Here is a 57,025-nt window from a genome sequence, read left to right on the forward strand (position 1 = left end):
ATGAAAACGCCGCCAATATACAGTGTGGATTTCATGATGCGTCCCTCTCCATCTTGAGGGAACTATCTCACGTCAGTTTTTAGATACCGGAAATTATCGCAATAAAAACAAAGGCTAATTCGGAATAAATGCAGTTAAAATTCTATCGAACCGGGTAAGTGGCGGGAAACCGAAAACACAATTGTACAAATGGTTTGCCAGGCGCTTTCTATCGGCCGGATACCGAATTAATGTGCCCGAAAGGGGAGAGTGGGGCAATGCGGCAGCCAACCGAAGCGGAGCTCAGAATTGAGCATTCCATGCGTGATCCGTTTTTGGCGGACAATGCGACGAATGCAATGCTTCTGCTCGCCGGCGTCATGTCCGGATCGTTGACGTTGATCAGTGAAGGCATCCGGAGCTGCCTCATGCTGGCTGCCTCGACCTATGCCTATGTCGTGCTGCGCGCCAAGCATCGTGGCCGCTTCGATCACTACGAATACGGGCTGGACAAGATTGAGAGCTTTGTCGGACTTGTCGTGGGGGGCGGGCTACTCGCAAGCGGGTTGTGGGTCGCTCAGAGCGTGGTTTCGACTATTGTCGGGGGAGAACCGACCGCATCGCCGCTGGGGCTGGCCTTGGGCGCGGTGGTGAACGCCGTCAACGGCGTCGTGAACATTCTTGGTTGGTGGGGGATGAAGAAGGCCGAGCCGGAAGAACCGTCCGATGTCTTCAAGGCCCAGCTCAATGCGCGGTTCGTCATGATGGCGTCTTCGATCTTTCTCCAGATCACGCTGACGATCGCCGCTTTGGCGATCGATCCCGTCGTCGCGCTGCTGATGGATGCGTCAGGCGCTGCTTTCGTCGCTGCGATCATGGTGTTGCGCGGCGTTTCGATGCTGTTCCGCTCGGCGCCCCAAATTCTGGATTCAAGACCGGACGAGGACGTTTGCAAGGCGTTGCGAGAGGCCGCAGAGGTGGTTGTCGCACCCGCGCAGGTCGCCCGGTTCAGGGCGCGGCCAATCATGGAGGGTGTTCAGGCCGAAGTATTCGTGACGGCGCCGCCGGATACGCCGGCCTCGGTTCTGTCGCGGTGGCGCCAGGACATACTGGATCGCCTGCAGAACGGCGCCTTGAGGATCGAACTCGCGGTTCTTTCCGAACGCCAGGCCGACGGACCGGAAATCTGACGACACAGACGAGCATGTAATCGCTTTTCGGGGAATCAAACGGGGGTATCGATGCGCGGAAGGAAAGTTCTGCTACTGACAATCTTGGTGTTTGGAGCCTATTGCCTGTGGATGATTGGACCGTACATCCGGTCCACGCTGGTTCGCGACTCCGCCATTACAACCTGGTCGCGGATGGCTGTTGCGCCTATCGAAGGTCGTATCGTAACCGATCTGCCGCTCGCCGGTTCGATCGTGGGTAGCGACGGCCTCGTCGCAACGATCGAAAATCCGCTGCTGTTTGATGAGAAACGATCGGTGGACGACATGCGTCAGCAGGTCGCCACCGCGCAGAGCAATGCCGCCGAAGCGATGGATCAGCTTGACGACATCGAAAGCCTGGAGCGGCAAAGAGTGAGTCAACGAGACCAGTTGGCGGAGGTTTTTCACAAAACCCTTGAGACAGAGATCCAAACGCTCAATCGGCAGATTGCGGTGAATGCAAAGCGGATCGACGTGCTGCAGCGGATCGTGGACCGCAGCCAGACCTTGACGGAACGCGGCGTTGGATCGAACGCCGATCTCGACGAGGCCGCGCTCCGGTTATCCGACGCCAACGCGCGTGACGCCGAACTCAACGCCGAGCTTGCATTTGCGATGTTGCGGGACAAGGCGGCGGAAGCCGGCGTGTTCATCGCCGCTGATGGCAGCACGCCCGACTGGCTCCGCTATGGTGAACTGGAATTGCAACTGCAGCAGCAGAAGCTGCGCCATGAGCTCGACCGCGCGAATGCCCGCGTGGAGGACGCAAAACGTGGACTTGGATTGGCGACAACAGCGCTGGCGGAACTTTCCGCTGCAAACGTGACCGCGCCGGGCGGCTCGCTGATCTTCAGTGTGCTCGCCGCGCCGGACGCCGCAGTCACCGCTGGTCAACCCATCGTCGAATGGATCAATTGCGATGTGCTGCTGGTGGACGTGCCGGTGCCTGACGCCGAAGTGCCGCTGATCCGCAAAGGAGACCGGGCGGAGATCGTCATGGAAGGAGAATCCTCCGTCCGTGAAGCGAAAGTTCTCCTTACGCGGGGATCGGCGTCTCCGATCGGCCGCAAGGATCTGGCGGCTGTTGCGAAGGGGCGCGCTGCAGGCGTCGCGCAGGCGTTGCTTTCGCTTGACAGGGAAGGGATGGACCCGGACCGGTGTCCGATTGGCCAATCCGCATATGTCCGGTTTCCGGGCATAGGCCTGTTTGACGTGCTGAAGGCGCGTTTGCGGCTATGATCGCCAGCGAGCATCGTACGCCGACGCCGATCGAGCTCGAAAGAGAGCGAACTCTGATCATCACGGAAGTCGCCGACACGGCCATTGTTGTCCTGTTAATCGCCGCAGCTCTCGCCAGCGGGTCGCTGACGATGCTGGGTGAGGCCACGCGCGGTGCGCTTACCCTGAGCATCGGATATTACTCGTTGTGGCTGTTGCGCGCCGTGCACAGAAATACCTTGAAGGGATTTCATTTCGGCACGGGGAAGATCGAGCAGTTTGCCTGGGTTGTCGTCGGACTTGGCATGGTCTTCGGCGCATTGTGGGTCGGCCAGAGCGTATTCCGGGCCCTGGCTGGCGACAGTCCCGCAGCCAGTCCGCTCGGGCTCGCGGTCGCGGCAATCTTCAATGCTCTCAACTTCTGCATCAACTGGCTTAGCTGGCGCAGCATGCGCGCCGCGGCCAAAGACGACACGGGCGGCGTTCTTGGCGCCGAACTCAGCGCCCGGTGGGGAGCCGTCGTTGGCACCGGCAATCTCCAGGTGACACTGACTTTGGCCGTATTCGCCAGGGATCCCGGGGTCGTTCTGCTGCTCGATTCGTTCGGAGCGATGCTTGTCGTCTTTCTTATGCTGCGCCGGGGTGTGCGAATGATCAGCGCTGGTCTCTCGAGCCTGTTCGACCAGCCGGCCGATCCTGAAAGGATGGAGGCGGTTCGCACTGCGGTGCAGGCTACGGTTCCGGAACGCGCGCTGATCGGATTTCGAACGCGGCTGGGCGGGGACAGGCTGTTTGTCGAAGTCGCCGTTGATACGGCGTCTGACCCGACGATCGGGGATATCGAGAATTACAGACGATCGCTGCAAACGGCGCTACGGAGTCTTGAGACACCCGTCGATCTCGTCGTTGTCGCTTCGTGAATTGCGCGTGAGGCGCAGAGGTCAGATGTAATTTTCCAGCGCTTCCGGCGGCTGAATGGTGGCGAATTCTATTGCGATGCCGTCATCGAAATGGCGCACGACACGGCCGCGCATGTTTCCGAGAAGAACATGGGACCCGAGCGCAGGCCTGGCCTCGATCTCGATTGCGGCGCCGGACATCGAAAGGTCCACGATTCGACAGGGATAGGTGTCGCCGTCGGCGAGCTTGATTTCCGCATTCGGATCACGCGGGACGATTCGCTCATGCCGCCGATCTTCGGCTACGCCCATCTCGTTGCGGTTTGCGAACCAATTCAACTGCGCCGCGAGTTTCTGGCGCTTTCTTTCAGTCGCCTTGATCTTGATTCGAAACCCGTCTTCAGCCAGGCCGGACATCTTGCCTTCGACCCGTCCGATGTGGTCGATATAGGCGATAATTCTCTCCTGGCTTTGTGGCCTGGCCGCACAGCGGAAATAAGCCTCGAAGGGAGACATCTCCACTGCAACGCATTGATATTCATTGAAATCCGCGCACATGAGGCGTCCGCTAAGATCAAGGGCGACAACCTTGTGTCCATTGCTCTCAGGATCAGGCGTGATAATGCGCTCCAATGTCGGCCTCGTCGTTTGCATGGAATACTGATCCTTGAAAGGGTGGGACCCAGCCACCGTTGTACTATATATCTATGCTCAACCGTTAACAACCGGTAATAGATGTTATCGATGGAAACGATACAATTAAAAATAGAAGTACATCAGGCAAATTATCAATGGTTGCAAATCAGTATTATTCATCTTGGTTAACAATTTATTCGCGAGTGCTTGCCGTCCGGCCGGCCGCCAATACGCGTTTTGGCGAACCGCTTCTTTTTTCGCGCCGAACGGAATACTAGCTAAGTCCGATTGAGTGTGAAAGGCGCGTATCATGGCGGAGAGACAGCCCGATCAGGAAAACAGCGGTCCTGCAGGCGACTGGTCGAGCGGGCAACCGCCGCGACAGCCGATTTTCAATCTGCCCGCGGTCGTCACCTGGGCGACATTTGCGATGTGGTTCATTCATGTCGCCAGGGCCTATGTCCTTACGAACGAACAGAATATTTTTGTTCTCATTCATGGCGCCTTCATTCCGATACGCTATGAATCCGTGTCGCTGTTTACCGATCCGGCGGCTTTCTGGACGCCTGTCACCTATTCATTGCTCCACGCGAATTTCGCGCACTTGATCGTCAACACGCTCTGGCTCATCGCTTTCGGCGCGGTTGTCGCGCGTCGAATAGGAACGCAGCGATTCGTCATATTCTGGATTCTGTCGGCTATGGCGTCGGCGGGGGTGTATTTCCTGTTTCACGAGGAGAGCGGCGCGCCGATGATCGGCGCCTCTGGCGTAATCTCCGCTCTCATGGGCGCTGCGGCGCGTTTCGCCTTTCCCCGGCGCGGCGGCTTCAATCGCCTCAATGCGCACAGGCTGCCTTATCAGACGCTGCAGGAAACCCTCGCGAACCGCACTGTGATCACTTACGTGGTGGTATGGTTTGCAATAAACGCGATTGCCGCCTTCGGCCTGCTTGGCGGACCGGGCCCCGATGCGCAGATCGCCTGGGAAGCGCATGTCGGCGGCTTTCTCTTCGGCTTCTTCGCATTTCGGTTCTTTGACGTCGGGCCGCATTTCAAACCTGCCGCCTGAACCTTTGGCGGAATTGTTTAAGTCTCACATTTCATTTCGTTTCACGAAGAATTCGAGATCGTTCCGCACGCTACCATTTGCTTGCAATTCGCCGCCGCTGCGCGCACGATACGATGTCTGATGCGCCGTTGCGGCGGCCGGGAAAGGATGCCGCCGTAACGAATGTGAGTGAGGAGACACCCATGACAGTCAAGGCAATACTCGATCAGAAAGGCCGTGAAGTGATCACGGTCACGCCTGAAATCTCACTGTCGGAAGCCAACGCCAGGCTGGCGGAATACAAGATCGGCGCCGTCGTCGTCGTCGACAAGTCCAACAGGATCTGCGGAATCCTGTCGGAACGCGATATTGTGCGCGCGCTGGCCGCCAAGGGGGCTGACGCGATGTCCGGACCTGTCTCATCCGCCATGACTGCGAATGTAAAGGTCTGCAGCGAGACCCATTCGGTCAATCAGTTGATGGAGATGATGACGCAGGGACGGTTCCGTCACCTGCCGGTCGAGGTCGACGGGAAACTGGGAGGTCTCGTCTCGATCGGCGACGTCGTGCGCGTGCGCATCGAACAGGTCGAGCGCGAAGCCGAGGAAATCAAGGCCTATATCGCCAGTTAATCGACTGCGGCGGCAATCTTTGCCGCGTTGGCCTTGAGTTCGTCCGCGTCGCCCTGCTTGGAGGCGGGCGGCAGAAGGGCGACGCCTTCGAAACGCGGAATGACGTGGACATGCAGGTGGAACACCACTTGTCCGCCGGCAGATTCGTTGAATTGCTGGATGGTCACGCCGTCGGCCGCGAACGCCTTCTTGCAGGCCCGCGCCATCCGCTGGACGGTTTTTCCCACTCTGGCGTAGTCTTCAGGCGCGATATCGAGAATATTGCGCGCCGGGTTTTTCGGAATGACCAGGCAATGTCCGGGTCCGCGAGGCATGATGTCCATGAAAACCAGTGTGCCGTCGTCCTCGAAAACCTTGTGGCAGGGCAGTTCGCCACGAAGAATCTTCGCGAAGATGTTCTGATCGTCATAGGCCGGTTCACTCATCCCGATAGTCCTCGTTCATGCTTGGTTGGCGGTGAGATACACATGAAGGGGCGCGCCTGTTCCGTCAAGGACGAGTATGGTTGCAATGTCTCGCAATTTCGTGTCGGCGCGTTTGGGCTATAGTTTGAGGTCAGATGGATAATTCGGTAACGCTTCATCGGTAGGTTGCCAACAAATCAAACTGGAGGAATGAAAATGGCGTCGAAGAATGTTTGTGAAGTGCTGCTGGATAACCTTGCTCATGCCGGAGCCAGCCACATTTTCGGCGTTACGGGCGATGCGCTCAATCCGTTCCTCGAGGCGATCCGCGGAGACGGACGCTTCGAGTGGTTCGGCGTGCGCCACGAGGAAAACGCCGCCTATGCGGCCTACAGCCAGGCGGCGCTGAGCGGCGGAATAGGCGTGTGCGCAGGCACGGTCGGCCCAGGCGCTCTGCACCTGATAAACGGTCTCTACAACGCCAAGAAGGAACGGGCGGGCGTTGTTGCGATCACCGGTCAGGTCGCCCACAAGGAGCGCAGCACGAACTATCACCAGGAAGTAAACCTGGAGAAGATGTTTGACGACGTCTGCGGCTTTCAGGCGATTATTCACACGGCCGAGGCGGCGCCGCGGCTGATGCAGATGGCGATCCAGAAAGCGTTGATCGAGCGCGAGGTCGTGCGCATAGAATTGCCCATCGACGTCACCGAACAAAAAGTGCCTGAAATCCGCAAGGATTTCCATTTCGTGACGAAACCTTCGGCGATCATCCCGCCGCAGGAGGAAATCGAACGCGCCGCCGACCTGATCAATCAGGGTAAGAAAGTGGCGTTCTTCTGCGGTCACGGCTGCCATGGCGCGCGAGACGAAATCGTGGAGCTCGCCAAACGCATTCACGCTCCGATCACCCATACCCTCAAGGCCAAGGAAGTCTTCGACTATGATGACGGTCCCGTGGTTGGCATGACGGGCCTCCTGGGCAATCCGGGCGGCTATCACAGTGTGCGGGACTGCGACGTCCTGGTGATGCTGGGAACCGACTTTCCCTATGAGTGGTTCATTCCCGGCGGTATCGAGGTCGTCCAGGTGGATTGCCGCGCCGAAAACGTCGGCAGGCGAACAAATGTGACGGTCGGGCTGATCGGCACGATCAAGGAAACAATCGGTCTGCTCGCGCCGTTGATAAAGGACAAGTCGGACGCCGATTTTCTTGACAAGCAGAAAAAACGGTCATCGAAATGGCTGGAGGCAATGGAAGAACAGGGGTCGCCGGAACGCACCTCCAAGCCGTTGCATCCTCAACTTTTCGCCAAGGCTGTGTCGGATATGGCGGACGACGATGCGATTTTCGCGGCTGATGTCGGCGAATGCACCGTGTGGCTTGCGCGTCAGATGCGCATGAAGGGCGAGCGTCGCATGGTCAGCGCCTTCAATCATGGCTCCCTCGGTTCCGGCCTGCCGTCCGCGCTTGGCGCGATTGCTCAAAATCCCAAACGTCAGGTCTGGTCGCTGTGCGGCGATGGCGGTTTCGGTATGGCCATGCAGGATTTCGTGACCGCGGTGCGCTATGACTGGCCGCTCAAGGTGATCATCTTCAACAATTCCGAACTGGGTTTTGTCAAAATGGAGATGGAGGTGGCGGGTTACGCCTACAACAAGAACGCCACGCATCTGCAGAACCCGGACTTTGCTGAATACGCGAAGATCTGCGGCGGAGACGGCGTTAGGGTAGAAGACGCGGATCAGGTCATTCCCGCCATCGAAAAAGCCGCGGCGTCCGACAAGCCCTTCATCATCGACGCGATCGTGACCTCCGGCGAGTTCGCCATGCCGCCGCATATCGAGATAAAACAGGCTTGGGGTTTTGGCCTTGTGAAGGTCAAGGAAGGCATCCTCATGTTGAAGGGCGATGAAAGCCAGTGGGGCAACTGGAAGGACGAAATCAAGGCTTTGCTGTAACCTGAAAACAGTATCCGATTAAGAAAACAACGAGATTCATATTCATTTTTCTGAAAAGAACTATGGTTAGGAATTCGTGATTTCTTAATTCTATTGTTGTTCAATCACCGAGTATCGCAGACACAATTGTTGTTTGCGCCGGATGAGTATTGCGTTCCGGGTACTGGCCGAAAGCCGACTTCCCGGTTAATGATTGAAAAAACACCGTTTGCGAGAGCGAACGGGACACGTATCGCGTACAGGGAAGGGACAGCACGGGTTTGGTTCCAGACTTTCGGAATACTTGCTCCAAGCCGCACCGCTAAATCGATGACGGGCAGCCGAACCATGTCTGAACGGGCGCATTCCAGGGGCAGACATTGTCTCGCCTCGATGCTTTGCGTCGGCTTGATTCATGTCGCTCAGCCGGCTTTCGCGTTCGAACTTTTCGGGATCCATCTGTGGGGCAAGAAGCAGGAAGCAGTCGAAGAGATCGAACCCGTCCCCGATCCTGTGACCTATAAGGTGGAACTCAGCGTCGACAACGAGGAGATCAAATCGGAGCTCGAATCGTCGTCGCTTCTGCTCGCGGAAGAAACCAAGCCCCCCTCCGGCACCATCGGACTTCTGACCCGGGCGCACAATGACCAGAGGCGACTCGTCGCAACACTGTATTCGCTGGGCTATTATGGCGGCACGGTCTCCATCCTCGTAAACGGTCGTCCCTATGAAATCGTGCCGATCGACGCCGGCCTGGACAGGGCCGGCACCGTCAATGTCGTGATCCACGTCAAGACCGGTCCTCTTTTCCATTTCGCCCCGGCGGATGTCGTCGCCTCCGACGGCGAGACGGTGGACCTGTCGGAATATGGCGTGGTCCCGGGCGAGGTCGCGCAATCCGGACAGGTCGCGCAGGCCGCCTCAAGGGTTGTGAGCGCCTGGCGCGACAAGGGCTACGCCTTTGCTAAAATTTCTGACCAGGAACTGATCGCCAACCACAACAACGATCTGTTGGAAGTCAAATTGCGCCTCGATACGGGCATAAAGGCGGTTTTCGGCGATGTGAAAGTGGTTGGCGCCGTCGACATAGAGCCGGATTTCATCATCCAGCAGGCGAATATCAAGCGCGGCGCGATCTTCAGTCCGAAAGACCTTGCCGACGCCAGCAAGCGGCTTCGCGCGCTGGGCGTGTTCTCCAGCGTCGTCATAGAGGAGGCGAGCGCCCCGGATCCGGACGGATCCGTTCCGATCACGATCACGGTGAGCGAGCGCGATCCAAAGGGCTTCGGCATCGGCCTGACCGCCGCCACGCAGGATGGCCTTGGCGGCGAGGCGTTCTGGGTGAACAGGAATCTGTTCGGCCGGGCGGAGTCCTTGCGGTTCGAAGCCTCGATGCAGGGCGTCGGACGCGACAATCTCGAAACCGATCTCGACTATCGCGCGGCAATGATATTTTCGAAGCCCGGTGTCTTCGGGCCGCTGACGACATTCAGCACGAAACTCGAGGCTGAGCTTCTCGACAACGACGCCTATTTGAAAAAATCCGTTTCCGCCAATTTCGCGCTCGAACGGGAATTCACCGACACGGTCTCCGGCACGGCCGCGCTGGACATCGAATATGCGGACTTTACGGAAACTGTCTATCCGTCGCGATCGCTGATCGTTTCTACGCCGCTGGAACTCACCTGGGACACCAGGGACGACAAGCTCAATCCCACAAAGGGCATGCGTTTCGTGCTCTATGGAGAGCCGGCCTTCGATTTCGAAGATTCAGCGTCCTTCTTCAAGACAAAGGCAGTCTTCAGCGCGTATCAGGCGCTGAACGAGGCCCGGACATTTGTCCTCGCAGGCCGCCTTGCCGCCGGCACGATCGTAGGCGCTGGCATATCCGAGGTGCCTCCCGACCGGCTGTTCTTTGCCGGCGGCGGTGGTTCGATCCGCGGTTACGCCTATCAGGCGGCAAGCCCGCGCGACAGCGAAAACCAGCTGATCGGCGGCTTGTCGCTGATCGAGGCGTCTGTTGAAGCCCGCGTCGGCCTGACAGAGAATTTTGGCCTTGCCTTCTTCGTCGACACCGGCGGCGCTTTCTCGTCATCGACCCCGGGCGATGGCGGCCAATGGTACACCGGCGTCGGCGCCGGCGTGCGCTACAACACGCCGGTCGGTCCGTTGCGCATGGATTTCGCCATTCCGCTGGAACAGATCAGGGACGAACCCTCCTACGGGATCTATCTCGGATTGGGTCAGGCGTTCTGATCGTTACCATTGATTGAGTGAATCGATATAGTGTCGCCGTTATTGAACCTTACAAGGTAGGCATGATGAAGATTCTTACGCGCATTCTGCTTGGCCTTTGCATCGTGATCATCGTGCTGGTCGCGGCGGTGTTCGGGCTGCTCGGGACGCGTCCGGGTCTCGATCTTGTCGCCTCGGTCGTCAACTCCGTCGCCAGCAACGACGATCAGACAATCGAGATAACCGGTATCGACGGCGTTCTTTCCGGCAGGCCTTCGGTAGAAAAGGTAACGATAGCCGACCGTGAAGGCGTTTGGCTGACCGTTGCGGACGTTCAGGCGGAACTCGCGCTTCTGCCGCTCCTGAGGGTGAACATCCGGGCGGCCGGCCTTTCAGCCGACATGATTGACCTGGCAAGGCTGCCGCAGGGCAATCCGGACGCCGAACCCGCGCCAGGCGACAGCGGCGGCTTCTCGCTGCCGGCTATCCGCGCCGACATTCAGAATATTTTCGTTCGCGAAATCAGGCTCGGGGAACCGGTCATTGGCGAAGCCGCCACGCTGCAATTGACCGGCGCCGCCATGCTTGACGACGCTCCGGTCAATATCGCCGGCAATCTCGAACTCCTGCGAACCGATGGCGCGCAGGGCGACATCAAGGCCGACTGGAAACTGGCGCCGGATACAAACGAACTGAAGCTGGACCTTTCGGTTAGCGAACCCCGCAACGGTCTGCTTGCGCGAACCCTGGATATTTACGGCCTGCCTTCAGTCGATGCGCGGATCAAAGGCGACGGGCCACTCGACAACTGGCAGTCCGAGATTTCGGTGAGCCTCGACGGCGAGGAAACGGTTTCGGGATCGGTGGCGCTTTCGTGGACACAGGAGCGCCAGCAGGTTTCCGGCGCCCTGGCTGGACAACTGGCGCGATTGGCGCCGCAGCAGTTCAAGCCGGTGCTCGCCGGCGAAACGGACATCAAGGTGGATGTGACGCGGGCGAGCGACAACACGCTTCGCATCGATACGCTGAGCGTCAAGTCGCAACTTGCTTCGCTCAGCGCCGCCGGTCATGTGCTGCCGGACAGCAACGCGGTCGACATGCAGGCCAGTCTCGAATTCGGCATGCCGGGCTCGGATGTGATGATTCAGCTCGACGACAATGCGTCCGTCACTGTCGGGCATGTGCAGATGACCACGGCGCTCAAAGGGTCCATGGACGACGCGCAATGGCAGCTGGAAGCCGCAGTCGCGTCGCTTTCCGACGGCGCCCGGTCGCTGAACGATCTGCGCATTACGGGAAGTTCGCCAGACATCAATGTGAATGCGCGTTCCGGTTCCGCCGTTGTCAAACTCGATATCGGTTCTCTCAATTCGGGGCAGGCGGAAGTCGCGGATCTTGTGAATGGTCCCGCCAGCATGACGCTCCAGGCGAACCTGAATGGCGACAGGCTGGACCTTCAGGATATTCAGTTCGCGCTCAACCAGGTCAGGGGCGCTCTCAAGGGCGACGTCGATCTGGCGGATCTCACGCTCTCGCTGGCTCTCAGGGCCAATGTTCCTGCGCAGAAGGAGGGGCTTGCCCACCAGTTGTTCGGCGATCAGGCGCTGGACATATCAGGAAATCTGGCGCGCAACGGCGAAGGGTTGCTGAGTTTCAGCAATCTGGACGTCAAGAGCGGCAATCTGATGCTTGGCGGTAAGGGTCAGCTTTCCTCATCAGCTCTCGAATTTGACGGAGACGTCGCGCTGCAGGACCTTTCGGCTCTCAATGCCGACGTCGCCGGTTCGGTGCAGGCCGATATCCGTCTGAGCGGCTCTCCGGAAGATCCGTCATTCGAGATCACCGCCCGGGGGCGCGATGTGGTTGTTCTGGAAAATGCGCTCGAAAATCTCGTTCTCACGGCGCAGGGCAGGAACGCGGTGTCGGATCTCGCCGCCGATATCAAGCTCGATGGCCGTTACAACGAACAGCCTTTGTCCATCGTCGCCGATGTCAGTCGCGGCTCCGGACCGATACCGCTGATCAGCAATCTGAAAGTGGACATTCCGGGTGTGACGGCCAGCGGAGGCTTGCAGCCGAACGCGGACGGCGTGGTGACCGGGGAACTCGATGTCGACGTCACCTCGCTTGAGGAACTCGCGCCGTTGTTGCTGCGCGACGATCTCGCAGGCAAGCTGACTGGCAAAGTCGTTTTCGCCGACAACGATTCCCGCCAGACCGTCAACGCCAGGTTCAGTACCGACAGGCTCGACGCAGCCGGCGTCGTGGTCCAGAGCATGACGGCCGATCTCAATGTCTCGATCCTGCCGGACGGACTTGGCATGCTGGCCGACGTCCGGGCCGGGCAGATTGACGCGCAAGGCCAGAAAATCACCGACGCTGTGATCAAGGCTTCCGGCGATCTCGACAAGATGCCGCTGAGCATCAGCGCCAATGTGGCGGATTCTCCCGTGCGTGTTTCGGGCTGGGTCTCCATGGTCGACAACGTGACGACGATTGCGCTCGATGAAGCGAAAGGAACCTATTCGAACATTCCACTGAACCTGACCCAGCCGATCGAGATCCGCATCACCGGCGAGACGACGCAACTGCCGGAGATCGCGCTGCAGATCGGACAAGGCACAGCGACTATCAGCGGCTCGGCCGGCGATCAACTGGCAGTGGACGTCAAGATCGAGCGGTTGCCGTTGTCGATCATCGACAATGTCGCGGCAACCGGCATGGGGCCTCAGGGAACGCTCAGCGCCACTGCGAAGATCACCGGCGCTTCGTCCGATCCGACTGTGGATTATCAGGTAAATGTAGAAAGCCTCTCTACCGAAATCACCCGTTCCATACAGGCGCCTGCGCTTTCCATCGCATCCTCCGGCACATTCGCTGGCATGGTTTTGAACACGACCAGCCGCGCCTTTGGGGGCGGGCTTGAACTGAACGCCAATGGCAGCGTCAATCTCAGAGGAGACTCGCCTCAGCTCGATATCCGCCTGCAGGGCGCCGCCCCGTTTGCATTCGCCGGACTGGCGCTGGCGTCGTCCGGCATACAGATGAATGGCGTAGCCAACGTATCGTTGTCCGTGTCGGGTTCGGCGGCCAATCCGAACCTCAGCGGCCAGATATCGACAAGCGGAGCGACGTTTATCGAGGACACCGCCCAACTCGTAATCCGTGACATAGCGACCACGATTGATTTCACCGCGGCTCGAGCGACCATCAGCAGCCTGTCCGGACGGCTGGGCCAGAACGGCAAGATATCCGGTTCGGGCTATGTCGATCTGGACGCCGGCGCAGGCTTTCCAGCCGACATTCAGGTGTCCCTTGACGACGGTGTCTATTCCGACGGGGAGATAGTCACTGCCGAGTTTGATGCGAAAATGCGCATAAACGGGCCGGTCGCCACCACTGGAGCGCTGGACGGGACCGTCGATATCAGGCGTATGGACATTACCGTGCCCGATACACTGCCGTCATCCGTTCCGCTGGTCGACGTCAAACACATCAATCCGCCTGCGGCTGTCGCCCGGCAGACGCAGGAAATCACGAGCAGCGGCAGTTCAAGTTCGAGCAGCGACGATTCGGGAGGTTTGCAGCTTGATCTGACGGTCAACGCTCCGGGACGGATATTCCTGCGTGGGCGCGGTATGGATGCGGAGTTTCGCGGCAATATCGAGGTGGTCGGCTCGGTGGGCAATCCCCGCGCCACGGGTGATTTCGAATTGGTGCGAGGCCGCATCAACGTCCTGACAAAGCGTTTCGAGTTCGATCATGGCAAGATCATCTTCACAGGCCCACTCGATCCCACGCTTGATTTCGAGACCGCAACGACCCAGAGCGGCGTTACCTACTCGGTCAATGTCGATGGAACTGCTTCGTCGCCGCAGATTACGTTCTCGTCGAGCCCGGAAATGCCGCAGGACGAAGTGCTCGCCCAGTTGTTCTTTGGCAAGGGCGTTTCCAATCTGTCCGCGATCCAGATCGCGCAGCTGGCCGGAGCGATCGCCGAAATCAGCGGAACGGGCGGTGGCGGCGGCCTGTTTGGAAGCCTGCGAAATTTTACCGGACTGGATGATATCGATATTCAATCCGGAGGAGCCGACGGTGAGACGACCGTCGGCATCGGACGCTATCTGAACGACAGGACCTATCTCAATGTCGAGAAGGGACTGACAGGGGAATCGGGTCGCGTGCGCATCGATGTCGAACTGACGGATCATCTCAAGCTGCGCGGGGAAGCCGGAATCGACGGCAACACCAAGGCCGGCATTTTCTATGAGCGGGATTACAAGTAGACGGCCCGGGGCTGGCGTCGCCGATTGATTGGGTGTGGGGACATGATGAATACGCTTGCGCGTCGTATTGACCAGGGCAGAGGGGTGGAAAAGGCCGATCTGGTTCTGAAGGGCGGCGCGATATTCGACCTTGTCACAGGCGCGTTCATTCACACAGATATCGCGATTTGCGGCGATGTGATCGTCGGCACATGCGGCGATTATGCCGGCGTGACGGAAATCGACATCACCGGCAAAACCGTCGTTCCGGGATTCGTGGATACACATTTGCATATTGAATCGTCGGCCGTAACGCCGTTCGAGTTCGACCGCTGCGTCCTGCCGCGCGGCGTCACAACGGCGGTCTGTGATCCGCATGAGATCGCAAACGTCATCGGCGCCGAGGGTATCCGCTATTTTCAGGCCTGCGCCGAAAACACGATCATGGATATCCGCATCCAGCTCAGCAGTTGCGTTCCGGCGACCGCTTTCGAGACCTCCGGCGCATCGCTCGACGTTCACGACCTGGAAGCGCTGAGAAATCATCCCAAGGTGCTCGGCCTCGCCGAAATGATGAATTATCCGGGCGTGCTCGCAAAGGACCCGGTCTGCCTGGAGAAGCTGGCGGCGTTCTCGGACGCCCCAATCGACGGCCACGCCCCGCAATTGCGCGGACTCGACCTCAATGGATATCTGTCCGCCGGCATTCGGACCGATCACGAGGTGACGACGGCGGAAGAGGCGCTTGAAAAACTGCAGAAGGGCATGCAGGTCTTCGTGCGCGAGGGGTCGGTGTCGAAGGACCTCGCTGCGCTGATGCCGATCATCACGGAGCGCAATTCACCGTTCATCGCCCTGTGCACGGACGATCGCAATCCGCTGGATATCGGCGAACACGGACATATCGACTACATGATCCGCACGGCGATCGCGGCCGGCGTCGAACCGCTGGCGATCTATCGCGCCGCCAGCCTGTCCGGCGCTCAGGCCCATACGCTAAGGGACCGCGGCCTGATCGCCCCTGGCTGGCGGGCGGATATTGTCGTCCTGAACGATCTGGAGACATGCGATGTCGATCAAGTTGTTTGCGCTGGCCGCCTTGTCGACGAGGCGTTGTTTGCGACCCGCAATCTCGTTCCGCCGGTTGGGCGCAACAGCGTTCATATACAGCCCGTCTCGGCGGAAGATCTGAAGGCCCACCAGACGAACGGGTCCACGCCGGTCATCGGCGTCATTCCCGGCAAGATCATAACCGAGCACCTGGAAATGGACTTGCCTGTCGAAGACAGCAGGCCGCAGATTGATTTCGAACAGGATGCGCTCAAGGTCGCGGTCATCGAGCGGCACGGAAAAAACAGCAATATCAGCGTCGGCTTCGTGCATGGCTTCGGCCTCAAGAAAGGGGCAATCGCGTCTACCTTGGGTCACGACAGCCACAATCTGTGCATCGTCGGAACCAACGAGCGCGACATGGCTGTCGCCGCCAATCGACTGGGCGAGATCGAGGGCGGTTTCGCGGTTGTCGAAGACGGCGAAGTCAAAGCCGAGATCAGTCTTCCTGTTGCCGGTCTCATGAGCCTCGAGCCCTACGAGACGGTCTATGACAGTCTGAAAAAACTGAGAGAGGCCGCATACGCGCTCGGCACGGTGCTTGAGGAGCCGTTCCTCCAGGTCGCCTTCCTGCCGCTGCCGGTCATTCCGCACCTGAAGATCACCGACCGCGGCATGTTCGACGTCGACCGTTTCGAACTGATCCGGGAGAGTGCAGAAGACGCCGGTTAAATTCGGGCATCCTTGTAAATCGTTGCGATTGCGTGAGAACGAAAAGGGAACAATACCGCTGCAATTCGCGCTCATCTGTGCTATACATTCCCTTAACGGAAGGATGTTTGAAAGCGGCCTGGAAATGCAGTTTTATCTCGAATTCGCAAATTCCCGAAACAAAGCCAGATGGTGACGCGAATTCTCGCATTCCCGAAACAAAGCCAGTTTAAGCCCCGAAACCTGAATTCCCGAAACAAAGCCAGATCCCGTCGTGTCGTTGATGTTAATCGCTGAATTTAAAAAAAAGTAATAAAAACAGTAATTTGAAATTACTTCCTAGCTCCTGGTTGCCTTTTTTGACCGTTCACGCTGATAACGCCGCTCCAGCCCGAAGCAACCCCAGATCAGTCCGAGGATCAGGTAGAAATGGCGCCAGTGGTCCGTATCGATGACCGTGCCGATCAGGACATGCCCGACAAAAACGACATAGGCGCACAGCAGAAAGGGCTGCCAGGTCCGATCCCGCAACAGGCATTTGAACCCGACGGAGAGGGTTAGCGCGATCAGCGTGAAATAAGAGGCGAATCCGAGCCAGCCATAGTCCAGCAACGCTTTCAGCCAGATGTTGTGGGTGTCTTCCCCATAAATCGTTCCGAAGACGACCGGCCCGATGCCGAGCGGATGCTCCATGGCCATGTAAAAGCCGATGCCGTGCCGGGCGAAGCGTCCGTAAACGGCGGTGTCATAGGACTGCACCAGTTGCGCGCGGTCGGCGAACAGGCTTGAGACCTGTTCGAACTGAAGGGCGATGACGAGCGCCACGACGAGGAGACCTAGTCCGGCGATGCTCAGTCCGATGATTTTCATCCGGAAGGCGGGCGCGTTTTCCTTCAGCAGCATCAAAAGGATCAGCAGGGCGACCGACAGGAAGTAGAGGCCCCAAGCCGCGCGTGAGAACGAGAGGAACACGCCGAAGCTCAGAACAAGGAAGGCGGCTATCCGCAAAGGCGCGGTCAATAGCGGTCCGGAGAGGATCGAGTGCAGGAGGAAGACGATTGGCAGGATCAGAAACGGCCCGAACACATTGGGGTCCTGAAACGTGCCCTTGGCGCGATCGTAGAGTATGAAGGCTTCGCTGCCCGGTATCAGATAAAAATAGGCGGCGATGCCGATGGTCGCCGTCACCAGCGCGCCGGCAAGATAGGCGTAGAAGATGGTTGCCAGTCGGCTTTCATCCTGTTCGATAATGGCGGCGAAGAAAACCGCCGACAGCGCAAGAAACAGCGACACGGCCATGTACAGTACCGCGTCGAAATCCAGCTCCGCCATGGTGGTCAGCGAGAGCAGGCCGCCGACATTGAAAAACACAAGGAGAGCAAGCAGCGACGCCGCGTTGGCGGATATCCTCAATCCAAGGATGAACCAGACGCCAATCAGCCCCGACATGTAGAGTTCGTAGGGCGCTGGTTCGTTGATGACGAAACCGGACAGGAATGCGCCCAGACCAATAAACGCCTTCGCCGGATTTATCCTGAGGACGTAACGTCGATCCGGTATGGAAGCAGCCGCCGTCAATAGGCGTTGACCCCCTTGATCAGGTTGATGGGTGTCAGGAAGAGAATCTTGAGGTCGAAAAGCAGCGACCAGTTTTCGATGTAATAGAGATCGAACGCCGTGCGCTGGCGGATTTTCTCGTCACTGTCTATCTCGCCGCGCCAGCCATTGATCTGGGCCCAGCCTGTCACGCCGGGCTTTACCTTGTGGCGCCCGAAATATTCCTCGACGATCTCGTTGAATATCCGGTCGTGCGATCTGGCGTGGACGGCGTGCGGGCGGGGTCCGACAAGGGAAAGATCGCCCTTTAGCACGTTGAAGAACTGCGGCAGTTCATCGATGGAGGTGCGTCTCAGAAAACGGCCGACGGGCGTAACCCGCGGATCATCCTTGGTGACCGGCCTGATCGCTGTCTGGTCCGTCTGATCGACATACATGGACCGGAATTTGTGAACGTTGATGGTCTCGTTATTGAAGCCGTGCCGCTTCTGCGTGAAGATTATGGGACCGCGCGATGTGGCCTTCACGGCAATGGCGGCGCCCAGCATGATCGGCCACAAAAGCAGGATACCCAGCACGCTGAAAAAGATGTCGAATGCCCGTTTCGCGACCGAATCCCAGTCGGTGATCGGCCTGTCGAGAAGGTCGAGCAACTGCACCGTGCCGATGGAAGAGTAGGCGCGGGGACGAAAGCGCAATTCGCTGGAGTGTGCCGCCAGGCGTATGTCGACGGGCAGAACCCAGAGCTTCTTGAGCAGTTGGGCGACCCGTTTCTCCGCCGTCAGCGGCAATGTCAGGATCAGCATGTCGATGCGCACCAGCCTGGCGAATTCCACGAGTTCGCTGATATTGCCCAGTTTCGGATATCCGGCGACGATTGGCGGCGAGCGCCTGTTGTCGCGATCATCGAAAATACCGCAAATCCGGACGTCGTTTTCCGGCTGTTTTTCCAGCGACCTGATGAGCTTTTCCGCCGGCTGGCCGCCGCCGACGATGATGGCTCTGCGTTCCATCGTGCCGTCGCGCACCCATCTGCGGATGCTGAAAGCCACGAAATGACGCCAGATGACCAGCGTCGCCAACCCGGTAACGAACCATGATCCGAACCAGACACGGGAAAAACTGGCTCCGATCTTCAGGAAGAAGGCCAGAACCGCCATGGCGGAAAACGCGATCAGCCAGCCAACGATGATGCGCGGTATATTGCGCAGAGGTGAACGCAGGGACTGGATCTGATAGGTGTCCGCGATTTGAAAGGCGAGGACGGCGAGCGCCGATCCCATGAGGATCGTAAACAGATATCCGAAGGAAAAGCCGGAGCGCGGCAGGACATAGATCAGTTGTACGGTGAGTCCGGAGAGCGCAAGAAGAGAGAAATCCACCAGACGTATCAGACCCGTCATGATGACCGGTGAAACGCCTTCATCGCCAAGTTGCGCTGAAAGCTGCGCAGCCAGTCGCTTTATCTTTTCCTTGTCCGCTTCGCCAAGCGGAGCAACAACCGGTTCAGGCGCTTTCGCGTCGTCCTGAGCGTGGATTCTATCGGTATTCATGTCTCAAGCAATTCCAGGAAGGCGGACGCGCCGCCATTCAGCGTCGTTTTGCTTCTGTGATCAATCTTGAACACAGATAGCAGGTCAGTCCGTTCAAATAAAACGAGAGCCCTTAATTTTTGTTGAGGGCGGGCCGGCTGGCGGCCAATGACTGTCAAAGACTGCAGACTTGGTAAATATTCAATATCCTGTCCGCCATTGCTGCGGAGGAGAATTGCGTCCGAAATTCTTCGGTTTCCGGCATCAAGGCCGCAAGGCGGTCAGGTTTTTTCACCCCTTCGGCCATTGCGGTCGCCAGCAGGTCGATACTCTCGGTCGGGACCAGCGCCGGGCTGTCTGGACCGAGAACTTCCGGAATTCCGCCGACGCGCGAGGCGATGACGGGGCGTCCGGCGGCAATCGCTTCGAGGACGATGTAGGGCATGGATTCGGCGCGCGAGGGCACAACCACAATGCGTCCCTTGCGAAACGCGTTTCTTGCAGGCATGGCCGGCGACATTGCAATCCGCGCGCCGTATCCGCGCTGGATGATCGTCTGTCTGTACGCGTCGGACGATTCACCGTCGCCCACCATCTTGGCCCGCAGCGGTCGGCCTAAAACGCGTTCCGCCATACCGAAGGCGTCGATGAACCGGTCCGGTCCCTTCAGTTTCCGCATCATGCCGATAAATAGAAAATCAGCCGCGTCGTCGTCCGGAACGACGGGTTCGAACTCTTCTTCGCTGACCCCGTTATGCACCACATGCCACTGTGCCTGCGGCGGTCCGACTTTTTCGGAATAGGCCTCTAGCTCGTAGCGGCTGACGAAAATCAGTTGATCGGTGCGACGTTCGAGCATGCGTTCGATCGCGAAAAAGGTCCGGCCATGCAGAGTCTTCGGAGAATAATGAAGAGACCCGCCATGCGGAGAATAAAGACGGGCTACGCGAGACCCTTGCGCCCGTAATCGTGAGCCGATAACGCGCGCCAATGCGCCGCCCTTGGCTCCATGTCCGTGAAGAATGTTAGGTTGAAGGTCGCCGATTACCTGGCCGTATCGGTACAGAGTGAACAGGTCTATCGGGGTAATCGCGCGCCTCATCGGAAGGCGCGTTACTCCCAGTTTCAGCATGGGCAGAATGGTGTCGAAGAGGGCGTCTTCGTGGGCCCCGCCCGTGATGCTGTCGCAGACGATGCCGACTTCGTGTCCGGCGGCGCTGTGATGGCGAGCCAGATCCCTGACATGCCGAAAGATGCCGCCAACCGGCGAGCGAAAGCAGTGAATGATCCTCAAGGGGCGGTCGGCGCCGTTCATGGGCGTTTAAAACAGTCTCTCGCGAATATAAATCGTGTCGCCGCCAATGATCGGGTCGGAAATCGGCACGCGACCGGTCATCACTTCGCCATTGACCTGCCGGGTGACGTCGGCGTTTGCCTGGTTGGCCCGCACCGTAAATCCGCCGGCGATAGCGATTGCATTCTGCACGGTCATGCCCGGGACATAGGTATACTGGCCGGCTGCGTTGACTTCGCCCATCACGAAGATCGAGCGATGTCTGTCCACCTGCACCGTCACGTCGGGATCGCGCAGGAATCCCTGGCGCAGGCCGCTGGCGATCTTGCCCTCCAGGGACTGCGCCGTCTGGCCGCGCGCGCTTACAGCGCCGACGAGGGGAAAGGCGACATAACCGGCCTGATCGACCGTGTAGGTGTTCGATAGATCATCCTGGCCGTAAACGGTGATGCGCAGAACGTCGCCCGCGCCAAGACGGTAGGGCTCGATCACCGCCTCGTGGAAGGCGTCGGGAGCAGGGCGATAGCCGCTACAGCCGTACGGCGCGATGGCCAGAATAGCCAGTACAGCCGCCATCGCATATCTGAAACTCCGAAACGCCATGAAAATAATACCTGGTGGCAAGAGTGCTCCATCCAGCCTCCCTTATCGAACGATTAAGGTTAATGTCCGGTAAAGCGCTCCGGCTTAATTTGATCTGTCTCAGGAGGGCGCTTCTGCGCGCTGGCGGCAGTTTAACGGTTAGGTTACCATGTTCGTTTACGCTTCGCGGCAGGGTATATATCCATATACGCGCGTACATAAGCCTTGGCGGATTGCGATGGGCAGGGCAGGAGTCTGACGTATGAGCCGTAACGGCGAAGGCAACGGTGATGTGGAAATCGACATAGCGCGTCTGATCGCCGCTGTCTGGCGCAGGCGTGCGGCCGTGATTTCGCTCGTCGTACTCGTCTGTGTCATCACGCTTTCGGTGTTTTCGATGATTCCGTCGCGATACCGTGCGGAAACGCGCATCCTGATTGAGACGCGCGACACTATCGCCGTGCGGTCTGCACCACTGGATGGCGGCGAAAACCAGTATCTGGATCAGGAGGGGGTTGCCAGTCAGGTCGAGATCATGCGCTCGACAGATCTAATCAGGGCGGTTGCCGAGAGGCTCGACCTTTCTTCCCATCCCGAATTCAGCGCGGCGGCCCGCCCGTCGTTGATGTCCCGCGTCATGATCATTGTCGGGCTCGAACCCGATCCATCCGACGCGCCGCCCGGCGAACGGCTGGTCGAACTCTTCCGCGAGCATCTGAAGATTTACCAGGTTGCGAGTTCCAGAGTTATCGTCGTCCAGTTCTGGTCGGTTGACCGGGAATTGTCGGCACAGGTGGCCAATGCGATCGCGGACGCCTATCTGGAAATCCAGAGCGGCGCCAAGCAGGTCTCCAACGCGGACGCCAGCGCCTGGCTGGAGCCGGAAATCCAGCAACTCGGCGACAGGGTGCGCGAGGCCGAGGCGAAGGTCGCCCGCTATCGCGCCGACGCTGATCTGCTTTTGGTCGACGGCAATGAAACACTCGTGACCCAGCAGCTCAGCGATATCACCAGCGAGCTTGCGACGGTTCGGGCGGAAAGGGCGAATGCGCAAGCGCGGGCGGAAACGGTGCGCAATGCGATCGAGCGTGGCCAGTCCACAGACACATTCAGCAACGTGATCGAATCTGAACAGGTCCTGCGCCTGCAGGACCGCCGGGCTTCGGTGCAGTCGGAACTTGCGGATCTGTCGACAACCTTGCTCGAACGTCATCCACGTATGCGGGCCCTACGTTCCCAGCTCGAGGATATCGATCGTCAGATCCGCAGTGAAACGACGCGCGTGCTCAGCAGCCTCGAGAACGAGGCGGAAGTCGCCCGCGTCAGGGAACGGGAACTCGTCAGTCAACTGGACGAATTGAAACAGACCTCCGCGCAGGCAGGCGACCGGGAGGTCGAACTGCGAGCGCTGGAGCGGGAAGCCGCGGCCCAGCGTCAATTGCTGGAATCCTATCTCAGCCGATATCGCGAGGCGAATTCACGGATGAACCCGGCGAGCTTGCCGGCCGATGCGCGGGTTATCTCCCGCGCGCTGGTTCCCTCCGAACCCTATTTCCCGAAAACCATTGCAACAGTCATCATGGCTGGTCTGGCGACGCTCATGCTGGCCTCGATGGTCATCATGCTGCGTGAACTGTTCGCAGGCGATGGCCTGCGTGGCGAATCCAGCGCCAGACCGCTGAAAGAAGAAGAGCTGGACGAATCTGAAAGTGGGGAAAAAGTCCCTGATGAGCTATCGACCGACATTGAGTCGACAACGGATTCAGACGACACCGACACGAAAGAGCAGCGAGTGACGCCCGACACGGCGGCGAATGAGCCGGAAAAAACTCCGGCAATTGAAACCAGGGCCATCTCTGTCCGCAACGCCTGGCCAGATACAAAACCGTCGCCGGAGCCGCAGCCAGTCATGGCGACTGCGGCGGACGCCGGCGGCCAGCTCGAAGACGCGGAGATGGAAAGGCGCAACGGCGGATATAGCGTCAGCGGCGTCGCCGGCCATCTCAGACAGACAGGGGCGTCGGTCGCCGTCATTGTCTCGCCTGAGGGAGACAGGGGATCCACCACCTCCGTGATGTTGGCGCGCATGCTTGCCAATGACGGTCAACAGGCGCTGCTTGTGGATATGACCGGGTCGGCCTGTCCAACGCGCATGATGACGATGCAGAACGATTTGCAAGGCGTGACCAATGTGCTCGTCGGAGAATGCTCACTGTCGGATGCCGTCCATGGCGATCGCCTCTCATCCGCACACATCATGCCGCAGGGCACCGCCGATCCGGTGCAGGCGATGAGTCATTCCAGTCAGTTACCGCACATCGTTGAAGCCTTGTCTCAGGTCTACGATATCGTGGTCATCGAATGCGGTCCGGCTGATTCACGGGGCGTGAGGCGGCTGCTTGGAGACGAGAACATCGAGCTGATCATGTCTCTGGTTCATCCCGACGAGGACTTGATGACGGAAATTATGACCGATTTCCATTCTCACGGCTTTGACAATTTCGTTGTCATGAGCCCTGGCGTCGGCGCTCCGCCCGAGAGGCCTGATCGCAGCGCTGCCTGAATATCCTCACTCCGCCTTGCGGTGTAGCGCCATTCTCGCCTTGCGCGCCAGGGTGAACAGGCGCGGATTTGCTTTGATGATGCGTTTTGCATGCGTCAATCCGGCGACAGCGACGGCGCCTGCGCGCCCCGTTACGGTCAGCGCGATTACACAGTCGTAGAGTTTCGTTTCACCGTCGCACCAGTTGCGCTTGAACAGTTCGTCGCCGACACCGAAATCAAAGAGTTCCTTGCCGCTTTCGCATGCGTTTTTGATCATGTGATAGAAGAGCAGGTCTCCTGGGCTCACAATCTCGGTTTCGCCGCTTTCGAACGAACTGAACTGGCAAATGACGTGTCCGTCTTTCACTGATAGACCGGCGATGGCAATCGGTCTGCCGTCGACCCTGAGACGGATGGCGTGCATTTCGAGGGGTTTTCTTTTCTCTTCAAAGGAAGCGGCGGCGAGGTCCTTGAACAACTCCTGCACGCTCTGAAATGCGAAGACATCCGGAATGCCCTTTAAGTCGAAGCGGGCAGCTTTTTGTTCATAGAAACAGTCAAGGAGCGCGCGAGCTTCTTCCAATGTCGCGGCTTGAACGTAGTCGTAGCCTCCAAAGGCCTCCAGGCGCTTGACCGAACTCCGAAATTTCTTGCGTCGCCGTTTCGCATTCCCGCGCCTGACCACCGTTTCAAAATCTTCTCCGAGCGAAACCTGGAACGAGTTGTTCTGGTCCTCGAAATGCGGCAAGGCGGAAAAGGGATGCGTAAGCCCCCGCCAGGTTTCCGGATGTCTTTCCAGCAGCAGCAGATCGACTACGTCCACGATCTCGCGGATCTGTTCCACAACGTCTTGCATTGTGCCAGGCGCGGCGACCGCGATAAAATCCGGATGAAAAAGGCCGAAGTTAAGATTGTTGAACGCGCCGCCCAGATAGCTTGCAATGCGCAGCGGGCCCACTGTCCTGATCGAAAGCGGAAGGATAAACGCAATTCGCCCTTCAAACGCTCCGGCCGTGAACCGCCCGACTATGAAGAGCGGCCGCTTGTCGTTTTCAGACCATGCACGGCACCAGCGATAACTCTGGTGAATGCTGCATTGGGGCAGCATCTCCAGTTCACGCCACTCCTTTTCCAGCGGCGCGATATCTTCGGCACAAGTTATGTTCAGCGTATTGGTCATGGTTCCATCGGCCATTCTCGGCTCCTGGAGGCCATTCTAGCGGCCAGGAGTAAACAGAGCCTGTCGGCCGGAGAAAACCCTTGCGACTATTCGTTTCCTTCCGGCCGGCCCTGCATCCACCGGATCAGGAACATTGCGGGAATAATCCATATCAGGCCGCTTACCAGGAAGTAGATCAGGTGAATCCACCAGGGCGATTCAGCAAGCCTGTAGGTCGCGATCGTGGTTGCGACGAGCGCATAGATAATCGCCAGCGCGACGATCAGCATGCTACCGATCAGTTTTTTCAGACGAATGGGCATAGGCCGTCCTGTTGCTGCGGCACGGAGTAACGGTTTTGACGAAACCTGCAAGCCATTTCTGTATGCACACTCAGGTGAGACAGTTTGCACCTTGCTTTAGCCGGAACAGTGCGCCAAATGGGCGCTCAATCAACCAATCAATGGCCCATATGTCCGAAAAAGCTATCTCCAACAATCGCAGGCTGCTCCGCTGGTGGCTGTTCATCGTGCTTCTGGCGATTACCGCCTTGGTGATCGTTGGCGGAGCCACGCGGATGACGGATTCCGGGCTTTCCATTACCCAGTGGAAACCGATCCATGGCGTCATCCCTCCCTTGAACGAGGCCGAATGGCAGGAAGAACTGGAGCTTTACAAGGCGATCCCGGAGTACGAGCAGGTCAACAAGGGGATGAGCCTGGACGAGTTCAAGTTCATCTTCTGGTGGGAATGGGCGCACCGGTTGCTCGCGCGCAGCGTCGGAATTCTCTTCGCCGCGCCTCTTGCGTTCTTCTGGCTGACGGGGCGGATCGAGGACAGGCTGAAACTCCCGCTTCTCGGCATTCTGGCGCTGGGAGGATTGCAGGGTTTCGTCGGCTGGTGGATGGTGGCGTCCGGCCTCGTCGACCGGATCGACGTCAGTCAGTACCGTCTCGCGACGCATCTGACACTCGCCTGTTTCATATTCGCCGCCATCGTCTGGGTCTGGCGAGGCATCGGACGGCATTCCAGTGACAACGCGCCAACGCCGTCCTCCTCCGCTTTCGCCGGAACGGTCGCTTGTCTCGTATTGGTGCAGATTTATCTCGGGGGGCTGGTCGCTGGTTTAAAAGCCGGGCTCGCCAGCAACACCTGGCCGTTGATGGATGGCCAGGTCATTCCGTCCGGCCTGTTCATCATGAAACCCTGGTTCATCAATCTGTTCGAGAATGCGCTCACCGTGCAGTTCGACCATCGCATGGTCGCCTATCTGTTGTGGGTTTTGGCGGGTTGGCACATGATTGCGTCATTGCGCGCGGCGCCCAACACCACCCACGCCCGGCGGAGCGTTGTCCTCTTCGCGCTGGTGACCGTCCAGGCGATCATTGGCATCGCGACGCTGTTGCTGGTGGTGCCCATGCATCTGGCGCTGACGCATCAGGCCGTGGCGCTACTGGTGCTCGGTTTCGCCGTCGCGCACTGGCGCGGTTTTTACGGCAGTTACAGGTTTCCGAAACGTGGGCTTGACGCGGCCTGAATGATCAGGCCGCGAGCATCAGGTTCATGTTCTGAACAGCGGCGCCGGATGCGCCTTTGCCGAGATTGTCCAGAATAGCGATGAGATTGACCTGACCTGTGGCCTCATTGCCGCAGACGAAAAGCTTCATCGTATCCTTGCCGGCGAGCTCCGTCGCATCGATGCGCTTGAGGGCGGCCGAATCGTCCAAGGAAACCAGCTCGACGATCGTCTGTCCGGCGTAGTGATCGGCGAGAAGCGCATGGATATCGCCGAGTTTCGGCGCGCCTTTCAGCCGGTCGAGGAACAAGGGCAATTGCACCAGCATTCCCTGCGGAAAACGACCGACGCTCGGCGAAAAGATCGGCGCGGCGTCGAGCAGACCGTGTTCCGTGATCTCGGGCACATGCTTGTGGTTCAGGCCAAGACCGTAGGCGAAAAGCGGCGCGGCGATGTGATCATCGGCCGTTTCGTCTTCCATCTGTGCGATCAGCGCCTTGCCGCCGCCCGTATAACCGGACACCGCGTTGACGGTAACGGGATAGTCGCCGGCAAGAACGCCGGCCTCCCGCAACGGGCGTATCAAGGCGATCGCGCCCGTCGGATAGCATCCCGGATTGGCGACAAAACGCGCGCTCCCGATCTTCTCGGCCTGACCTTTCGCCATTTCAGCGAAACCGTAGGCCCAGTCGGGATCGATCCGGTATGCGGTGCTGGAATCGATCACCCGCGTTGAATTGTTGCCTTCAAGCATGTCGACGGCCTGCCGCGAAGCGACGTCGGGAAGGCACAGAATCGCGATGTCCGCTTCGTTCAGGAGATCCGTCCGCATCTGTTCATTGCGCCGTTCTTCGACCGGAATGGACAGGACATCGACGTCGCGGCGGTCGGCCAGGCGCGTGCGGATTTGCAAGCCGGTCGTTCCGTGTTCGCCATCGATGAATATCTTCGGTTTCATGTCCCTGGTTCCAGTTGAAGGCGCAATGCGCAGTGTCAAAGTTCCGCCGCGCTATATAGTATAGCTTGTAAATCATGTCCAACGGGATGCGCGGCCAAATCGTGTTTGTGAATCTGATCGGAAATATCCTGGCTTGCGGAACGTTTCTGATCGCCTTCAGTCTGCCGGCCGGCGCCATCGACCCGTCCCATGATACGGTCGAGGAACTGGGCGCGTTATTGTATCACGACCGCAATCTCTCGATGAACCGCACGCAATCCTGCGCCACCTGCCACGCGCCGGACCACGGCTTTGTCGATACGCGTGACAACGGGGCGGGCGCCGGCGTTTCACGCGCTGTCTCTCTGGGCGACGACGGGATATCGCTGGGCGACAGAAATGCGCCGTCCATAGGCTATGTCGGCTTCATTCCCGCTTTTCATAAAGCCGAGACGGGACGCTACAGGGGCGGTTTATTTCTGGATGGGCGCGCCGCCACACTGGAGGAACAGGCGGTGACGCCCTTGCTCAATCCGGCCGAGATGGGAATGCTCGAAAAGCGCGCCGTCGTTGAAAGAGTGCGGGAAAACCAGGGTTATGTCGCGGCGTTCCGAAAACATTACGGAGAGGCCGTCTTCGACGATGCCGATAAGGCCTACGATGCTCTGGTCGCAAGCATCGCAGCTTTCGAGCGTTCTGCGTTTTTTCGTCCGTTCGATTCCCGCTACGATCGGTTCCTGGTCGGCGAAGCGACGCTTACGCCGGAGGAGGAAAGGGGTCGGGTGCTATTCTTCGCCGAAGGTTTGACCAATTGCGCGCTCTGTCACCGGTTGCGCAACGGGCCGGCCGAACTGGAAGAGACTTTCTCGAACTACGAGTACCACAATGTCGGCGCGCCGGTGAACAAAGCTGTGCGTAAGGCCAACGGCGGCGCCGATGTCAGGGCGGATCTCGGTCTGCTCGCCAACGCCGCCGTCGATGATCCCGCCGAAGCCGGAAAGATCAAGGTTCCCACACTGCGCAACGTGGCGGTGACCGGGCCTTATATGCACAATGGCGTGTTCAACGATCTGAGAACCACCGTGCTCTTCTACAATCGCTACCTCACGGACGACCCGTTCTATCAGATCAATCCGGAGACGGGCCTGGCCTGGGGCGAGCCGGAATTTAGCCACAGCCTGTCTCGCGCGGAGCTTGAAGCTGGTTCACCGCTGTCCGAGGACGATATCGACGCTCTCGTCGCGTTTCTTAAGACGCTTACCGATGCGCGCTTCGAGCATTTGCTGAGTGATTAGGGGCTCGTCTGGTTACCCCAGGAATGTGACGATCTCGTCAACGGACGCCCGCTCGGTTCGCAGCGTGTTGATCGGATGGTCTTCGTCCATGTAGCCGAGCGCGATGCCACAAAAAAGCATCCATTCGGCCGGCGGTTTCAGATGGTCGTCGATCGTCGTATGCCATTGCGCCCAGGCCTCCTGCGCGCATGTGTGCAGGCCGTGCTCGCGGGCAAGCAGCATGATGCTTTGCAGGAACATGCCGACGTCCGACCATTGCGGCGGTCCCATCGTCCGGTCGATGTAGACGAAGAGCCCGACAGGCGCCCCGAACATCTCGAAGTTGCGCCGGAACTGGCGGATGCGCCCTGGCTTGTCGTCTCGCTCGATGCCAATCGAGGCGTAGAGATCTTCACCGCATTTGAACCGTCGCGCCGCATACGGCTCCTTCAGGTCGGGCGGATAGACGTTGTATTCGGGCGTTTCGCCACGCGGCGTGTCCGCCATCTTCGCCCGAATGTCTTCGAACAACCGGGTCAGGGGAGTTCCCGAAACGGCGAAGAGACGCCAGGGCTGCAGGTTGCCCCCCGAGGGAGCGAAGCGGGCGCCGTCGATGATGGCGCGCACCGTCTTGCTGTCGACAGGGTCCGGTTTGAAGGCGCGGCAGCTTATCCGTGACGCGAGGGCTTCTGAAACGTTCATGGGAATTCTCTGTTTGTTACAAGGCTCGAGGGACAGAGCCCGGATTGGGCAGGGCAAGCACCTGAACCCAGTCACGCCAAATGATTCTGCCGGGATCGGCTGTTTTTATCTCTCGAATTTCGGCGCCTGTCTGCGTTATCGCCCAAGCAAGGTCCCGCGCTCTTCGGATAACACTTCCTTTTTCGTAATGCGGAAATGCAGAATCCTCTACAAACCAAAACAACGATTTCCTCACATTGCGGGTCCGGCTCTTGCCTTTCAAACTTGGATAGGCAAGGCCGGGACCTCCATGCTTAGCAGCAAACCACCAGAAAGCGTCTTCTTGAGCACGCTGTATACTGCCCTTCTGGACGGAAAAGTCGATCCATCTTCGGGCTTCGAACATACCGAGTTCCCCTTCCGCAGTCGGGTGATCGTCTGCGCAAACAAATCGCACATACATGAGCATCTCTTTCGCAGAGATATAAGCATTGAAAAATGTTGATGAGAGTCTTGATCTCCGGTTCCCGTGAGGCGGGTCGGAGGCCATGAGCGAGGCTCGAAGATCTATTTCAAAATCATGAACATTGGCAGGCTGATCTTTTGATGCAGAAGCCAGTTTCAAACGGCTCCGCCACAGCTAGCAGCCAGTCAGCAGATACTCAACCGTAATCTCAAACAAAAACGCCCGCATTGCTGCGGGCGTTCGAAAGTCGGCAAAAAGGCTGTCGATCAGCGCTTGGAGAACTGGAAGGAGCGGCGAGCCTTTGCCCGGCCGTACTTCTTGCGTTCCACAACGCGGCTGTCGCGGGTCAGGAAGCCGCCCTTCTTCAGAACCGAGCGAAGGCCGGGCTCATAGAGGGTCAGCGCCTTGGAGATGCCATGACGCACGGCGCCTGCCTGTCCGGACAAACCGCCGCCGGCGACCGTCGCGACCACATCGAACTGGCCGTCACGGGCCGCCGCCAAGATCGGCTGCTGCAGGATCATCTGCAGAACCGGGCGTGCGAAATACTCCGTGAAGTCTTTCTTGTTGACCGTGATCTTGCCGGTGCCGGGCTTGATCCAAACGCGTGCGACGGCGTCCTTGCGCTTGCCGGTCGCATAGGAACGGCCGAATTCGTCCAGCTTCTGGACATGCACGGGAGCCTGGATTTCTGCGGTTTCGGCCGCGGTGCCCAGTTCTTCGAGGGAATTGAGTTCAGCCATGATCAGGCGGTCCTTACATTCTTGGAATTCATAGCGCCGACGTCGAGCTTGACCGGCTGCTGTGCTTCATGCGGATGTTCTGCGCCGGGATAGACGCGCAGGTTCTTCATCTGGCGACGGCCGAGCGGACCGCGCGGTATCATCCGTTCAATGGCCTTTTCGATCACGCGCTCCGGGAAGCGGCCCTCGAAAATCTGGCGAGCGGTGCGCTCCTTGATGCCGCCGGGATAACCGGTGTGCCAGTAATACTTCTTGTCGGTGTACTTCTTGCCGGTGAAAACGGCTTTGCCGGCGTTGATGATCACGACATTGTCGCCATCGTCCACGTGAGGAGTGTAGGAGGCTTTGTGCTTGCCGCGCAGGCGCATGGCCACGATGGAAGCGAGGCGGCCGACGACGAGACCTTCAGCGTCGATCAGTATCCACTTCTTCTCCACCTCGGCGGGCTTCTGTGAGAAGGTTTTCATTCGGGTTTCTCTTTCCTGAACCTTTGTCGCCAAAGGCGTTTCTTGTTGCTTGGGGCCGGCTTGCGCCGGTAAAAAACATGTCGGCCCCGCAAGGGACCGACATTGAGCGAGGCTTATAGGCCGTCGCATAGGCGTCGTCAAGCGGAAAGGTTCCAGATTATTCTTAATTAATTCAATGAAAACAATATCTTAAAAAATAGGTATTATATTACCGCATGGGAATGGTCTGTTATCCGGGCGTTTTTATCCGTTTTGGCGGGATCGAATAGGTGCCGGTCGCATGCGCGACGGTCAGCCCGTCGGAGCCGTTGCGGATGTCTATGTCGAAGACCATGAGCGATTTGCCGAGCTTGAGAATGCGGCAGACGCCGTCGATCGGGCCGGGTTCGGCCTTGCGCATGAAGTTGATGTTGATGTTGGTCGTCACCGACAAGGCGTCGGCGCCGGCGTGGGTCAGAACGCAGACATATCCGCCAATGTCGGCGAGCGTGAAAAGCGAAGGCCCCGACACCGTGCCGCCTGGCCGGATATGTCGGCTGCCGGCTTCCAGACGCACCGTGCATCCCCCCGGAAAAACGTCGATGGCGTGGTAGTCCGGTTCTTTTCCGTTAAGCTCCGGATAGACCTGCCTCAGAAATGCGTTGACTTCCGCGGCAGTCATTTTCGGTTCGTATGCGATAGCGTTCATTGGTTTCGCGCCTATTTGCCGGGATTGATCGGTCGGTTTTCTGTCCAGTCGAAGGTGCCGAGATCGCGTTCTCTGGCCGCCTGTTTCCAGCCGAATTCCTCGGCGCGCGCCTTGAAGTTCAGTCCTTCCGGCGAATGCCGCGTGACGCCGTCAAACAGCGTGGCGAACATTTGGGTCTGGTGGAGCCCCATTGCTTCAATCGCCTGGTTAACCACCAGCTTCTGCATCATGAGCTGATTGACCGGCACGCCCGAAATTCGATCAGCAAGGGTGTCCACTGCTTCGTCGAGTTCGTCTTCCGGCACGGATTTCAGGATCAGCCCCAGGTCCTGAGCCTCCCGGCCATCGATCCTGTCGCCCGTAAACAGCATGCGCTTCGCCTTCTCTGGTCCAAGCCGGTAAACCCACATGGCGGTCGTGGGGCATCCCCATACCCGGGTCGGCATGTATCCGATCTGCGCGTTGTCGGCCATCATGATCATGTCGCAGCATAGAGCGATATCGGAACCGCCAGCCACCGCATAGCCGTGCACCTTGGCGATCACCGGCTTGTGCGAACGCCACAGGGACATGAAATGCTGCGTGTTGCGCATCATGAAAGCATAGTCCTTCATGGGGTCCCACGGCATTTGTTGGGTCGCTTCGTGGCCAGAACCGGCCGTCGCCTGCGCATAATAGGCTAGATCGTAACCCGCGCAGAACGCCTTGCCGGCGCCCGACAGAACGATCACATGAACGCCCGGATCGGAATTCGCCTGTTCCACCGCGCGCTCGAGCTCTGCAGGCAGTTCATCATCGATCGCGTTCATCACTTCAGGACGGTTCAGCGTGATACGCCCCACGCGCCCGTCCTTTTCGAGCAGGACCTTGTTCATTCATTCCTCCCTAACGTGGACGTAAACGTAAAAACAAAACGCGTTTCTGCCAAGCCATGAAAACGGCGGCGTGAAAACCGGGTCTCCCGGCTGTCACGACAGCGCAATTGCGTTATAAGAGCGTCAGAGACACAACCAGCACCCGCGAATGACAGGAGGACGCCATGGCGCAGGCCGCAGCAGAAATGAATGACGATGACAAAGCGCTTGTCATCAGTCAGCTTGCCAACGGCATTCTCAGGCTGACACTGAACAATCCGCCGGCAAACGCACTGTCGATCGCCCTGATGCAGACGTTGCGAGACGAACTCGCTGCGGCGGAGGAGAACCGGGAAGTGCGCGTCGTCGTGATCGCCGCCGCCGGCAAGCTGTTTTCCGCCGGGCACGATCTGAAGGAGATGACCGGACATCGCGAGGACGCGGATCGGGGGCGGGCGTTTTTCGAGAAAACCATGCGCATGTGTTCCGACATCATGCTGCAGATCACCAATCTGCCGAAACCCGTCATCGCGGAAGTTGACGGACTGGCGACAGCCGCCGGCTGTCAGCTTGTCGCGACCTGCGACCTCGCCATATGCACCGATACGTCGACCTTCTGTACGCCCGGCGTCAATATCGGTCTCTTCTGTTCGACGCCGATGGTCGCAATCTCGCGCGCCGCCCACCGCAAGCAGGCCATGGAAATGCTTCTCACCGGCGAGCCCGTCGACGCCTCCGCCGCCAAGGAATACGGACTGGTGAACCGGGTCGTGCCCAAAGAGTATCTGCGCACCGTTTCCGACAAATACGCGTCGGCGATCGCCTCGAAATCTCCGTTGACCCTGAAAATCGGCAAGGGCGCCTTTTATCAGCAGATGGATCGGCCGCTTGCCGAAGCCTACGACTACACCGCCTGGGTCATGACGGAAAACATGCTTGCCCGCGACGCTGAGGAGGGGATCAACGCCTTTCTGGAAAAACGCGATCCTGAATGGACTGGCCGCTAGGGCGCACGGGCTGGGTCAGCCGATCTCCACCATCACGATCTCCGGCGGCATGCCGAAGCGGACGGGCAAAATAGAGCAGCCCAGCCCACCGGAGACGATCAGATCCCGCGGCGTCGCCGGTCGTATGTCGCTTACGCTGGGCCTTGCTTCGACAATGTGTCCGTAGGCGTACCGGTTGTGGTATCTGGACGGGACATAGGGCGAATAACCAAACAGGCGGATCTGGCCGCCGTGAGTGTGGCCGGACAATGTCAGCGAAACCCGTTCCGGCGCCTGCGGAAAGATATCCGGTTCATGCGCCAAAAGGATCACCGGCGCGTCATCCGTGACCATGGCCAGTGTTGCGCCGAGATCGTCGACGCCGCTCCAGCGCGCGCGTCCGTAACGAGGCGTCAGCGCCACCTGATCGCCCAATCCGGCGAGCCAGAAAGCCTGTCCGTCTTTTTCGATGCGCAGAGCGTGGTTCTCGTAGACCTGGATACCGACGTTTTCGAGCGCTGTCTGACTGACGATCGGTCCGTGGCCCCGCTCCTGCGCAGCTTCGTCTTCCCACCAGTCGTGATTTCCGAGAATGGCGTGAACGCCGAGCGGAGCAGAAAGTCCTGACAAGGCGTCAGACCATTCTTCAGCGGAAACCACGCCTGAAATACCCTTCTGGCCGGTGCAATAGTCGCCAAGCAGCAGCGTAATGTCCGGTGAAAGCGCGTTGGCGTGCGCGCAGATCGAACGGATGCGCTCCGGCGTCATCCACGGACGACAGGCGTGGATATCGGCGAGTACGGCAATTCTCAAACGTAGCGCTCCGGGCCATCCCGTGGGAGTGATCTTGTAGGAGCGGGTGACCAGCCGTGACGGCTCCCCCGCTACGGCGTATGCGCCGAGGGACATGCCGCCGAGGACAAGGGCCCCGATGCCTTTCAGAAATGTTCTGCGGGTAATCAAATGCGTCGCGCGGTGTGATCGTTGGTTCCGACGCCGACCCGCTGCCGGGTCGGCTCGCGCCTCGATGAAACACAACTGTGGCGATTAGAAGTCGCCGGTCCTGCTGTTGTCGGTGCACACCCGAACCGGACAGCGTTTGCGATCCTGCGACGGCACGTAGGATGGCTTGGCGTACTGATCGTAACCGCAATATCCCGAATGAAACGCATAGGTGTCGTATAGTGTCAGGGCCGGAATGCGCGGCGAGGGATAGCGCAACACCGCCGCGCCCTCTGATTTCAGTATTTCCTGGATGCGGGCGCAGCTCAGTCTCGTCGAATCGTAACGGCTCAGCGCATGGGCCGGCATTGCAATAGTGGCGGCGCAAATGGCCAGTACGACAGTTCTTTTCAACGCCAATCTCCTATGTCAACTGCACAGCAGTACTTGTTGATCGCAAACAGCAAACACTGTTGCAAGGTAAACTATAAACAAATATCTGCCTCGTGTGCCAATCATCGCCAACGCTTGTTCCTGTCATCCGGCAAGGCACACAGGCGTCAGCGTCCGGACACTAGCGTGCAGCTTGGTCCGGGAATGTGGGTTTAACCACACGGTCTGGCGTATCGCGCCGTCGCAGAGTCAGTAGTCCGAGGCTTGATCGGCGCAAACCCTGACGCGACAGCGTTTCTTGTCCTGCGAAGGAACCCAGGACGGCTTTGCGAACTGGCCGTATTCGCATTGCCCCGAATCCGAGGCGTAGGTTTCGTAAAGCGTCAGTTTGTAATCTCGAGGCGAAGGATAGCGCAACACGACTGCGCCTTCCAATTTCAGTATCGCCTGAATTTTGACGCAGGTGTGAGAGGTGGCGTCGTAGCGACTCATTGCGTTCGCCGGCAGGCTCGTGGCGACAGCCATCAATGTCAGGAGCACAACTTTTCTCACGATAACGGGTCCTTTACGTGTCGGAACACGCTCTTTCTAACCCGACATGCAGCGGGATGAAAAGACAACTTGTTATCTATCGCGCCGCCTGACGCGTCTCAGCGGGAGATTGACTGATCCTTGCAAATTCGCGCACGGCACTTTGGATTGTCCTTCGTCGGTACGAAATAGGGTTTCGCGTATTGGCCGTAACCGCAATAACCCGAATTCTTTGCGTAGACGTCATAAAGCGGTATGGATGGTTTGCGCGGATCTCTGTAGTGCAGCACAGCTGCGCCTTCCTGTTGCAGGATCGCCTGGGTTCGCGCGCAGGTCAGGTTCGTCGTATTGTAATTGTTGATAGCATTTGCGGGCATGGCGTAAAACACCGCGCACATTGCAATGGCTGTCGATTTCCTCACCTTGGATCTCCTCTTGCCGACCGTCTGAACCGGCGTCGGCCGAAAGACCACGACGCCAGGCTGAAACAACTGCAACACATCGCCTGTTGAGCACTACAATATATGCTGTTAAGGCAGTGCGCCAGACGAAGTTAGGTTGCAGGCCTCCGCCAAAAGTCAAGTATACGTTACCCGAGAGTTAGAAATGGATCACGATACCTATCCGGAATCCTATATTTCCCGGATACTGCGTTCCGTAAAGACGATCGCCCTGATAGGCGCTTCCGGCCGCGACGTGCGGCCCAGCAACATCGTCATGAAATACCTGCTCGCCAAGGGCTACGACGTCTATCCGGTCAATCCCGGCCTGGCGGGAAAGCAGGTGCTGGGCCGTACGGTCTACGCTTCGCTCGCCGACATTCCGGTTCATATCGACATGGTGGATGTGTTTCGCGGATCCGACGCCTTGCCGGGTATCGTCGATGAAATCCTTGCGCTGGACGATCGGCCGGATGTTCTGTGGACCCAATTGACCGTGCGCAATGACGAAGCGGCCCGCAAGGCTGAAGCGGCGGGGATCGAAGTCGTGATGAACCGCTGTCCAAAAATAGAATATGGCCGGCATTCCGGCGAGATCAAATGGAATGGCGTCAACAGTCGGATGATCTCGTCGAAAAAGCCGCTGATGCAGAAAGGCTATCAGGCTCTCGGAATTCGCCCGCAACGCGATCGCGCGCAGGACGGTTGAAGAAGCCCGCGTGTCTCGCGCGATAACTTGAAATCAGGACTACCAACCAGCAGGAGGAATTCATGCCCAGCAATGAACCCGGTTTCGGCACGCTCGCGATTCACGCCGGCGCACAGCCCGATCCAACAACGGGAGCGCGCGCGACTCCGATCTATCAAACGACGAGCTTCGTTTTCGAGGACGCCGAGCACGCCGCTTCCCTGTTCGGGTTGAAGGCCTTCGGCAATATCTACACACGCATCATGAACCCGACCCAGGCGGTTCTCGAGGAGCGTATTGCAGCGCTGGAAGGCGGAACCGCCGCGCTGGCGATTGCGTCGGGCCATGCGGCGCAGCTCATCGTGTTCCACACGATCATGCAGCCCGGCGACAATTTTATCGCCGCCAACAAGCTTTATGGCGGCTCGATCAACCAGTTCGGCCACGCCTTCAAGAATTTCGACTGGCATGTCCGCTGGGTCGATCCGGCCAATCCTGACGAAATCGAGCAGCAGATCGACGACAGGACACGCGCCATCTTCATCGAGAGCCTCGCCAATCCCGGCGGAACGTTCGTCGACATCAAGGCAATCGCCGATATCGCGCACAAGCATGGCCTGCCGCTGATCGTCGACAACACGATGGCGAGCCCCTATCTCCTGCGTCCCATCGAACACGGCGCCGATATCGTGGTGCATTCCATGACCAAGTTCATCGGCGGCCATGGCAACTCCATGGGCGGCGTCATTGTCGACGGCGGAACCTTCAACTGGTCCGAATCGGGCAACTACCCGATGCTGTCGGAGCCACGGCCGGAATATGGCGGCATGGTTCTGCACGAAACCTTCGGCAATTTCGGTTTCGCAATCGCCTGTCGGGTTCTTGGCCTGCGCGACCTTGGCCCGGCGCTGTCGCCCTTCAACGCCTTCATGCTGCTTACCGGGGTTGAGACGCTTCCCTTGCGCATGCAGAAGCATTGCGACAACGCCCTGGAAGTGGCGAAGTGGCTGAAAGGCCATGACAAGGTCGCCTGGGTCTCCTATTCGGGACTCGAGGATGACCCGAACCACGCCCTGATGAAGCAATACTCGCCCAATGGGGCGGGCGCGGTCTTCACATTCGGCCTGAAGGGCGGCTTTGACGCGGGCGTCACTTTCGTCGAGTCGCTGGAGGTGTTCTCGCATCTCGCCAATATTGGAGACACGCGGTCGCTGGTCATCCACCCGGCGTCCACGACCCATCGCCAGCTCTCGCCCGAGCAGCAGGTGGCGGCCGGCGCGGGGCCGGATGTGGTGCGTCTGTCGATCGGCATCGAGGATGCCCCGGACATCATCGGCGATCTCGAACAGGCGCTGGCGGCCGTTTGATCGGAAGATGTGCGGCGGCTCCGGTCGCCGCGCACGAATTCCCGGAAGCGACATCTCTTGAACCTGCATGGTATGGCGTCCTATGTAGGCTAGGAACCACACGAAGCGATTCTCCGCCATGGTTCCCATGCGGAGCAGCAGAAAAGGCAAATACATGTCAAACCCGGTCGAGACTGCACTCAATCTTGTGCCGATGGTGGTCGAGCAGACGAATCGCGGCGAACGCGCTTTCGATATCTTCTCCCGGCTGCTGAAAGAAAGAATCATCTTTATCACCGGACCAGTCGAGGATGGGATGGCGGCGCTTGTTTGCGCCCAGCTTCTCTTCCTGGAGGCGGAAAACCCCAAGAAGGAAATCGCGCTCTATATAAATTCGCCCGGCGGCGTCGTGACGTCAGGCATGGCGATTTACGACACGATGCAGTTCATCAAGCCGGCCGTTTCGACACTTTGCATCGGCCAGGCTGCGTCGATGGGTTCGCTTCTTCTGTGCGCAGGTCACAAGGATATGCGCTTCGCTACGCCAAATGCCCGCATCATGGTGCACCAGCCCTCCGGCGGCTTCCAGGGCCAGGCGTCCGATATCGAGCGCCACGCTCAGGACATCATCAAACTGAAGCGCCGTCTGAACGAAATTTATGTGGAGCACACGGGTCAGGACTACGAAACTATCGAGAACACGCTCGACCGCGATCATTTCATGACGTCGGATGAGGCGAAGGATTTCGGTCTGATTGATCGTGTGATTTCGAGCCGAGAAGCTGTTGAAGGCGAAGCGAAGGTCTGACGCACTTGGCGGTTTTGCTGGAAATGCGACAATTCTACAACAAAATTTCGCATTAAGGACTGGTGCGGCAGGTGTAGCGCATTAATATGAGGTGTTAAGGGTATGTTCAAGGATATGCGAATAGCCTCCGGTTTTAGACTATTGCTATCGATGTCGCGCTGAGTGCATTTGGTGACGAGCATGACTGGCGCCGTCGCGCAGACCGGCCGCAAAATCCGGACAAATACTGATCCGGCGCAGAGTCGGGTCATAAGAAGGAATGGAATATGAGCAAGGTTAGCGGTGGAAGCGGTGGCGAATCGAAGAACACCCTCTATTGTTCGTTTTGCGGCAAGAGCCAGCACGAGGTACGCAAGCTGATCGCGGGACCGACGGTCTTCATCTGCGACGAATGCGTCGAACTCTGCATGGACATCATTCGCGAGGAAAACAAATCCTCGATGGTGAAATCCAGCGACGGCGTGCCGACTCCGAAGGAAATCATCGATACGCTTGATGAATATGTGATTGGTCAGCAGCAGGCCAAGCGCGTGCTGTCGGTGGCCGTGCACAATCACTACAAGCGCCTTGCCCATTCGAGCAAGAGCAACGATATCGAACTCGCCAAGTCGAACATCCTGCTGGTGGGACCGACCGGCTGCGGCAAGACCTATCTTGCCCAGACCCTGGCGAGAATTATCGACGTGCCGTTCACCATGGCGGACGCCACGACGCTGACCGAAGCCGGTTACGTCGGTGAAGACGTCGAAAACATCATCCTGAAGCTGCTGCAGGCGGCCGACTACAATGTCGAGCGCGCGCAGAGGGGCATTGTTTACATCGACGAGGTCGACAAGATCTCGCGCAAGTCGGACAATCCCTCGATTACCCGGGACGTATCGGGCGAGGGCGTTCAGCAGGCGCTCCTTAAGATTATGGAAGGCACGGTTGCTTCGGTTCCGCCGCAGGGCGGGCGCAAGCATCCACAGCAGGAATTCCTGCAGGTCGATACGACCAATATCCTGTTCATCTGCGGCGGCGCATTCGCCGGTCTCGACAAGATTATCTCGGCGCGCGGCGAAAAGACCTCGATCGGTTTTGGCGCAGCAGTCAAGGCGCAGGACGAGCGACGCGTAGGCGAGATCCTGCGCGAACTCGAGCCCGAGGACATGGTCAAGTTCGGCCTCATCCCGGAGTTCATCGGTCGCCTGCCGGTCATCGCCACTTTGGAAGACCTCGATGAAGACGCGCTGATCTCGATCCTGTCTGAACCCAAGAACGCGCTCGTCAAGCAGTATCAACGGCTCTTCGAAATGGAGAGTGTCGAACTCACATTTCATGAGGACGCGCTGCGCGGCATCGCCAAAAAGGCGATCGCCCGCAAGACCGGCGCGCGCGGCCTGCGCTCCATTATGGAAAAGATCCTGCTCGACACCATGTTCGAGCTTCCGTCCCTCGAAGGGGTCCAGGAAGTCGTTATTTCGGACGAGGTGGTCAACGGGTCGGCGCGGCCGCTCTACATTTACTCTGAGCGCGACGAGGAAAAGGGCAACGCCACGGCGTAGCCGCTCCCGCTTGATTCGAATTTTCGAAACCCGCCCTCGTGGCGGGTTTTTTTGACATTTCTGCTGCTTTGCCGCGGCTTGACCTGCAAACAGGCGCAGTATCAGGATGGATCATGTCCGAAGATACGCCCCAACGCGGCTTTGTCGCTCAGGAATTCGAAAACCGGCTCGCTCGGCTGCAGCAAGGCATGCGGGCGCAAGACATCGATCTGGCGTTCTTCACCACAGAAGCCGAAATCCGGTATTTCACCGGTTTTTTCACACAGTTCTGGCAGAGCCCGACCCGGCCCTGGTTTTTGCTGGCGCCGCAATCCGGAAATCCGGTCGCCGTCATTCCCGAAATTGGCGCGGAATGCATGCGCCGCGCCGGCGTCAAGGATATCCGCGCGTGGGATTCGCCGGCCGCTGATGACCATGGGCTGGAGCTGCTGTGCGAAACGATCGTTGAACTGGCGGGCGAGGGCGCATCGATTGGCCTGCCAAAAGGACGAGAAACAGCCCTGCGTATGCCGCTTGCGGATTTCGAGGCGTTGACGCTACGTCTGCCGGGCGCACGGTTCCCGGATATCACCGCGCTTTTGCTGAGGCTGCGCATGGTCAAATCCGCGGCCGAGGTCGAAAAGATCGCCCATGCCTGCCTTTCGGCGGGCAGGGCTTTCGATCGCGCGCCAGAGGCGATCCATGCCGGCATGAGCGAACGGGAGGCCTTTCAGGCCTTCAAGATCCTGTGCCTTGAGGAAGGGGTCGACGACGTCTCCTATCTTGTTGGCGGCGCCGGCCGTGGCGGGTATCGGGACATTATCTCGCCGCCGTCGGCCAGGCGGCTTACCGTAGGCGATGTGCTGATGTTTGATACGGGATGCGTCTGGGACGGCTATTTTTGCGATTTCGACCGAAACTTCGCAGTTCGTGACGTGGCGCAGGACGTCCACGACGCGCATGCAAAGCTGTGGGAGGCGACGGAAGCAGGGCTGGAAGCGGCGAAACCCGGGGCATGCTGTGCAGACCTGTTTCACGCCATGGCGGCGCTTTTGCCCGGCGCAGGCTCTGCAGGCGTCGGGCGCATGGGGCACGGTCTTGGGATGCAGTTGACGGAGTTTCCGTCGATCACCGCCAGCGATCCCACAGTTTTGCAACCGGGCATGGTCATGACGCTGGAGCCATCGCTCGGACTTGGCGACGGACGCATGCTGGTGCACGAGGAAAATCTCCTCGTCCGGGAAGACGGCCCGATCCTGCTGACCCGGCGCGCGCCGCAAAGAATGCCTGTGATAGGATGAATGCAATGCTGAAGTTTCACTACGATCTCGATCCCGAGCGCGACAGACTCGCGACCTATGGGATCATTGTCCTCAAGACGGATGAAACGCTCGAGAAGGAATTCGGCGTCCTGCTGGATCGCGCCAGTGTCGTCCACTACAGCCGCATCGAAAGCGAGGCGCTGGTGACGCCGGAGACGCTCCGTCTTATGGAAGCCCGCATTCCGCAATCCACAGCAATGCTGCCTGAAGGCGCAAACTACAACGCCGTCGCCTATGGCTGTACGTCCGGAGCGACGACCATCGGAGCTCAAAAGGTCGCTGACGCGGTCAACAGTGTCATCCCAGATGTTCCGGTCACCGATCCGATAACCGCGACCATAGCCCGGTTGCGATCCATAGATGCGCGCAAGATATGCCTTCTGACGCCCTACATTCCCTCCGTCACGGACGCCATGGCCGCCAAACTGACCGGCGAAGGATTTGAAATCGTTGCTTCCGGCTCGTTTTACGAGGAACGGGAAAGCGCCGTTGTGAGAATCTCGCAAGCGTCCGTCCTTGCCGCCGTCGAGGCGCTGGCGCAGCAAGCCGACGCTGACGCCGTATTCGTGTCCTGCACAAATCTGCCGACAATAGACATTCTGGAAGAAGCCCGGAAACGGACAGGAAGCGACGTTTTCAGCAGCAACAGCGCGCTTGCCTGGCATTTGCAAACCATCGCGCGCCGATCACAATAGCTGTGAAACCGGACAATACACCTTCCGACGCCGGCTCCGGCTCCCTATATACATGATACACTGGGACGATTCGTCCTGTGGATGCATTGCAGCTATTTGGCTATTGCCCTGTTTCAGGCTTGAAACCTCCTGCCGAAAACTCCAATTAGCAGGCAAGTGACGCGTCAAATGCGCCGGGCTCATCCGGGCGGGCGTAACTATCGCGGTCGAAAGGAAACAAGATGAATGAAATGACCACTCAGCATGGCGAGACGACGACCTATCCGGTATTGCCGTTGCGCGATATCGTCGTCTTCCCGCACATGATCGTTCCGCTTTTTGTCGGCAGGGAAAAGTCCATTCGCGCGCTGGAAGAAGTGATGGGCGCAGACAAGCAGATCCTGCTTGCGACCCAGATCAATGCTGGCGACGATGATCCGAAGGCCGAGGAAATCTATGAGGTCGGCACAATCGCCAATGTGCTGCAGCTTCTCAAGCTGCCGGACGGAACGGTGAAGGTTCTCGTCGAAGGCAAGGACCGCGCGAAAGTCACGGCCTACACCCGCACAGACGAGTTCTATGAGGCGGCCGCCGAGGTTATGTCCGAACCGGAAGAAGATCCGGTCGAAAACGAGGCCCTGTCGCGCTCCGTCGTCTCCGAGTTCGAAAACTACGTAAAGCTGAACAAGAAGATCTCGCCGGAAGTGGTGGGCGCCGCCAGCCAGATCGACGATTACTCGAAACTGGCCGACACGGTCGCTTCGCACCTGTCGATCAAAATTCCTGAAAAGCAGGAGATGCTGGCGACTGTCAGCGTCAAGGAACGCCTTGAGCGCGCCCTCGGCTTCATGGAAGGGGAGATCTCCGTTCTGCAGGTGGAGAAGCGCATCCGTTCGCGCGTCAAGCGCCAGATGGAGAAGACCCAGCGCGAATACTACCTCAACGAACAGATGAAGGCGATCCAGAAGGAACTCGGCGACGGCGAAGACGGCCGCGACGAGATGTCCGAACTGGAAGAGCGCATCACGAAGACCAAGCTTTCGAAGGAAGCGCGCGAGAAGGCCGACGCCGAACTGAAGAAGCTCAAGCAGATGAGCCCGATGTCGGCGGAAGCAACCGTCGTGCGCAACTATCTCGACTGGCTGCTCGGAATTCCGTGGGGCAAGAAATCGCGGATCAAGGTCGATCTGAACAAGGCCGACGACATTCTCGAAACCGATCACTACGGTCTGGAGAAGGTCAAGGAACGCATCCTTGAATATCTCGCCGTGCAGAGCCGTTCGAACAAGATCAAGGGGCCGATCCTGTGCCTCGTCGGACCGCCCGGCGTCGGCAAGACGTCGCTCGCCAAGTCGATCGCCAAGGCGACCGGTCGCGAATATGTGCGCATGGCGCTCGGCGGCGTTCGCGACGAAGCCGAAATCCGCGGTCACCGACGCACCTATATCGGTTCGATGCCCGGCAAGGTCATCCAGTCGATGAAGAAGGCGAAGAAGGCCAATCCGCTGTTCCTGTTCGACGAGATCGACAAGATGGGCGCCGATTTCCGCGGCGATCCGTCCTCGGCCTTGCTCGAAGTGCTCGATCCGGAACAGAACTCGACCTTCATGGACCACTATCTCGAGGTGGAATACGATCTGTCGAACGTCATGTTCATCACTACGGCGAACACGCTGAACATCCCGGCGCCGCTGATGGACCGCATGGAGATCATCCGGATCGCCGGCTACACCGAAGACGAAAAGCTGGAGATCGCCAAGCGGCACCTGTTGCCGAAGGCGGTTCGCGATCACGCGCTTCAGAAGAACGAGTTCTCGGTCACTGACGACGCGTTGCGGCAGATCATTCGCCGTTACACGCGTGAAGCAGGCGTCCGCAACTTCGAAAGGGAACTGAAGTCTCTTGCCCGCAAGGTCGTGACGAAGATCCTGAAGGATGGCGTCAAATCGGTGGATGTGACGGCGGATAACCTGTCCGATTATCTCGGCGTTCCGCGTTTCCGTTACGGCGAAGCCGAACTGGACAACCAGATCGGCGTTGTGACTGGCCTCGCATGGACCGAGGTGGGCGGCGAACTGCTGACCATCGAAGGCGTCATGATGCCCGGCAAGGGCAAGATGACCGTCACCGGCAACCTGCGTGACGTGATGAAGGAGTCGATCTCCGCCGCCGCCTCCTACGTGCGCTCGCGCGCCGTCGATTTCGGCATCGAACCGCCGATGTTCGACAAGCGCGACATCCACGTCCACGTGCCGGAAGGCGCAACGCCGAAGGACGGCCCGTCGGCCGGCGTCGCCATGGCGACTGCGATCGTGTCGATCATGACCGGCATCACCGTGCGCAAGGATGTCGCCATGACCGGCGAGATCACTTTGCGTGGTCGGGTCCTGCCGATTGGCGGCCTCAAGGAGAAGCTGCTTGCGGCGCTGCGTGGCGGAATCAAGACCGTTCTCATACCGGAAGAGAACGCCAAGGATCTGGCGGAAATTCCGGACAATGTGAAGAACGAAATGGAGATCATTCCGGTCTCGCAGATGAGCGAGGTTCTCGATCACGCTCTGACGGTGAAACCAGAGGCGATCGAATGGAAGGAGTCGCCTGAGCCGCCAATTGTCGGCGATGAAGGAAGCAAAGAATCAGGCGCTTCTGTTGCCCATTGATTCTTTTCGGATTTTCCGAATTCAAGCGTTGAGAGACGGGCGAAAGCCCGTCTCTACTGTTTTCAGGGTCTGAAAATTGCAAAAACTACCGGAAAACCGGCGTTTTTGCTTGTTTTACGACACGCAATCATTGTGATTTCGGCTTCATAAAGTACAATCCTGCCTGACTTGAAATGAGTCGTCTGACATATCGAAAGGGTTGGAAAAATGAACAAGAACGAACTGGTTGCTGCCGTTGCCGAAAAAGCGGGTTTGAGCAAAGCGGATGCCGGATCGGCGGTCGAGTCCGTGTTCGACACGATCACGTCCGAACTGAAATCTGGCGGTGATGTTCGTCTGGTGGGATTCGGAAACTTCTCGGTCACGCACCGCGACGCTTCGAAGGGCCGCAATCCGATGACCGGCGCAGAAGTTGATATTCCGGCGCGCAACGTGCCGAAGTTCTCGGCTGGCAAGGGGCTGAAGGACGCGGTCAACAGCTAGTTGCCCTGCACTTAAAACAGTGCTTTTTAGGCCCGGCCCTTGCGCCGGGCTTTGTTTTGTCTGGAGGCGGGTGGATGACGGGGATAGTCCGGTGAGTGCGCGTTCTGAGGTGATCTCTCGCCCCACCGGTTGCGACGACAGTCTCTGGAATCCCGATTTCGCGCCAACGAGTCCTGAAGAACGTACCTGGACCTGGCTGAGCTTCGCCTGGCTCTGGGTTGGTCTGGTCGTCAACATTGCAGCCTATATGACCGCCTCCAGCCTGATGGCCCAGGGTTTGACCTGGTGGCAGGCGATACTGGCCGTGCTGGTCGGCAATTCCATTCTTGTGGCGCCGCTCGTGCTGATCGGCCGCATGGGAGTTCTCTACCGCGTCCCGTTTCCTGTGTTGTTGCGCTCTTCCTTCGGCACGATCGGCGCCAGGCTGCCGGCTATGCTGCGCGCCGTCGTCGCCTGCGGGTGGTTCGGCATCCAGACCTGGATCGGAGGCTCGGCGATCTACGCCATCGCAAAGATCCTGTTTCCCGCCGCTGTCGAACCGTTCTCTACAATGATTATGCCGGTGGTCGGACTTGATCCCATCGCGTTCGGCTCGTTTCTCGCATTCTGGGGCGTGCACGTCTTCTTCATCGCCAAGGGCGTCGAATCGATACGCTGGCTGGAAACCTTAGCCGGACCTTTGCTGCTTACAGGCGGGCTGGCGGCGTTGGCGTGGGTCTATGTCTCGTTCGGCAGTTTCGGAAAGATCCTCGAAACGTCGCAACAATTCATTAAACCGGGCGAACATTCATTCTGGATGATCTTCGGGACCGCCGTCACGGCCGTTGTCGGTGGATGGGCTACTCTGGCGCTCAATATTCCGGACTTCACGCGCTTCGCCAGGAGCGGCAGGGACCAGGTCATTGGCCAGGCGCTGGGATTGCCGCTGCCGGCCATGCTCCTGGCTTTCATCGGGGTTGTGGTGACGTCCGCTTCCTATCTGGCGCTTGGCAAGGTCATCTGGAATCCTGTTACGCTGGCCGGTGAACTCGAAGGCTGGCTGACGGTGGTCCTGTTGTCCTTCCTGATCATCGCCACGATCACAACCAACATTGCGGCCAACGTCGTGTCGCCGTCGAATGATTTCTCCAACCTCGCCCCGGGTCGCATCTCCTTCAGGATGGGCGGATACATCACGGTGGTCATCGGAGTCCTGATGTTTCCCTGGAAGCTGATGGCAAGCGCTAACGCCTACATTTTCGTGTGGCTCATAGCCTATGGAGCGCTTCTCGGTCCCATCGCCGGCGTCATGATCTCGGACTTCTATCTGGTTCGGAGGGGCAGGATCGCCGCGGACGATCTGTTCCTGAAGGACGGATGTTATCGATACCGAAACGGATGGAACCTCAGCGGCGTCGCGGCCCTCGTCATTGGCGTGGCGCCTTGTTTACCCGGTTTTCTGCACGCCGTGGGTCTGTGGTCGGATTGTCCGGACTATCTGACTACGATCTACGATTATTCCTGGTTTGTCGGTTTCTTCGTCGCCTTTGTGGTCTATCCGCTCCTGATGGGCGTCTCCAGGTCGCAACGCCGCCATCCAGTCGCGCCATGAGGCTAGTCAACGACACGGGCGGTTGAATCCGTCTGCGGTGGATTTACTTATGCCTGTCGTTTTTGTATGGCTTGCCGCCTTTGTAGAGCGACAAGACTTTTCGACATTCTGGTGAACCATGAAAACCGCGACCGATCATTCGGGCCCCGCCGCCCCCGTTGCGCTTTCCTGGTCGAGCCAGATCCGGGCGACGCTTGCGCTTGGCCTGCCATTGATCGGCGCGCAGCTCGCCCACATGGCCATCAACGTTACCGACACTGTCATGATCGGATGGCTGGGCGCAGAGGAACTGGCGGCCGGCGTGCTCGGCGCCCAGGTGTTTTTCCTCTTTTTCATTCTGGGGACGGGATTCGGGCTGGCGGCCATGCCGCTTGCCGCTCAGGCCCACGGACGCGACGATGTGCGCGGTCTTCGCCGTGCGATCCGCATGGGCATGTGGGTCATCCTGCTGCTCGGCGCGATATCGATGATCCCGCTCTGGTTTACCGGCAGTGGTTTCATTGCGCTGGGACAGGAGCCCCATGTGGCGAAGATGGCGCAGGATTATGTGCGCGTAGCGCAGTGGGCTCTGTTTCCTGCTCTTCTCATGACGGTGCTGCGCTCCTATCTCAGCGCTCTTGAGAAGGCGCACGTCGTCCTGTGGGCGACTGTGCTCGGCGCCCTGGCGAATGCGTTGTTCAACTACATGTTCATTTTCGGCAATTTTGGCGCGCCGCGCTTGGAGATTGTCGGCGCAGCCGTCGCTTCGCTCGGAACGACGACCATAACCTTCGTCGCGCTTCTTATCTATTGCGTTAAGAAAAAGGAACTGGAGCGTTACGAACTGCTGGTCCGGTTCTGGCGGCCGGACTGGCGCGCCTTCTTCGAATTGCTGCGTCTTGGCTGGCCAATCAGCGCAACCATCATGGCGGAAGTTGGCCTGTTTGCGGCCGCAGCCGTCATGGTGGGATGGCTCGGCGCCATCGAGCTCGCCGCCCACGGCATCGCTCTCCAGCTCGCCGGCATCGCCTTCATGGTGCCGCTCGGGCTTTCCAACGCCGCCACGGTTCGTATCGGTCAGGCCTATGGCCGCAAGGACTGGACCGGCCTTGGCCAGGCCGGGCGCGTTGCGGTCGGCCTGTCGATCGTCGCCACCCTGACGTCCGCCTCCCTGTTCTGGCTTTTCCCGGATACGCTGATTGGCTGGTACCTCGACAGTAACAATCCGGACTCAGCCGCAGTTCTGCGCCATGGGGCGCCGCTGCTGGCGATCGCCGCGGCGTTTCAGGTGGCGGACGGTCTGCAGGCTGTCGGGAGCGGCCTTTTGCGCGGTCTCAATGACACGAAGATCCCGATGTTCATTGCGGTGACCAGTTACTGGATCGTTGGCCTTCCGCTCGGATATCTGTTCGGATTCGTCATGGGGTACGGAGCAGAGGGCGTCTGGTGGGGCCTCGCTTCCGGACTCGTTCTTGCAGCGTTGCTGATGAACTGGCGTTTTGCCGCGCGTCGACGCCTCGGCCTCGTCGAAGTTTGATTGTCGCTACTTGAGTTCCGGACCGAGGCGTCTCGCGTCCCGGTCCGGATGATGAAACACCACGATCCCGATTACGGACGAAGCGGCGAGCGCCGTGATCAGCCAGAATGCCGGCCGGAAATCTCCCGTGATTTCGAGAGCATATCCGGTGATGACGGGCGCCAGGAAGCCGGAGGCCGCGAAGAAAATGGTCATGATGCCCATAGCTGTGCCCGCGACCCGCGGAACGAGATCGGCGATGACGGCGTAGTAGGCTGCGTTCGCAGCCATGGAGGCGGCGACTGCGACCGTGATGCCGGCGACAGCGACCACGATGTTGCTGGAAAGCGCAACCGGTATGATCGCCAGCGCCGCGACCAGTTGCGTGCCTGCGATCTGATAGCTGCGCGCCAGTCTCAGGCTCGACGTTCGTTTGAGGATCGCATCGGACCAGCGGCCAAAGGCGATCAGCAAAACCGCAGCCGTCGCCCATGGCAGAAAGCTGACAAGGCCCACGCTGGAAAGATCGAGATCGTAGCTCTTGCGCAAATATTCAGGCAGCCAGGTCATGAAGAAAAACAGGTAGTAGCCGAAGACGAAATAGGCCCAGTAATTGGCCCACAGGGTAGGGGTTGTGAGAAGCGCCTTCCAGACATGAGCTCTGGGCGGCGATTGCGCCATGGGCGGCTCCTCACGGCCCGAATGGGCGATATGCTCTGCTTCCTCCGATCCTATGCGGTCCGATTCGGAAGGGTCGTTCGCATAGAAGACCAGCCAGAAGGGAAGCCAGATGAGGCTTGCGACGGCGAGGATGAAAAACATGGCGCGCCAGTCGAACATGCCGATCAGAAGGGTGACGAGTGGCGCGCCGATTGCGAGCGCGATCGGAACTGCGACAAGCGCCCCGCCAAGCGCCGTCGCCCGTTCCTGCGGCGGCAGCCATCGCGTAATGGCGCTCGTCGTCGTTGGAAAACTCGGCCCTTCGGCCAGCCCCAGCGCGGTGCGCGCGGCGTAAAGCATCAGGAAACCTGTTGCGGCGCCTGTCCAGCCGATGCTGACCGCCCAGGCGAGAACGGCGACAAAATAGGCCCGTTTGGCGCCGAATCTGTCAACCGCCATTCCTCCGAAAAGGGTGCTGATAATGTAGCCGATGCCGAATGCGCCGAGAATCAGGCCGATCTGGCTCGAGCTGAGATTATATTCGGACTGGATCCGATGCACTGCAAAGGAAATTGCGGAGCGGTCGATATAGTTGACCACGGTGACTGCGAAGAGCAGAAACACGACGAACCATCGATACCGGCCGGTCATGGCTTTTATCCCCCGAAACAATGCCTCGACGAAACCTAAGCGAGATGAGGGGCCGGCGCAATCCAGGCCACTGTTGCGCGTCGCCTGAGCAAAATTTCTTGCAAGGGCTGTCCTCCAAACTGCTGGTATACTGGAGGATTGATGGTGGGCGGTGAGAGGCTCGAACTCCCGACATCTTCGGTGTAAACGAAGCGCTCTACCAGCTGAGCTAACCGCCCCTGAGGAAAACTCCGCACCGTTTATGCGCTTCGGTGGACAAGTGCAAGAAAAAATCGATGTTCGCCTGGCTTTTGTGATGAAAAATCGGCCTTCGCCGAGCAAGTGGATTATTGTAACGAGAACGTCGCAATTCCTTCCGAACGCGCTTGACAGCTTGGGGGGAACGGCTTAATTGACCGCTCACGTTTCGCAGAGATGCGAGACAAAAGCGCGGGTGTAGCTCAGCTGGTTAGAGTGCCGGCCTGTCACGCCGGAGGTCGCGGGTTCGAGCCCCGTCACTCGCGCCATTTTCTTTCCCGGGTTGTTCCGGTCTCCCAAAAGAGCAAGAATACGTCGCGAGCGGTCTGAATGTCTGAACGACTTGACGGCGTTTTTACAAATCGCTTGGGATATCTGCGTTCAGTTGAATTGTAAAAAACAATGCCAAAACCTTCGATTAGGCATTGATATTCTCTCCAATCTGGCAGCTGATGAACGAACCTGTCGACAATTACTGTGAAAGGCTGGACGCCAGTTTCTGGTCCGAACCGCTGAACGCAGTCACCAATCTTGCTTTCATCATTGCGTGTGTTGCGTTGCTTTTTTTCTGGCGGCGCAACACGACCCGCTCCATGCCCGCGCTATTTCTCGCCGTTTGGATCGGGGTGATCGGCGTCGGATCCTTCCTGTTCCACACATTCGCTACGCGCTGGGCGCTCGCCGCCGACAGTCTGCCGATCCTCATATTCATACTCGCCTATGTCTTTCTGGCGATGCGCGACTATCTCGGGCTGACGGCGTGGTTCTCCCTGTCGATGGTGGCCGTCTACATTGCGGCTTCTGCTGTCGCTACGCCGCTCCTGACGCCCATTGCCGGTTCCTCAACGGCTACATGACCGCCTTGATCGCGATGGTCGTCGTTGCTGCGCTTGTGCGCGGCAAAGACCGTCCGGTGAGCAACGGACTTTTTGTCACAGCCCTGGTGTTCTGCGTCTCGATCGGCTTTCGGATAATCGATCTGCCGCTCTGCGAGACCGTGGCGATGGGCACGCACTTCATGTGGCATATTCTCAATGCGGTCGTCCTCTACGGGCTCGCAAGGATATATATTGACAGTCGGGAGAGAGCGGTCGCGTTGGCGTCGTAGCCGCGAGGCCATTGAAAACGGGACCCGCTCTCATATTTGTCCGGTCGCGTGGGGTTAGCGTGTTCGGCCGCAGGCCGTGCCGTCCTCGATACCTCTCGGTCGTTCCGGATTGTACGTTGTGGAACGCGTCCGCAGGTCGTAGTATTTTGCAGTGCAAACGGACTGATGCGTTGACTGGACTGACTGATTGTGTAAACCGACACCTTAGAACCATTCGCGATAGAGCGGCTCGCGAAAGTGTTAGGAAATATGATGACCGAACTTCTCAGCTCATATCTGCCGATTGTTGTATTCATTGGAATTAGCCTGGTCATTGGAGCCGCTTTGCTCGTTGCTCCTTTCATCATCGCCTTCAAGGCGCCCGACTCGGAAAAGCTTTCCGCCTATGAATGCGGATTCAATGCCTTCGACGATGCGCGGATGAAATTCGACATAAGATTCTACCTTGTCGCGATCCTGTTCATCATCTTCGATCTGGAAGTCGCGTTCCTGTTTCCCTGGGCGGTTTCCTTTGATGGAATCGGCTGGTTCGGTTTCTGGTCGATGATGATCTTCCTCGGTATCCTCACGGTCGGCTTCGCCTATGAGTGGAGAAAGGGAGCGCTGGAATGGGAGTAGGCGACACCATGTCGACGCTTGTTGCACCGCAACCGAAAGGCATTATCGATCCGTCTACGGGCAAGCCGGTTGGCGCCAATGATCCGTTCTATGGCGAAATCAACAATGAGCTCGCCGACAAGGGTTTCCTCGTCACCTCTGCTGACGAATTGATCAAATGGTCCCGCACCGGATCGCTGATGTGGATGACCTTCGGACTTGCCTGCTGCGCGGTTGAGATGATGCAGATGTCAATGCCGCGCTACGATGGCGAGCGCTTCGGTTTCGCGCCGCGCGCGTCTCCGCGCCAGTCGGACGTCATGATTGTCGCCGGCACGTTGACAAACAAGATGGCGCCCGCGCTCCGCAAGGTCTACGACCAGATGCCGGAGCCGCGTTACGTTATTTCCATGGGATCGTGCGCCAATGGCGGCGGTTACTACCATTATTCCTATTCCGTCGTTCGCGGCTGCGATCGCGTTGTGCCGATAGACATCTATGTGCCTGGTTGCCCGCCAACCGCCGAAGCGCTGCTCTACGGCGTGCTGCTGTTGCAGAAGAAGATCCGACGCACCGGAACGATAGAGCGCTAGGGGCCCAAGAAAGGCTGTTGCATGAGTGAAGCGTTGCAAGAACTTGCCGCCTACATCACCGAACGCAAGGACGGTGCGGTTATGTCGCACGAGGTCCGCTTCGGTGAGTTGACGCTTGTTTCCGACACGGCGCACATCATCCGTTTGCTGACCTTCCTTCACGATGATTCCCAGTGCCAGTTCATCAATTTCACCGACATTTGCGGCGTCGACTGGCCGGGTCGCGAGAAGCGGTTCGATGTTGTCTACCATCTGATGTCGCCGCGTCAGAACATGCGCATCCGCGTCAAGGTTCCGGTTGGAGAAGACGAGACAATTCCGTCGGCCACAGGCGTCTTTCCGGGCGCAGACTGGTTCGAGCGCGAAGCCTATGATCTTTACGGCATCCTGTTTACCGGACACCCGGACCTGCGTCGCATCCTGACGGACTACGGATTCGACGGACATCCGCTGCGCAAGGATTTCCCGACGACCGGCTTCGTGGAAGTGCGGTACGACGAGGAGGTCAAGCGTGTCGTCTACGAACCAGTGCAGTTGCGACAGGAATTCCGGAACTTTGATTTTCTGTCTCCCTGGGAGAATGCCGAATACATTCTGCCGGGCGACGAAAAGGCCAGTGAATAAGAGCTTCTGATCGATCATGAGCGAAACACAGGATATCGGCGCACAGCAAAGCCTGAAGGGGCGGTGCCTTTGTGGCTCCGTGCAGTTCACGGCGGCTCCGCGGTCGCATGATATGAGCGCGTGTCACTGCGTCATGTGCCGTCGCTGGTCCGCCGGTCCTTTTCTGGCGGTCGATTGCGGCGACACCGTGCGTTATGTTTCCGACGATGGCTTGGCGTTTTATAAGTCGTCGGAATGGGGCGAGCGCGGTTTCTGCAGGCATTGCGGAACGTCGCTGATCTGGAAGATGCAGGGGCGTCCCGAATGCCATGTTTCGACACAGGCCTTTGATGACGCGGCCGGTTTTACGTTGACTTCAGAAATCTTTGTGGACGAGAAGCCTGAAGGTTACGCCTTCGCCGGCGACATTGAGAAGATGACAGGCGCGGAGGTGATCGCGGCCTTCATGAAAGAACAGGAAGGCGCGTAGATGAACGAGCATAATGTACGCAACTTCAACATCAACTTCGGCCCGCAGCATCCTGCCGCGCATGGTGTTTTGCGTCTTGTCCTCGAGCTCGACGGCGAAGTGGTGGAGCGCGTCGATCCGCATATTGGCCTCCTGCACCGCGGCACCGAGAAGCTGATCGAAACGAAAACCTATCTGCAGGCCGTGCCTTATTTCGACCGGCTCGACTATGTCGCGCCGATGAATCAGGAGCACGCCTTCGCGATTGCCGTCGAACGTCTCATCGACGTCGAAGTCCCGATCCGCGGACAATTGATACGGGTTCTCTACAGCGAGATCGGGCGCATCCTTTCGCACCTGCTCAACGTGACGACCCAAGCCATGGACGTCGGCGCGCTGACGCCGCCGCTCTGGGGTTTCGAGGAACGCGAAAAGCTGATGGTCTTCTACGAGCGGGCTTGCGGCGCGCGCATGCATTCGGCCTATTTCCGGCCGGGCGGCGTTCATCAGGACCTGCCTGCTGATCTTGTCGAGGACATCGGCAAGTGGTGCGATCCGTTCCTGAAGGTCTGCGACGATATCGAGGGTCTGCTCACCGACAACCGCATCTTCAAGCAGCGCAATGTCGATATCGGCGTGGTCAAGCTCGACGACGCCTGGGCCTGGGGCTTCTCCGGCGTCATGGTGCGCGGTTCGGGAGCGGCCTGGGATCTGCGCCGCGCGCAGCCCTACGAGTGCTACAACGACATGGAATTCGAAATTCCGATCGGCAAGAACGGCGACTGCTACGACCGCTATCTCATTCGCATGGAAGAGATGCGCCAGTCGGTCAAGATCATGAAGCAGTGCGTCGAGCGGCTGTTCAGCACCGAGCGGACAGGACCGGTGTCTTCCACGGACGGAAAGATCGTACCGCCGAAACGCGGCCAGATGAAACGCTCGATGGAAGCGCTGATCCATCATTTCAAGCTTTATACCGAGGGCTTCCACGTGCCGGAAGGCGAGGTTTACGCCTGCGTCGAGGCGCCCAAGGGCGAATTCGGCGTCTACCTTGTGTCCGACGGCGGCAACAAACCCTATCGCTGCAAGATCAAGGCGCCGGGCTACGCCCATCTCCAGGCAATGGATTTCCTTTGCAGGGGCCACATGCTGGCGGACGTTTCGGCTATTCTCGGTTCGCTTGACATCGTCTTCGGGGAAGTTGATCGCTGATGCTACGGTTCGCCATGCCGATGCTGCTTTTGATCACGGTCGCGATGGCGGCGGTTTCGCCGGCGCGCGCGCAAGATTCCGGCGGGGCGATCACCAACATGAAGACCCTGATACAGAGCGGGTTCGATATAAAGGCAGCCGCCCCGAACGGCGACAAATTTGTTGTATTCCTGCAGCGGGAGCGGGAAGCCTACGCCTGCGAGTTCGTGACGCTTACCGTGTCACGTTGCGGCGCTATAAATAATGAGGCCAATTGAGTATGTCCGTTCGCCGTCTTGCAGAAGATGATGTCCAGCCCGCGGCTTTCCGCTTCAACGAGGACAACGCCGCCTGGGCGCAGCAAACCATCGGCAAGTATCCGCAGGGCCGTCAGCAGTCCGCTATAATCCCGCTTTTAATGCGCGCGCAGGAGCAGGAAGGCTGGGTCACGAAAGCTGCGATCGAGTCCATCGCGGATATGTTGGAAATGCCCTATATCCGCGCCCTCGAGGTCGCGACCTTCTACACCCAGTTTCAGCTGAAGCCGGTCGGCACGAAGGCCCACATCCAGGTCTGCGGCACCACGCCCTGCATGCTGCGCGGCTCCGAAGAACTCATCAGGGTTTGTCGCAATAAAATCAATTCACAGCCATTCGAGACGAACGAGGCCGGCTCACTCTCATGGGAAGAGGTCGAGTGCCAGGGCGCGTGCGTCAACGCGCCCATGGTCATGATCTTCAAGGACGCCTATGAGGACCTGACGCCGGAACAGCTCGCCGACATCATCGACAAGTTCGAGGCTGGCGAAGGCGACAGCGTATCGCCCGGACCGCAAAACGGCCGGCATCTCTCGGCCCCGATCAGCGGCCTGAAGACGCTTCTCGACGAAGACAAACCGGTCGCTGCGAAGAAGACTTCGACGCAAAAAAAGACGCTGGCGTCCAAGCCTGCGGCGGCCGCCGAGGAAGCGCCGGTTCAGGACGACGCCAACAGGCCTCAAGGCATCGAAAAGCCGGAAGACGCCGACAATCTGAGACTGATATCCGGCGTCGGGCCGAAAATCGAAGGTCTCCTGCACTCGCTTGGAATCTACAAGTGGGAGCAGATCACCAAATGGACGAAGGAAGAGCGCGACTGGGTCGATGGATATCTGAAGTTCAAGGGACGCATCGAACGCGAAGACTGGGTCAAACAGGCCGAGGCGCTGGCAAAGGGCGGCGCCGAGGAATATGAACGCGTCTTCGGAAAGAAGCCGAGATAGGGCCGGGTAGGGAATGAGTGATGCTCAAGGATAAAGACCGCATCTTTACCAATATTTACGGCCTGAAGGACAAGAGCCTGAAGGGCGCGATGGCGCGCGGCCACTGGGACGACACCAAAGGCCTCATCGAAAAGGGCCGCGACTGGATCATCGCCGAGATGAAGACCTCGGGCCTGCGCGGTCGCGGCGGCGCGGGCTTCCCGACCGGCCTCAAATGGTCCTTCATGCCGAAGGAAACGGACGGACGGCCGCATTATCTGGTCGTCAACGCCGACGAATCCGAACCCGGCACCTGCAAGGACCGGGAAATCATGCGCAACGATCCGCATACGCTGATCGAGGGCTGCGTGATCGCCAGCTTCGCGATGAGCGCCCACACGGCCTACATCTACATTCGCGGCGAATACATGCGCGAACGCGAGGCGCTGCAGAAGGCGATCGACGAGTGCTACGACGCCGGAATCCTCGGCAAGAACAACAAATGCGGTTGGGACATGGACGTTTTCGTCCATCACGGCGCCGGCGCTTATATTTGCGGCGAAGAAACCGCGCTGCTGGAAAGCCTCGAAGGCAAGAAGGGCCAGCCGCGCCTCAAGCCGCCGTTCCCGGCCAATGTCGGCCTCTATGGCTGCCCGACCACCGTGAACAACGTCGAATCGATCGCAGTGGCGCCGACGATCCTGCGGCGCGGCGGCGCCTGGTTCGCCGGCTTCGGACGTCCGAACAACGCTGGCACCAAGCTCTTCTGCGTATCCGGACATGTCAACGAACCGGCGACCTTCGAAGAGGAAATGTCGGTCCCGTTCCGTGAACTGATCGACAAGCACTGCGGCGGCATTCGCGGCGGTTGGGACAATCTTCTGGCGGTCATTCCGGGCGGTTCGTCGGTTCCGGTGGTGCCCGCCGAGGAGATCATCGACTGTCCGATGGATTTCGACAGCCTTCGCGACCTCAAATCGGGTCTCGGAACGGCTGCGGTCATCGTGATGGACAAGTCGACCGACATCGTGAAGGCGATCGCCCGCCTGTCGCATTTCTACAAACACGAAAGCTGCGGACAGTGCACGCCCTGCCGGGAAGGAACCGGCTGGATGTGGCGGGTGATGGAGCGCATGGTCGTCGGCAACGCCCGCAAGGAAGAGATCGACATGCTGCTGCAGGTCACCAAGCAGGTTGAGGGTCACACCATCTGCGCGCTCGGCGACGCGGCGGCGTGGCCCATTCAGGGGCTGATCCGGCATTACAGACCG

The 57,025-nt window shown here is 58.8% G+C and carries 55 protein-coding genes and 2 tRNA genes (2 of these 57 only partly in view); 34 read left to right on the forward strand and 23 right to left on the reverse strand.

Translation table 11 applies throughout. The features are described 5' to 3' along the window. A protein-coding gene (locus K1W69_RS04870) for a transglutaminase-like cysteine peptidase (protein WP_220227193.1) crosses the window boundary here: on the reverse strand, window positions 1-35 show its beginning. 568 nt of this gene lie to the left of the window's left edge; 35 of the gene's 603 nt are visible here — the first part of the coding sequence; its start codon is at window positions 33-35; its stop codon lies off the left edge, out of view. 222 nt (window positions 36-257) lie between these two features. Here K1W69_RS04870 and K1W69_RS04875 point away from each other — a divergent pair, with 222 nt between their 5' ends. Genes K1W69_RS04875 through K1W69_RS04885 form a run of 3 tightly spaced genes read left to right on the forward strand, consistent with a single transcriptional unit; the run spans window position 258 to window position 3,328 of the window. Next, window positions 258-1,169 carry a cation efflux transmembrane domain-containing protein gene (locus K1W69_RS04875; protein WP_220227194.1) on the forward strand — a complete coding sequence of 304 codons (912 nt, stop codon included), beginning with the start codon at window positions 258-260 and terminating at the stop codon, window positions 1,167-1,169. 51 nt (window positions 1,170-1,220) lie between these two features. Further along, on the forward strand, window positions 1,221-2,429 hold the full coding sequence (locus tag K1W69_RS04880; RefSeq protein ID WP_220227195.1) for an HlyD family secretion protein: 1,209 nt from the start codon (window positions 1,221-1,223) through the stop codon (window positions 2,427-2,429). Further along, on the forward strand, window positions 2,426-3,328 hold the full coding sequence (locus K1W69_RS04885) for a cation diffusion facilitator family transporter (protein WP_220227196.1): 903 nt from the start codon (window positions 2,426-2,428) through the stop codon (window positions 3,326-3,328). Before K1W69_RS04880 ends, K1W69_RS04885 begins: the two co-directional genes overlap by 4 nt. Window positions 3,329-3,349: 21 nt before the next feature. On the opposite strand, the gene K1W69_RS04890 is transcribed toward K1W69_RS04885, so the two are convergent. Then, on the reverse strand, window positions 3,350-3,961 hold the full coding sequence (locus K1W69_RS04890) for a PilZ domain-containing protein (RefSeq protein ID WP_220227197.1): 612 nt from the start codon (window positions 3,959-3,961) through the stop codon (window positions 3,350-3,352). Window positions 3,962-4,253: 292 nt separating this feature from the next. Here K1W69_RS04890 and K1W69_RS04895 point away from each other — a divergent pair, with 292 nt between their 5' ends. Together K1W69_RS04895 and K1W69_RS04900 are read left to right on the forward strand one after the other, a co-directional pair. Beyond that, on the forward strand, window positions 4,254-5,012 hold the full coding sequence (locus K1W69_RS04895) for a rhomboid family intramembrane serine protease (RefSeq protein ID WP_220227198.1): 759 nt from the start codon (window positions 4,254-4,256) through the stop codon (window positions 5,010-5,012). Between the two features lie 182 nt (window positions 5,013-5,194). Continuing rightward, window positions 5,195-5,623 carry a CBS domain-containing protein gene (locus K1W69_RS04900; protein ID WP_220227199.1) on the forward strand — a complete coding sequence of 143 codons (429 nt, stop codon included), beginning with the start codon at window positions 5,195-5,197 and terminating at the stop codon, window positions 5,621-5,623. On the opposite strand, the gene K1W69_RS04905 is transcribed toward K1W69_RS04900, so the two are convergent. After that, window positions 5,620-6,048, reverse strand: coding sequence for an HIT family protein (locus K1W69_RS04905; RefSeq protein ID WP_220227200.1), 429 nt, complete (start codon window positions 6,046-6,048; stop codon window positions 5,620-5,622). The two genes, K1W69_RS04900 and K1W69_RS04905, sit on opposite strands and share 4 nt — an antisense overlap. A 195-nt stretch (window positions 6,049-6,243) precedes the next feature. On the opposite strand from K1W69_RS04905, the gene K1W69_RS04910 reads away from it, so the two are divergent. The 4 genes from K1W69_RS04910 (at window position 6,244) to ade (ending at window position 16,250) form a co-directional block, all read left to right on the forward strand. Beyond that, entirely contained in the window at window positions 6,244-7,989 is a 1,746-nt protein-coding gene (locus tag K1W69_RS04910) for a thiamine pyrophosphate-dependent enzyme (protein ID WP_220227201.1), read from the forward strand. Between the two features lie 327 nt (window positions 7,990-8,316). After that, window positions 8,317-10,224, forward strand: coding sequence for an autotransporter assembly complex protein TamA (locus K1W69_RS04915; RefSeq protein ID WP_220227202.1), 1,908 nt, complete (start codon window positions 8,317-8,319; stop codon window positions 10,222-10,224). 65 nt (window positions 10,225-10,289) lie between these two features. After that, window positions 10,290-14,489 carry a translocation/assembly module TamB domain-containing protein gene (locus K1W69_RS04920; protein ID WP_220227203.1) on the forward strand — a complete coding sequence of 1,400 codons (4,200 nt, stop codon included), beginning with the start codon at window positions 10,290-10,292 and terminating at the stop codon, window positions 14,487-14,489. 42 nt (window positions 14,490-14,531) lie between these two features. Further along, window positions 14,532-16,250 (forward strand): adenine deaminase, encoded by a 1,719-nt coding sequence (gene ade, locus K1W69_RS04925; protein ID WP_220227204.1) that lies wholly within the window; start codon window positions 14,532-14,534, stop codon window positions 16,248-16,250. Between the two features lie 318 nt (window positions 16,251-16,568). Here the strand turns inward: ade and K1W69_RS04930 are convergent, their stop codons facing one another. From K1W69_RS04930 to K1W69_RS04945, 5 genes are all read right to left on the reverse strand, one after another. Beyond that, window positions 16,569-17,561 (reverse strand): O-antigen ligase family protein, encoded by a 993-nt coding sequence (locus K1W69_RS04930; protein WP_370688214.1) that lies wholly within the window; start codon window positions 17,559-17,561, stop codon window positions 16,569-16,571. After that, on the reverse strand, window positions 17,464-17,808 hold the full coding sequence (locus K1W69_RS27420; RefSeq protein WP_370688215.1) for a hypothetical protein: 345 nt from the start codon (window positions 17,806-17,808) through the stop codon (window positions 17,464-17,466). Before K1W69_RS27420 ends, K1W69_RS04930 begins: the two co-directional genes overlap by 98 nt. Continuing rightward, entirely contained in the window at window positions 17,804-19,339 is a 1,536-nt protein-coding gene (locus K1W69_RS04935; RefSeq protein ID WP_220227206.1) for an undecaprenyl-phosphate glucose phosphotransferase, read from the reverse strand. The genes K1W69_RS27420 and K1W69_RS04935 overlap by 5 nt, the downstream gene beginning before the upstream one ends. Before the next feature lie 154 nt (window positions 19,340-19,493). Beyond that, on the reverse strand, window positions 19,494-20,633 hold the full coding sequence (locus K1W69_RS04940) for a glycosyltransferase family 4 protein (RefSeq protein ID WP_220227207.1): 1,140 nt from the start codon (window positions 20,631-20,633) through the stop codon (window positions 19,494-19,496). A 6-nt stretch (window positions 20,634-20,639) separates the two neighbouring features. After that, on the reverse strand, window positions 20,640-21,188 hold the full coding sequence (locus K1W69_RS04945) for a polysaccharide biosynthesis/export family protein (protein ID WP_370688181.1): 549 nt from the start codon (window positions 21,186-21,188) through the stop codon (window positions 20,640-20,642). Window positions 21,189-21,456: 268 nt separating this feature from the next. Here K1W69_RS04945 and K1W69_RS04950 point away from each other — a divergent pair, with 268 nt between their 5' ends. Next, window positions 21,457-23,757, forward strand: coding sequence for an exopolysaccharide transport family protein (locus tag K1W69_RS04950; RefSeq protein WP_220227209.1), 2,301 nt, complete (start codon window positions 21,457-21,459; stop codon window positions 23,755-23,757). Window positions 23,758-23,763: 6 nt separating this feature from the next. Here K1W69_RS04950 and K1W69_RS04955 read toward each other — a convergent pair whose 3' ends face one another. Both K1W69_RS04955 and K1W69_RS04960 read right to left on the reverse strand, forming a co-directional pair. Further along, window positions 23,764-24,933 carry a GNAT family N-acetyltransferase gene (locus K1W69_RS04955; RefSeq protein ID WP_220227210.1) on the reverse strand — a complete coding sequence of 390 codons (1,170 nt, stop codon included), beginning with the start codon at window positions 24,931-24,933 and terminating at the stop codon, window positions 23,764-23,766. 71 nt (window positions 24,934-25,004) lie between these two features. Then, window positions 25,005-25,220: a DUF2842 domain-containing protein gene (locus K1W69_RS04960; protein ID WP_220227211.1), complete on the reverse strand. Its 216-nt coding sequence runs from the start codon at window positions 25,218-25,220 to the stop codon at window positions 25,005-25,007. A 149-nt stretch (window positions 25,221-25,369) separates the two neighbouring features. Between K1W69_RS04960 and K1W69_RS04965 the strand changes: the two genes are divergently transcribed. Further along, window positions 25,370-26,434 (forward strand): COX15/CtaA family protein, encoded by a 1,065-nt coding sequence (locus K1W69_RS04965; protein WP_370688182.1) that lies wholly within the window; start codon window positions 25,370-25,372, stop codon window positions 26,432-26,434. 4 nt (window positions 26,435-26,438) lie between these two features. Here K1W69_RS04965 and argC read toward each other — a convergent pair whose 3' ends face one another. Further along, window positions 26,439-27,371, reverse strand: coding sequence for an N-acetyl-gamma-glutamyl-phosphate reductase (argC, locus tag K1W69_RS04970; protein WP_220227213.1), 933 nt, complete (start codon window positions 27,369-27,371; stop codon window positions 26,439-26,441). Between the two features lie 101 nt (window positions 27,372-27,472). Here argC and K1W69_RS04975 point away from each other — a divergent pair, with 101 nt between their 5' ends. Further along, a complete protein-coding gene (locus K1W69_RS04975) occupies window positions 27,473-28,645 on the forward strand; it encodes a cytochrome-c peroxidase (RefSeq protein WP_220227214.1) in 1,173 nt (390 codons plus the stop codon). A gap of 12 nt (window positions 28,646-28,657) precedes the next feature. Here the strand turns inward: K1W69_RS04975 and K1W69_RS04980 are convergent, their stop codons facing one another. From K1W69_RS04980 to K1W69_RS05005, 6 genes are all read right to left on the reverse strand, one after another. Continuing rightward, a complete protein-coding gene (locus K1W69_RS04980; RefSeq protein ID WP_220227215.1) occupies window positions 28,658-29,326 on the reverse strand; it encodes a nitroreductase in 669 nt (222 codons plus the stop codon). Between the two features lie 16 nt (window positions 29,327-29,342). Continuing rightward, complete coding sequence (locus tag K1W69_RS04985; RefSeq protein WP_220227216.1) at window positions 29,343-29,930, reverse strand: hypothetical protein; 588 nt, start codon at window positions 29,928-29,930, stop codon at window positions 29,343-29,345. A 107-nt stretch (window positions 29,931-30,037) separates the two neighbouring features. Continuing rightward, window positions 30,038-30,514: a 30S ribosomal protein S9 gene (gene rpsI, locus K1W69_RS04990; RefSeq protein WP_220227217.1), complete on the reverse strand. Its 477-nt coding sequence runs from the start codon at window positions 30,512-30,514 to the stop codon at window positions 30,038-30,040. 2 nt (window positions 30,515-30,516) lie between these two features. Next, on the reverse strand, window positions 30,517-30,981 hold the full coding sequence (rplM, locus tag K1W69_RS04995; RefSeq protein ID WP_220227218.1) for a 50S ribosomal protein L13: 465 nt from the start codon (window positions 30,979-30,981) through the stop codon (window positions 30,517-30,519). Between the two features lie 229 nt (window positions 30,982-31,210). Beyond that, window positions 31,211-31,669 carry a PaaI family thioesterase gene (locus K1W69_RS05000; RefSeq protein ID WP_258570810.1) on the reverse strand — a complete coding sequence of 153 codons (459 nt, stop codon included), beginning with the start codon at window positions 31,667-31,669 and terminating at the stop codon, window positions 31,211-31,213. 11 nt (window positions 31,670-31,680) lie between these two features. Next, a complete protein-coding gene (locus K1W69_RS05005) occupies window positions 31,681-32,544 on the reverse strand; it encodes a crotonase/enoyl-CoA hydratase family protein (protein WP_220227219.1) in 864 nt (287 codons plus the stop codon). 164 nt (window positions 32,545-32,708) lie between these two features. Here K1W69_RS05005 and K1W69_RS05010 point away from each other — a divergent pair, with 164 nt between their 5' ends. Then, window positions 32,709-33,530, forward strand: coding sequence for an enoyl-CoA hydratase (locus K1W69_RS05010; RefSeq protein WP_220227220.1), 822 nt, complete (start codon window positions 32,709-32,711; stop codon window positions 33,528-33,530). A 15-nt stretch (window positions 33,531-33,545) separates the two neighbouring features. Here K1W69_RS05010 and K1W69_RS05015 read toward each other — a convergent pair whose 3' ends face one another. The 4 genes from K1W69_RS05015 to K1W69_RS05030 form a co-directional block, all read right to left on the reverse strand. Then, a complete protein-coding gene (locus K1W69_RS05015) occupies window positions 33,546-34,472 on the reverse strand; it encodes a metallophosphoesterase (RefSeq protein ID WP_220227221.1) in 927 nt (308 codons plus the stop codon). An 84-nt stretch (window positions 34,473-34,556) separates the two neighbouring features. Beyond that, window positions 34,557-34,865: a hypothetical protein gene (locus tag K1W69_RS05020; protein ID WP_220227222.1), complete on the reverse strand. Its 309-nt coding sequence runs from the start codon at window positions 34,863-34,865 to the stop codon at window positions 34,557-34,559. 228 nt (window positions 34,866-35,093) lie between these two features. Then, window positions 35,094-35,396 (reverse strand): hypothetical protein, encoded by a 303-nt coding sequence (locus tag K1W69_RS05025; RefSeq protein WP_220227223.1) that lies wholly within the window; start codon window positions 35,394-35,396, stop codon window positions 35,094-35,096. Between the two features lie 98 nt (window positions 35,397-35,494). Next, window positions 35,495-35,797: a hypothetical protein gene (locus K1W69_RS05030; protein ID WP_220227224.1), complete on the reverse strand. Its 303-nt coding sequence runs from the start codon at window positions 35,795-35,797 to the stop codon at window positions 35,495-35,497. A gap of 184 nt (window positions 35,798-35,981) precedes the next feature. Here K1W69_RS05030 and K1W69_RS05035 point away from each other — a divergent pair, with 184 nt between their 5' ends. From K1W69_RS05035 to K1W69_RS05080, 10 genes are all read left to right on the forward strand, one after another. After that, on the forward strand, window positions 35,982-36,524 hold the full coding sequence (locus K1W69_RS05035) for a CoA-binding protein (protein ID WP_220227225.1): 543 nt from the start codon (window positions 35,982-35,984) through the stop codon (window positions 36,522-36,524). Window positions 36,525-36,586: 62 nt separating this feature from the next. Continuing rightward, window positions 36,587-37,870, forward strand: coding sequence for an O-acetylhomoserine aminocarboxypropyltransferase (locus K1W69_RS05040; protein ID WP_220227226.1), 1,284 nt, complete (start codon window positions 36,587-36,589; stop codon window positions 37,868-37,870). A 154-nt stretch (window positions 37,871-38,024) separates the two neighbouring features. Continuing rightward, entirely contained in the window at window positions 38,025-38,657 is a 633-nt protein-coding gene (locus tag K1W69_RS05045) for an ATP-dependent Clp protease proteolytic subunit (RefSeq protein WP_220227227.1), read from the forward strand. A 266-nt stretch (window positions 38,658-38,923) separates the two neighbouring features. Next, window positions 38,924-40,201 carry an ATP-dependent Clp protease ATP-binding subunit ClpX gene (gene clpX, locus K1W69_RS05050; protein WP_220227228.1) on the forward strand — a complete coding sequence of 426 codons (1,278 nt, stop codon included), beginning with the start codon at window positions 38,924-38,926 and terminating at the stop codon, window positions 40,199-40,201. Between the two features lie 113 nt (window positions 40,202-40,314). Further along, window positions 40,315-41,481 carry a M24 family metallopeptidase gene (locus tag K1W69_RS05055; protein WP_220227229.1) on the forward strand — a complete coding sequence of 389 codons (1,167 nt, stop codon included), beginning with the start codon at window positions 40,315-40,317 and terminating at the stop codon, window positions 41,479-41,481. A 5-nt stretch (window positions 41,482-41,486) separates the two neighbouring features. Next, a complete protein-coding gene (locus K1W69_RS05060; RefSeq protein WP_220227230.1) occupies window positions 41,487-42,197 on the forward strand; it encodes a maleate cis-trans isomerase family protein in 711 nt (236 codons plus the stop codon). Between the two features lie 230 nt (window positions 42,198-42,427). Beyond that, window positions 42,428-44,836 (forward strand): endopeptidase La, encoded by a 2,409-nt coding sequence (gene lon, locus K1W69_RS05065; protein WP_220227842.1) that lies wholly within the window; start codon window positions 42,428-42,430, stop codon window positions 44,834-44,836. Between the two features lie 207 nt (window positions 44,837-45,043). After that, the gene (gene hupB / locus K1W69_RS05070) at window positions 45,044-45,319 is read left to right on the forward strand and encodes a DNA-binding protein HupB (protein ID WP_220227231.1); all 276 of its coding nucleotides are present in this window, start codon (window positions 45,044-45,046) and stop codon (window positions 45,317-45,319) included. Between the two features lie 91 nt (window positions 45,320-45,410). Continuing rightward, window positions 45,411-46,910 (forward strand): NCS1 family nucleobase:cation symporter-1, encoded by a 1,500-nt coding sequence (locus K1W69_RS05075; RefSeq protein WP_220227232.1) that lies wholly within the window; start codon window positions 45,411-45,413, stop codon window positions 46,908-46,910. A 118-nt stretch (window positions 46,911-47,028) separates the two neighbouring features. Beyond that, entirely contained in the window at window positions 47,029-48,426 is a 1,398-nt protein-coding gene (locus K1W69_RS05080) for an MATE family efflux transporter (RefSeq protein ID WP_220227233.1), read from the forward strand. Between the two features lie 6 nt (window positions 48,427-48,432). Here the strand turns inward: K1W69_RS05080 and K1W69_RS05085 are convergent, their stop codons facing one another. Together K1W69_RS05085 and K1W69_RS05090 are read right to left on the reverse strand one after the other, a co-directional pair. Then, window positions 48,433-49,716, reverse strand: coding sequence for an MFS transporter (locus tag K1W69_RS05085; RefSeq protein ID WP_220227234.1), 1,284 nt, complete (start codon window positions 49,714-49,716; stop codon window positions 48,433-48,435). A gap of 142 nt (window positions 49,717-49,858) precedes the next feature. Further along, a tRNA-Val gene (locus K1W69_RS05090) sits at window positions 49,859-49,934 on the reverse strand. A gap of 211 nt (window positions 49,935-50,145) precedes the next feature. Here K1W69_RS05090 and K1W69_RS05095 point away from each other — a divergent pair. From K1W69_RS05095 to nuoF, 11 genes are all read left to right on the forward strand, one after another. Further along, window positions 50,146-50,222 (forward strand) — tRNA-Asp (locus K1W69_RS05095). Between the two features lie 183 nt (window positions 50,223-50,405). Then, on the forward strand, window positions 50,406-50,810 hold the full coding sequence (locus tag K1W69_RS05100; protein ID WP_220227235.1) for a ceramidase domain-containing protein: 405 nt from the start codon (window positions 50,406-50,408) through the stop codon (window positions 50,808-50,810). Next, window positions 50,807-51,061, forward strand: coding sequence for a hypothetical protein (locus K1W69_RS05105; protein ID WP_220227236.1), 255 nt, complete (start codon window positions 50,807-50,809; stop codon window positions 51,059-51,061). Before K1W69_RS05100 ends, K1W69_RS05105 begins: the two co-directional genes overlap by 4 nt. 252 nt (window positions 51,062-51,313) lie before the next feature. After that, the gene (locus K1W69_RS05110) at window positions 51,314-51,679 is read left to right on the forward strand and encodes an NADH-quinone oxidoreductase subunit A (protein ID WP_220227237.1); all 366 of its coding nucleotides are present in this window, start codon (window positions 51,314-51,316) and stop codon (window positions 51,677-51,679) included. Continuing rightward, entirely contained in the window at window positions 51,670-52,251 is a 582-nt protein-coding gene (locus K1W69_RS05115) for a NuoB/complex I 20 kDa subunit family protein (RefSeq protein WP_220227238.1), read from the forward strand. The genes K1W69_RS05110 and K1W69_RS05115 overlap by 10 nt, the downstream gene beginning before the upstream one ends. Before the next feature lie 21 nt (window positions 52,252-52,272). Next, window positions 52,273-52,875, forward strand: a complete 603-nt coding sequence (locus tag K1W69_RS05120; RefSeq protein ID WP_220227239.1) for an NADH-quinone oxidoreductase subunit C — start codon at window positions 52,273-52,275, stop codon at window positions 52,873-52,875. Window positions 52,876-52,891: 16 nt separating this feature from the next. Next, window positions 52,892-53,344, forward strand: coding sequence for a GFA family protein (locus tag K1W69_RS05125; protein ID WP_258570811.1), 453 nt, complete (start codon window positions 52,892-52,894; stop codon window positions 53,342-53,344). Beyond that, entirely contained in the window at window positions 53,345-54,535 is a 1,191-nt protein-coding gene (locus K1W69_RS05130; protein ID WP_220227240.1) for an NADH-quinone oxidoreductase subunit D, read from the forward strand. Beyond that, entirely contained in the window at window positions 54,535-54,792 is a 258-nt protein-coding gene (locus K1W69_RS05135; protein WP_258570812.1) for a hypothetical protein, read from the forward strand. The genes K1W69_RS05130 and K1W69_RS05135 overlap by 1 nt, the downstream gene beginning before the upstream one ends. Window positions 54,793-54,794: 2 nt before the next feature. Then, on the forward strand, window positions 54,795-55,775 hold the full coding sequence (gene nuoE / locus K1W69_RS05140) for an NADH-quinone oxidoreductase subunit NuoE (protein ID WP_220227241.1): 981 nt from the start codon (window positions 54,795-54,797) through the stop codon (window positions 55,773-55,775). Window positions 55,776-55,795: 20 nt separating this feature from the next. Beyond that, window positions 55,796-57,025, forward strand: partial view of an NADH-quinone oxidoreductase subunit NuoF gene (gene nuoF / locus K1W69_RS05145; RefSeq protein WP_220227242.1) — the 5' portion only. The gene runs 72 nt beyond the window's last position; only the first 1,230 of its 1,302 coding nucleotides appear in the window; its start codon is at window positions 55,796-55,798; the stop codon falls past the right edge of the window.

The organism is Flavimaribacter sediminis (assembly GCF_019492055.1).
Taxonomy (GTDB): Bacteria; Pseudomonadota; Alphaproteobacteria; order Rhizobiales; family Rhizobiaceae; genus Flavimaribacter; species Flavimaribacter sediminis.

Bases quoted from the DNA above. Each gene is read 5' to 3' on its own strand.
- K1W69_RS04885 (WP_220227196.1), top strand. From the start codon at position 2,426: ATGATCGCCAGCGAGCATCGTACGCCGACGCCGATCGAGCTCGAAAGA.
- K1W69_RS04915 (WP_220227202.1), top strand. From the start codon at position 8,317: ATGTCTGAACGGGCGCATTCCAGGGGCAGACATTGTCTCGCCTCGATG.
- K1W69_RS04950 (WP_220227209.1), top strand. From the start codon at position 21,457: ATGAGCCGTAACGGCGAAGGCAACGGTGATGTGGAAATCGACATAGCG.
- K1W69_RS04895 (WP_220227198.1), top strand. From the start codon at position 4,254: ATGGCGGAGAGACAGCCCGATCAGGAAAACAGCGGTCCTGCAGGCGAC.
- K1W69_RS04940 (WP_220227207.1), bottom strand. From the start codon at position 20,633: ATGAACGGCGCCGACCGCCCCTTGAGGATCATTCACTGCTTTCGCTCG.
- hupB (WP_220227231.1), top strand. From the start codon at position 45,044: ATGAACAAGAACGAACTGGTTGCTGCCGTTGCCGAAAAAGCGGGTTTG.
- K1W69_RS04980 (WP_220227215.1), bottom strand. From the start codon at position 29,326: ATGAACGTTTCAGAAGCCCTCGCGTCACGGATAAGCTGCCGCGCCTTC.
- K1W69_RS05035 (WP_220227225.1), top strand. From the start codon at position 35,982: ATGGATCACGATACCTATCCGGAATCCTATATTTCCCGGATACTGCGT.
- K1W69_RS05115 (WP_220227238.1), top strand. From the start codon at position 51,670: ATGGGAGTAGGCGACACCATGTCGACGCTTGTTGCACCGCAACCGAAA.
- rpsI (WP_220227217.1), bottom strand. From the start codon at position 30,514: ATGGCTGAACTCAATTCCCTCGAAGAACTGGGCACCGCGGCCGAAACC.
- ade (WP_220227204.1), top strand. From the start codon at position 14,532: ATGATGAATACGCTTGCGCGTCGTATTGACCAGGGCAGAGGGGTGGAA.
- K1W69_RS04930 (WP_370688214.1), bottom strand. From the start codon at position 17,561: ATGGCGGAGCTGGATTTCGACGCGGTACTGTACATGGCCGTGTCGCTG.
- K1W69_RS04945 (WP_370688181.1), bottom strand. From the start codon at position 21,188: ATGGCGGCTGTACTGGCTATTCTGGCCATCGCGCCGTACGGCTGTAGC.
- K1W69_RS04905 (WP_220227200.1), bottom strand. From the start codon at position 6,048: ATGAGTGAACCGGCCTATGACGATCAGAACATCTTCGCGAAGATTCTT.
- lon (WP_220227842.1), top strand. From the start codon at position 42,428: ATGACCACTCAGCATGGCGAGACGACGACCTATCCGGTATTGCCGTTG.
- K1W69_RS04875 (WP_220227194.1), top strand. From the start codon at position 258: ATGCGGCAGCCAACCGAAGCGGAGCTCAGAATTGAGCATTCCATGCGT.
- argC (WP_220227213.1), bottom strand. From the start codon at position 27,371: ATGAAACCGAAGATATTCATCGATGGCGAACACGGAACGACCGGCTTG.
- clpX (WP_220227228.1), top strand. From the start codon at position 38,924: ATGAGCAAGGTTAGCGGTGGAAGCGGTGGCGAATCGAAGAACACCCTC.
- K1W69_RS05100 (WP_220227235.1), top strand. From the start codon at position 50,406: ATGAACGAACCTGTCGACAATTACTGTGAAAGGCTGGACGCCAGTTTC.
- K1W69_RS04935 (WP_220227206.1), bottom strand. From the start codon at position 19,339: ATGAATACCGATAGAATCCACGCTCAGGACGACGCGAAAGCGCCTGAA.
- K1W69_RS05055 (WP_220227229.1), top strand. From the start codon at position 40,315: ATGTCCGAAGATACGCCCCAACGCGGCTTTGTCGCTCAGGAATTCGAA.
- K1W69_RS05040 (WP_220227226.1), top strand. From the start codon at position 36,587: ATGCCCAGCAATGAACCCGGTTTCGGCACGCTCGCGATTCACGCCGGC.
- K1W69_RS05000 (WP_258570810.1), bottom strand. From the start codon at position 31,669: ATGAACGCTATCGCATACGAACCGAAAATGACTGCCGCGGAAGTCAAC.
- K1W69_RS05130 (WP_220227240.1), top strand. From the start codon at position 53,345: ATGAACGAGCATAATGTACGCAACTTCAACATCAACTTCGGCCCGCAG.
- K1W69_RS04880 (WP_220227195.1), top strand. From the start codon at position 1,221: ATGCGCGGAAGGAAAGTTCTGCTACTGACAATCTTGGTGTTTGGAGCC.
- K1W69_RS05080 (WP_220227233.1), top strand. From the start codon at position 47,029: ATGAAAACCGCGACCGATCATTCGGGCCCCGCCGCCCCCGTTGCGCTT.
- nuoE (WP_220227241.1), top strand. From the start codon at position 54,795: ATGTCCGTTCGCCGTCTTGCAGAAGATGATGTCCAGCCCGCGGCTTTC.
- K1W69_RS05010 (WP_220227220.1), top strand. From the start codon at position 32,709: ATGGCGCAGGCCGCAGCAGAAATGAATGACGATGACAAAGCGCTTGTC.
- K1W69_RS05105 (WP_220227236.1), top strand. From the start codon at position 50,807: ATGACCGCCTTGATCGCGATGGTCGTCGTTGCTGCGCTTGTGCGCGGC.
- rplM (WP_220227218.1), bottom strand. From the start codon at position 30,981: ATGAAAACCTTCTCACAGAAGCCCGCCGAGGTGGAGAAGAAGTGGATA.
- K1W69_RS04960 (WP_220227211.1), bottom strand. From the start codon at position 25,220: ATGCCCATTCGTCTGAAAAAACTGATCGGTAGCATGCTGATCGTCGCG.
- K1W69_RS05005 (WP_220227219.1), bottom strand. From the start codon at position 32,544: ATGAACAAGGTCCTGCTCGAAAAGGACGGGCGCGTGGGGCGTATCACG.
- K1W69_RS05135 (WP_258570812.1), top strand. From the start codon at position 54,535: ATGCTACGGTTCGCCATGCCGATGCTGCTTTTGATCACGGTCGCGATG.
- K1W69_RS05045 (WP_220227227.1), top strand. From the start codon at position 38,025: ATGTCAAACCCGGTCGAGACTGCACTCAATCTTGTGCCGATGGTGGTC.
- K1W69_RS04890 (WP_220227197.1), bottom strand. From the start codon at position 3,961: ATGCAAACGACGAGGCCGACATTGGAGCGCATTATCACGCCTGATCCT.
- K1W69_RS05125 (WP_258570811.1), top strand. From the start codon at position 52,892: ATGAGCGAAACACAGGATATCGGCGCACAGCAAAGCCTGAAGGGGCGG.
- K1W69_RS04900 (WP_220227199.1), top strand. From the start codon at position 5,195: ATGACAGTCAAGGCAATACTCGATCAGAAAGGCCGTGAAGTGATCACG.
- K1W69_RS05085 (WP_220227234.1), bottom strand. From the start codon at position 49,716: ATGACCGGCCGGTATCGATGGTTCGTCGTGTTTCTGCTCTTCGCAGTC.
- K1W69_RS04920 (WP_220227203.1), top strand. From the start codon at position 10,290: ATGAAGATTCTTACGCGCATTCTGCTTGGCCTTTGCATCGTGATCATC.
- K1W69_RS05120 (WP_220227239.1), top strand. From the start codon at position 52,273: ATGAGTGAAGCGTTGCAAGAACTTGCCGCCTACATCACCGAACGCAAG.
- K1W69_RS04910 (WP_220227201.1), top strand. From the start codon at position 6,244: ATGGCGTCGAAGAATGTTTGTGAAGTGCTGCTGGATAACCTTGCTCAT.
- K1W69_RS04965 (WP_370688182.1), top strand. From the start codon at position 25,370: ATGTCCGAAAAAGCTATCTCCAACAATCGCAGGCTGCTCCGCTGGTGG.
- K1W69_RS04955 (WP_220227210.1), bottom strand. From the start codon at position 24,933: ATGGCCGATGGAACCATGACCAATACGCTGAACATAACTTGTGCCGAA.
- K1W69_RS05110 (WP_220227237.1), top strand. From the start codon at position 51,314: ATGACCGAACTTCTCAGCTCATATCTGCCGATTGTTGTATTCATTGGA.
- K1W69_RS05060 (WP_220227230.1), top strand. From the start codon at position 41,487: ATGCTGAAGTTTCACTACGATCTCGATCCCGAGCGCGACAGACTCGCG.